This window comes from Pseudomonas sp. TWRC1-2 (genome assembly GCF_049896685.1).
GTDB lineage: Bacteria > Pseudomonadota > Gammaproteobacteria > Pseudomonadales > Pseudomonadaceae > Aquipseudomonas.
Genome location: NZ_JAFCUU010000008.1, coordinates 1 through 56,401, shown reverse-complemented (window position 1 = coordinate 56,401; position 56,401 = coordinate 1). Strand labels below are relative to the sequence as shown.

50 protein-coding genes, 1 tRNA gene and 5 pseudogenes (1 of these 56 cut by a window edge) are annotated in these 56,401 nt (G+C 60.8%); 28 read left to right on the top strand and 28 right to left on the bottom strand.

What is annotated here, in order from left to right; genetic code table 11:
- Positions 1-477: the 3' portion of a response regulator gene (locus ACP7B3_RS22075; RefSeq protein WP_426180775.1), read on the top strand. Its footprint begins 207 nt before the window's first position; the window shows 477 of its 684 coding nt (coding positions 208-684); its start codon lies off the left edge, out of view; the stop codon is at positions 475-477.
- A gap of 243 nt (positions 478-720) precedes the next feature.
- Here the strand turns inward: ACP7B3_RS22075 and ACP7B3_RS22070 are convergent, their stop codons facing one another.
- Positions 721-1,203, bottom strand: coding sequence for an Lrp/AsnC family transcriptional regulator (locus ACP7B3_RS22070; RefSeq protein ID WP_242200169.1), 483 nt, complete (start codon positions 1,201-1,203; stop codon positions 721-723).
- Between the two features lie 184 nt (positions 1,204-1,387).
- Between ACP7B3_RS22070 and ACP7B3_RS22065 the strand changes: the two genes are divergently transcribed.
- The 6 genes and pseudogenes from ACP7B3_RS22065 to ACP7B3_RS22040 all read left to right on the top strand — a co-directional run bounded on the left by ACP7B3_RS22065 (position 1,388) and on the right by ACP7B3_RS22040 (position 4,629).
- Positions 1,388-2,428: a zinc-dependent alcohol dehydrogenase family protein gene (locus ACP7B3_RS22065; RefSeq protein ID WP_426180773.1), complete on the top strand. Its 1,041-nt coding sequence runs from the start codon at positions 1,388-1,390 to the stop codon at positions 2,426-2,428.
- 147 nt (positions 2,429-2,575) lie between these two features.
- A pseudogene (locus tag ACP7B3_RS22060) lies at positions 2,576-2,710 on the top strand (muconate cycloisomerase); the annotation flags it as partial.
- A gap of 137 nt (positions 2,711-2,847) precedes the next feature.
- Positions 2,848-3,078 (top strand): hypothetical protein, encoded by a 231-nt coding sequence (locus ACP7B3_RS22055; protein ID WP_426180771.1) that lies wholly within the window; start codon positions 2,848-2,850, stop codon positions 3,076-3,078.
- A gap of 43 nt (positions 3,079-3,121) precedes the next feature.
- Positions 3,122-3,313, top strand: a pseudogene (locus ACP7B3_RS22050) (MFS transporter); the annotation flags it as partial.
- A 109-nt stretch (positions 3,314-3,422) separates the two neighbouring features.
- Positions 3,423-4,295 (top strand): TIGR00366 family protein, encoded by an 873-nt coding sequence (locus ACP7B3_RS22045; RefSeq protein WP_426180769.1) that lies wholly within the window; start codon positions 3,423-3,425, stop codon positions 4,293-4,295.
- A gap of 31 nt (positions 4,296-4,326) precedes the next feature.
- Positions 4,327-4,629: a YciI family protein gene (locus ACP7B3_RS22040; protein ID WP_416363860.1), complete on the top strand. Its 303-nt coding sequence runs from the start codon at positions 4,327-4,329 to the stop codon at positions 4,627-4,629.
- A gap of 128 nt (positions 4,630-4,757) precedes the next feature.
- On the opposite strand, the gene ACP7B3_RS22035 is transcribed toward ACP7B3_RS22040, so the two are convergent.
- From ACP7B3_RS22035 to ACP7B3_RS22015, 5 genes are all read right to left on the bottom strand, one after another.
- Positions 4,758-4,833: transfer RNA gene (locus ACP7B3_RS22035), tRNA-Gly, on the bottom strand.
- 63 nt (positions 4,834-4,896) lie between these two features.
- Positions 4,897-5,457, bottom strand: a complete 561-nt coding sequence (gene pgsA, locus ACP7B3_RS22030) for a CDP-diacylglycerol--glycerol-3-phosphate 3-phosphatidyltransferase (protein WP_003232771.1) — start codon at positions 5,455-5,457, stop codon at positions 4,897-4,899.
- Between the two features lie 32 nt (positions 5,458-5,489).
- On the bottom strand, positions 5,490-7,313 hold the full coding sequence (gene uvrC / locus ACP7B3_RS22025) for an excinuclease ABC subunit UvrC (protein ID WP_145163457.1): 1,824 nt from the start codon (positions 7,311-7,313) through the stop codon (positions 5,490-5,492).
- Between the two features lies 1 nt (position 7,314).
- Complete coding sequence (gene gacA / locus ACP7B3_RS22020; protein WP_003190387.1) at positions 7,315-7,956, bottom strand: response regulator transcription factor GacA; 642 nt, start codon at positions 7,954-7,956, stop codon at positions 7,315-7,317.
- A gap of 151 nt (positions 7,957-8,107) precedes the next feature.
- Positions 8,108-8,473, bottom strand: a complete 366-nt coding sequence (locus ACP7B3_RS22015) for a helix-turn-helix domain-containing protein (protein ID WP_145163455.1) — start codon at positions 8,471-8,473, stop codon at positions 8,108-8,110.
- 81 nt (positions 8,474-8,554) lie between these two features.
- Here ACP7B3_RS22015 and ACP7B3_RS22010 point away from each other — a divergent pair, with 81 nt between their 5' ends.
- Positions 8,555-8,794, top strand: a complete 240-nt coding sequence (locus ACP7B3_RS22010) for a DNA-binding protein (RefSeq protein ID WP_106579986.1) — start codon at positions 8,555-8,557, stop codon at positions 8,792-8,794.
- 34 nt (positions 8,795-8,828) lie between these two features.
- Here ACP7B3_RS22010 and ACP7B3_RS22005 read toward each other — a convergent pair whose 3' ends face one another.
- Both ACP7B3_RS22005 and ACP7B3_RS22000 read right to left on the bottom strand, forming a co-directional pair.
- A complete protein-coding gene (locus ACP7B3_RS22005) occupies positions 8,829-9,275 on the bottom strand; it encodes a GNAT family N-acetyltransferase (RefSeq protein WP_369302713.1) in 447 nt (148 codons plus the stop codon).
- Positions 9,276-10,025: a carbon-nitrogen hydrolase family protein gene (locus ACP7B3_RS22000; RefSeq protein WP_426180766.1), complete on the bottom strand. Its 750-nt coding sequence runs from the start codon at positions 10,023-10,025 to the stop codon at positions 9,276-9,278.
- A 619-nt stretch (positions 10,026-10,644) separates the two neighbouring features.
- Between ACP7B3_RS22000 and ACP7B3_RS21995 the strand changes: the two genes are divergently transcribed.
- Positions 10,645-11,724 (top strand): 3-deoxy-7-phosphoheptulonate synthase, encoded by a 1,080-nt coding sequence (locus ACP7B3_RS21995; RefSeq protein ID WP_369302715.1) that lies wholly within the window; start codon positions 10,645-10,647, stop codon positions 11,722-11,724.
- Between the two features lie 234 nt (positions 11,725-11,958).
- Here the strand turns inward: ACP7B3_RS21995 and ACP7B3_RS21990 are convergent.
- The 4 genes and pseudogenes from ACP7B3_RS21990 to ACP7B3_RS21975 form a co-directional block, all read right to left on the bottom strand.
- A pseudogene (locus tag ACP7B3_RS21990) lies at positions 11,959-12,087 on the bottom strand (NAD(P)H-dependent oxidoreductase); the annotation flags it as partial.
- A gap of 3 nt (positions 12,088-12,090) precedes the next feature.
- Positions 12,091-12,279 (bottom strand): annotated as a pseudogene (locus ACP7B3_RS21985) (ABC transporter); the annotation flags it as partial.
- Between the two features lie 34 nt (positions 12,280-12,313).
- A pseudogene (locus ACP7B3_RS21980) lies at positions 12,314-13,100 on the bottom strand (ABC transporter substrate-binding protein); the annotation flags it as partial.
- Positions 13,101-13,202: 102 nt separating this feature from the next.
- Positions 13,203-13,598 (bottom strand): carboxymuconolactone decarboxylase family protein, encoded by a 396-nt coding sequence (locus tag ACP7B3_RS21975; protein ID WP_426180764.1) that lies wholly within the window; start codon positions 13,596-13,598, stop codon positions 13,203-13,205.
- Between the two features lie 194 nt (positions 13,599-13,792).
- Between ACP7B3_RS21975 and dkgB the strand changes: the two genes are divergently transcribed.
- Positions 13,793-14,611 carry a 2,5-didehydrogluconate reductase DkgB gene (gene dkgB, locus ACP7B3_RS21970; protein WP_426180762.1) on the top strand — a complete coding sequence of 273 codons (819 nt, stop codon included), beginning with the start codon at positions 13,793-13,795 and terminating at the stop codon, positions 14,609-14,611.
- Here the strand turns inward: dkgB and ACP7B3_RS21965 are convergent.
- The 10 genes from ACP7B3_RS21965 to ACP7B3_RS21920 form a co-directional block, all read right to left on the bottom strand.
- Complete coding sequence (locus ACP7B3_RS21965; RefSeq protein ID WP_426180760.1) at positions 14,608-15,030, bottom strand: chemotaxis protein CheY; 423 nt, start codon at positions 15,028-15,030, stop codon at positions 14,608-14,610. The two genes, dkgB and ACP7B3_RS21965, sit on opposite strands and share 4 nt — an antisense overlap.
- Positions 15,031-15,153: 123 nt before the next feature.
- Entirely contained in the window at positions 15,154-18,783 is a 3,630-nt protein-coding gene (locus ACP7B3_RS21960; protein WP_426180758.1) for a transporter substrate-binding domain-containing protein, read from the bottom strand.
- Between the two features lie 6 nt (positions 18,784-18,789).
- The gene (locus ACP7B3_RS21955; RefSeq protein ID WP_106579958.1) at positions 18,790-19,416 is read right to left on the bottom strand and encodes a response regulator transcription factor; all 627 of its coding nucleotides are present in this window, start codon (positions 19,414-19,416) and stop codon (positions 18,790-18,792) included.
- Between the two features lie 301 nt (positions 19,417-19,717).
- Positions 19,718-20,434, bottom strand: a complete 717-nt coding sequence (locus ACP7B3_RS21950) for an MgtC/SapB family protein (RefSeq protein ID WP_119735498.1) — start codon at positions 20,432-20,434, stop codon at positions 19,718-19,720.
- A gap of 472 nt (positions 20,435-20,906) precedes the next feature.
- A complete protein-coding gene (locus ACP7B3_RS21945; protein WP_426180755.1) occupies positions 20,907-21,509 on the bottom strand; it encodes a GNAT family N-acetyltransferase in 603 nt (200 codons plus the stop codon).
- Positions 21,510-21,521: 12 nt separating this feature from the next.
- Positions 21,522-21,866 carry an FKBP-type peptidyl-prolyl cis-trans isomerase gene (locus tag ACP7B3_RS21940; RefSeq protein WP_145163437.1) on the bottom strand — a complete coding sequence of 115 codons (345 nt, stop codon included), beginning with the start codon at positions 21,864-21,866 and terminating at the stop codon, positions 21,522-21,524.
- 120 nt (positions 21,867-21,986) lie between these two features.
- Entirely contained in the window at positions 21,987-27,686 is a 5,700-nt protein-coding gene (locus ACP7B3_RS21935) for a membrane-targeted effector domain-containing toxin (protein WP_426180753.1), read from the bottom strand.
- 146 nt (positions 27,687-27,832) lie between these two features.
- Positions 27,833-28,453 carry a hypothetical protein gene (locus ACP7B3_RS21930; RefSeq protein WP_145163433.1) on the bottom strand — a complete coding sequence of 207 codons (621 nt, stop codon included), beginning with the start codon at positions 28,451-28,453 and terminating at the stop codon, positions 27,833-27,835.
- Positions 28,454-28,946: 493 nt separating this feature from the next.
- Positions 28,947-29,150: a hypothetical protein gene (locus ACP7B3_RS21925; RefSeq protein WP_242201039.1), complete on the bottom strand. Its 204-nt coding sequence runs from the start codon at positions 29,148-29,150 to the stop codon at positions 28,947-28,949.
- Positions 29,151-29,192: 42 nt separating this feature from the next.
- Positions 29,193-30,161, bottom strand: a complete 969-nt coding sequence (locus tag ACP7B3_RS21920; RefSeq protein ID WP_106579945.1) for a hypothetical protein — start codon at positions 30,159-30,161, stop codon at positions 29,193-29,195.
- Between the two features lie 172 nt (positions 30,162-30,333).
- Between ACP7B3_RS21920 and ACP7B3_RS21915 the strand changes: the two genes are divergently transcribed.
- The 3 genes from ACP7B3_RS21915 to ACP7B3_RS21905 all read left to right on the top strand — a co-directional run bounded on the left by ACP7B3_RS21915 (position 30,334) and on the right by ACP7B3_RS21905 (position 32,500).
- Positions 30,334-31,830, top strand: coding sequence for a PAS domain S-box protein (locus ACP7B3_RS21915; RefSeq protein ID WP_145163431.1), 1,497 nt, complete (start codon positions 30,334-30,336; stop codon positions 31,828-31,830).
- Between the two features lie 131 nt (positions 31,831-31,961).
- Complete coding sequence (locus ACP7B3_RS21910) at positions 31,962-32,213, top strand: CsbD family protein (RefSeq protein WP_242200796.1); 252 nt, start codon at positions 31,962-31,964, stop codon at positions 32,211-32,213.
- Between the two features lie 14 nt (positions 32,214-32,227).
- Positions 32,228-32,500: a DUF1652 domain-containing protein gene (locus ACP7B3_RS21905; protein WP_145163427.1), complete on the top strand. Its 273-nt coding sequence runs from the start codon at positions 32,228-32,230 to the stop codon at positions 32,498-32,500.
- Here the strand turns inward: ACP7B3_RS21905 and ACP7B3_RS21900 are convergent.
- The 3 genes from ACP7B3_RS21900 to ACP7B3_RS21890 all read right to left on the bottom strand — a co-directional run bounded on the left by ACP7B3_RS21900 (position 32,463) and on the right by ACP7B3_RS21890 (position 34,539).
- Positions 32,463-33,656, bottom strand: coding sequence for an MFS transporter (locus tag ACP7B3_RS21900; RefSeq protein ID WP_145163425.1), 1,194 nt, complete (start codon positions 33,654-33,656; stop codon positions 32,463-32,465). The two genes, ACP7B3_RS21905 and ACP7B3_RS21900, sit on opposite strands and share 38 nt — an antisense overlap.
- A gap of 76 nt (positions 33,657-33,732) precedes the next feature.
- Positions 33,733-34,041, bottom strand: a complete 309-nt coding sequence (locus ACP7B3_RS21895) for an RcnB family protein (protein WP_106579940.1) — start codon at positions 34,039-34,041, stop codon at positions 33,733-33,735.
- 90 nt (positions 34,042-34,131) lie between these two features.
- Positions 34,132-34,539, bottom strand: coding sequence for a DUF4440 domain-containing protein (locus ACP7B3_RS21890; protein WP_426180749.1), 408 nt, complete (start codon positions 34,537-34,539; stop codon positions 34,132-34,134).
- Here ACP7B3_RS21890 and ACP7B3_RS21885 point away from each other — a divergent pair.
- The 4 genes from ACP7B3_RS21885 (at position 34,538) to ACP7B3_RS21870 (ending at position 39,577) form a co-directional block, all read left to right on the top strand.
- Positions 34,538-35,095 (top strand): helix-turn-helix domain-containing protein, encoded by a 558-nt coding sequence (locus ACP7B3_RS21885; protein ID WP_426180747.1) that lies wholly within the window; start codon positions 34,538-34,540, stop codon positions 35,093-35,095. The genes ACP7B3_RS21890 and ACP7B3_RS21885 overlap by 2 nt on opposite strands.
- 11 nt (positions 35,096-35,106) lie before the next feature.
- Positions 35,107-36,453: a glutamine synthetase family protein gene (locus tag ACP7B3_RS21880; RefSeq protein WP_426180745.1), complete on the top strand. Its 1,347-nt coding sequence runs from the start codon at positions 35,107-35,109 to the stop codon at positions 36,451-36,453.
- A gap of 16 nt (positions 36,454-36,469) precedes the next feature.
- Positions 36,470-37,570, top strand: a complete 1,101-nt coding sequence (locus ACP7B3_RS21875; protein ID WP_426180743.1) for a DNA alkylation repair protein — start codon at positions 36,470-36,472, stop codon at positions 37,568-37,570.
- A gap of 147 nt (positions 37,571-37,717) precedes the next feature.
- Entirely contained in the window at positions 37,718-39,577 is a 1,860-nt protein-coding gene (locus tag ACP7B3_RS21870) for a DUF3857 domain-containing transglutaminase family protein (protein WP_426180741.1), read from the top strand.
- A 179-nt stretch (positions 39,578-39,756) separates the two neighbouring features.
- Here ACP7B3_RS21870 and ACP7B3_RS21865 read toward each other — a convergent pair whose 3' ends face one another.
- Positions 39,757-40,650 (bottom strand): LysR family transcriptional regulator, encoded by an 894-nt coding sequence (locus tag ACP7B3_RS21865; protein WP_145163415.1) that lies wholly within the window; start codon positions 40,648-40,650, stop codon positions 39,757-39,759.
- A 155-nt stretch (positions 40,651-40,805) separates the two neighbouring features.
- Between ACP7B3_RS21865 and ACP7B3_RS21860 the strand changes: the two genes are divergently transcribed.
- The 6 genes from ACP7B3_RS21860 (at position 40,806) to ACP7B3_RS21835 (ending at position 48,722) form a co-directional block, all read left to right on the top strand.
- On the top strand, positions 40,806-42,452 hold the full coding sequence (locus tag ACP7B3_RS21860) for a GMC family oxidoreductase (RefSeq protein ID WP_426180739.1): 1,647 nt from the start codon (positions 40,806-40,808) through the stop codon (positions 42,450-42,452).
- A 102-nt stretch (positions 42,453-42,554) separates the two neighbouring features.
- Positions 42,555-44,177, top strand: a complete 1,623-nt coding sequence (locus ACP7B3_RS21855; protein ID WP_369302727.1) for an MFS transporter — start codon at positions 42,555-42,557, stop codon at positions 44,175-44,177.
- 224 nt (positions 44,178-44,401) lie between these two features.
- A complete protein-coding gene (locus tag ACP7B3_RS21850; protein WP_426180736.1) occupies positions 44,402-46,351 on the top strand; it encodes a DNA topoisomerase III in 1,950 nt (649 codons plus the stop codon).
- Positions 46,352-46,483: 132 nt separating this feature from the next.
- A complete protein-coding gene (locus tag ACP7B3_RS21845; RefSeq protein WP_145163407.1) occupies positions 46,484-46,924 on the top strand; it encodes a CBS domain-containing protein in 441 nt (146 codons plus the stop codon).
- Between the two features lie 8 nt (positions 46,925-46,932).
- The gene (locus ACP7B3_RS21840; protein ID WP_426180734.1) at positions 46,933-47,781 is read left to right on the top strand and encodes an NAD-dependent protein deacetylase; all 849 of its coding nucleotides are present in this window, start codon (positions 46,933-46,935) and stop codon (positions 47,779-47,781) included.
- 611 nt (positions 47,782-48,392) lie between these two features.
- Entirely contained in the window at positions 48,393-48,722 is a 330-nt protein-coding gene (locus tag ACP7B3_RS21835) for a hypothetical protein (RefSeq protein ID WP_242200819.1), read from the top strand.
- 122 nt (positions 48,723-48,844) lie between these two features.
- Here ACP7B3_RS21835 and ACP7B3_RS21830 read toward each other — a convergent pair whose 3' ends face one another.
- The gene (locus ACP7B3_RS21830; RefSeq protein ID WP_145163403.1) at positions 48,845-49,747 is read right to left on the bottom strand and encodes a LysR family transcriptional regulator; all 903 of its coding nucleotides are present in this window, start codon (positions 49,745-49,747) and stop codon (positions 48,845-48,847) included.
- A gap of 188 nt (positions 49,748-49,935) precedes the next feature.
- Between ACP7B3_RS21830 and ACP7B3_RS21825 the strand changes: the two genes are divergently transcribed.
- Genes ACP7B3_RS21825 through ACP7B3_RS21815 form a run of 3 tightly spaced genes read left to right on the top strand, consistent with a single transcriptional unit; the run spans position 49,936 to position 52,518 of the window.
- Complete coding sequence (locus tag ACP7B3_RS21825; RefSeq protein ID WP_058425579.1) at positions 49,936-50,634, top strand: CoA transferase subunit A; 699 nt, start codon at positions 49,936-49,938, stop codon at positions 50,632-50,634.
- 31 nt (positions 50,635-50,665) lie between these two features.
- Entirely contained in the window at positions 50,666-51,325 is a 660-nt protein-coding gene (locus tag ACP7B3_RS21820) for a CoA transferase subunit B (RefSeq protein WP_017135011.1), read from the top strand.
- An 11-nt stretch (positions 51,326-51,336) separates the two neighbouring features.
- Positions 51,337-52,518 carry an acetyl-CoA C-acetyltransferase gene (locus tag ACP7B3_RS21815; protein ID WP_426180731.1) on the top strand — a complete coding sequence of 394 codons (1,182 nt, stop codon included), beginning with the start codon at positions 51,337-51,339 and terminating at the stop codon, positions 52,516-52,518.
- A 203-nt stretch (positions 52,519-52,721) separates the two neighbouring features.
- Here ACP7B3_RS21815 and ACP7B3_RS21810 read toward each other — a convergent pair whose 3' ends face one another.
- A complete protein-coding gene (locus ACP7B3_RS21810) occupies positions 52,722-53,807 on the bottom strand; it encodes a DUF1615 domain-containing protein (protein ID WP_369302734.1) in 1,086 nt (361 codons plus the stop codon).
- Positions 53,808-53,953: 146 nt separating this feature from the next.
- Here ACP7B3_RS21810 and ACP7B3_RS21805 point away from each other — a divergent pair, with 146 nt between their 5' ends.
- Together ACP7B3_RS21805 and ACP7B3_RS21800 are read left to right on the top strand one after the other, a co-directional pair.
- Positions 53,954-54,568 (top strand): LysE family translocator, encoded by a 615-nt coding sequence (locus ACP7B3_RS21805; protein ID WP_404487618.1) that lies wholly within the window; start codon positions 53,954-53,956, stop codon positions 54,566-54,568.
- 184 nt (positions 54,569-54,752) lie between these two features.
- The coding region (locus ACP7B3_RS21800; RefSeq protein ID WP_426180730.1) for a DUF6531 domain-containing protein at positions 54,753-56,401 on the top strand (1,649 nt) is incomplete at its 3' end.

Here is a 56,401-nt window from a genome sequence, read left to right as displayed (position 1 = left end):
CTGCGGGTGTTCAGTGCCGTGCCCATCATCATGATCACCGCCCGCGTCGAAGAGGTGGACCGCCTGCTGGGGCTGGACCTGGGCGCCGACGACTACATCTGCAAGCCTTTCAGCCCGCGCGAAGTGGTTGCCCGGATCAAGGCCATCCTGCGCCGCGGTCCCCAACTGCTGAGCAGCGCCCCACCGCGCCTGCTGATCGACGAAACGCAGTACCGCGCCTCCCTCGACGGTATCGCGCTGGACCTCACCCCCCTTGAGCTGCGACTGCTCAGCACCTTTGCACGCTCCGCCGGGCGGGTGTTTTCCCGCGACCAACTGCTGGACAAGATCTACTCCGACCACCGCGTAGTCACCGACCGTACCGTGGACAGCCATATCCGCAACCTGCGACGCAAGCTGGAGCAGGCGTGCCCTGGAGAAACGCCCATCGAGTCATTGTATGGCGTGGGCTATCGGTTTCAGCTTACCGACGCCTGAGGTCCCGTCGAGGTGACGGCCTTGGCGTGAATGCGATGTCTGGGCAAGCCCCTCGGTGCATCCATTTCGGATCGCGCGCCGACGATTTAATCTTCGACATTTTCAACGCATAGGGCTTCGAGCAATACCGGCTCCAAGATGTCAAAGAAGCATCTGATTTCCCCGGCTATCGCCGTTTACCTGGGTATTTATCTTTCGCGTCTTATGGCTGTGCGCGCAGGCGAGGCCGGGCGCCGCAGGCCCTCAGATACTCAGGAGTTCGGCCAGCGGAAAACGCTGCGTGGTCTTCATTTCTCGCAGCGACAGGTTCGAGCGGATACTCAAAACGCCCGGGAGCTTTCGCAGCACCTTTTCGACGAATCTGCTGTAGCTGTCCAAATCCCTGGCGACGACTTGAAGTAAAAAATCCGCCTCGCCCGTTGTGTTGTGGCAACTGAGTACCTGAGGCGCCGAGGCGATGATTTTTTCAAACTTTTCCGTGGCCTCTTCACTGTGATCACTGCAGGAAATCTGAACAAAAGCCATCACCCCCAGGCCCAGCTTTCTGCGATTCAGGATGGCTTGATACCCCTCAATCACCCCGCACTCCTCAAGGCGCTTTTGTTTACGCCAACAGGATGCTTCGCTAAGGGAAAGTTGCTCCGCCAATTTGACATTCGACAGTCGCCCATCTCGCTGCAATCGCTCTGATATTGCAATGTCCACCTTATCCAAACGCTCGAGCATGGTTGATCCTTTCAATTGTGTGCCAGCTCACGGAGATTAATTTCATTCGGCGCAAACTATCAATCGCAATCTGAAAAGCAATTTCACCCCATTTGCACATAATGGATCACCGCTGATTCGAGCAGCCCCGCATAAGAAAGCCATCGAATACAGCGCCGTGTCTATCCAGGTAGAGGTTACTTTCATGAAAGCAGTTGTCTACGAAGCCTTTTCCAAACCGCCGCGCTTGATGGACGTCGAAGACCCGACGCCGGAGCGTCACGGTGTGGTGATACAGGTGAGGGGCACGGGGGTTTGCCGCAGCGACTGGCACGGCTGGAAGGGCCATGATCCGGACATCCAGTTGCCGCATGTTCCCGGGCATGAGCTTGCCGGCATCGTGGCCGAGGTTGGCCGCGACATTACCCGGTGGAAGGTCGGCGACCGTGTGACGGTGCCCTTCGTCGGCGGGTGTGGCGCGTGTCCCGAGTGCAACAGCGGTAACCAGCAGGTCTGCACTACGCAGTTTCAACCGGGCTTCACCCACTGGGGTTCGTTTGCTGAATACGTCGGTATCCATCAGGCCGACCTGAACGTCGTGGCACTCCCTGAGAGCATGGACTTTGCCACCGCTGCAAGCCTGGGTTGTCGCTTCGCCACTTCATTCCGCGCCGTCGTTGACCAAGGCAAAGTCAGCGCCGGACAGTGGGTTGCGGTGCACGGCTGCGGAGGCGTCGGCCTGTCCGCAGTGATGATCGCCAACGCCCTCGGCGCGAACGTCATCGCCATCGATATTTCCCAGGAAAAACTAGAGCTGGCGCGCTCGCTCGGTGCCGTTGCAACCGTGAACGCACAAGCCGTTGCGGACGTCACCGAAGCCGTGCTGGAAATCACCCAGGGTGGCGCCCACGTCTCACTGGATGCACTGGGCCATCCCACCACGTGCTTCAACTCCATCAACAACCTGCGCCGTCGAGGCAAACACGTCCAGGTAGGCCTGATGCTCGCCGACCACGCCACACCGGCGATCCCCATGAGCAAAGTCATCGCGCACGAGCTTGAGATCTACGGAAGCCACGGCATGCAAGCCCATCGTTATGACGCCATGGTCCAGATGATCACCAGCGGAAAACTCGCCCCGGAAAAACTCGTGGGTAAAACCATCAGCCTGGAGCAGTCCATCGACGCGCTGATGAACATGGATCGCTTCGAGACGGCCGGCGTAACGGTCGTGACCGAGTTCTAACTCAGGCAGGACGCAACAATACCCAGGCCACAATACCCATCAAGTATTGATCACCACCTCCTGGGTATTTGACCTCTCCCAACCAAAGCAACACCATTGAGTTCATCAGGACCCCATCGACACGCAGCTCAAGGAATGACCGCCTCCATGCACCCCATCTCTATTGAACGGGTCGAAGCTCACCTCGTCGAGCTGCCGACCCTCAGGCCACACCGGCTGGCGATGCATACCATCGAAACCCAAACTACCGTGATCCTGCGGATTCGCTGTAGCGACGGCATCGACGAGAACACCAGGGAGCGACGCTCAAACTGAGCAGCGCCGACGGGTTCGGCCTGGACGACCCAGCCCTGCATGCCGAAGTCGAGCAACGCCTGGGCGCTCATCCGGGACGAGCGTTCTTCGAGCCATTGACACCCATGGACCTGAGCCTGGACCTGGCCTACAGCTACATTCGCTGCAGCCAGTTTCCCTTCAGTGCCTTCGATCTCGCGCTGGAGCAGGCCCGGGACAGTGGCGTGTTTGCCAGCCGCTGCCTGGCCACCGGGCACCTGGCCATGCTCACCCATCCACACCTGCTGGCCCGGACGCTGCTTGAGCTGGGCGCCAGCGCTCGGGAAAACCTCGGACAACAGGCGCGCCAATGCTGACACCGGAGCCGCCCGTGACCCAGACCGGGGCCAGACGCTGGGTATGCCTGGTGATCCTGTTGGTGGATCGTTCCTGCCGCCCCTGGATTACTTCATCGTCAATATCGCCCTGCCCTTTATCAAGGCCGACCTGAAAGCCAGCGATGGCCTGATGCAGGCGTCGGTGTCGATCTACGCCGCAGCCTTTGCGCTGTTCCTGATCCTCGGCGGGCGTTTAGGGGACAGGTACGGGCCACGGCGGATTTTCATGCTTGGCATGCTTGGCTTTGCCGCCGCCTCGGTGGCTTGCGGCATCGCCGGCAGCGATCTGGGACTACGGCCTGGGGTTGTCGGCGACCATCCCGGTGCTTATCTCCACTCCCGGGCATCCGATGCAGAAAAGCATGGGCCTGATAGGCCTGGGCGAAACGATTTTTTCCTGGCCGATCTTGCTCACAGCTCTGGTGGTATTGGTGACGTTGCCTCTGCTCAATGCAGCCCTGCACCCCCGGCAGGGGGAACAGGTGACCGAGATCGACGCCAGCCAGTACATCGCCAAGGATGAAAGCGGCCAGAGCGTGGACGGGCTGTTCGCCGACAACACCGTGGCCACTCGGCTCAACAACAGTAGGCTGCTGAGCCTGGCGGTGGGCCTGTTGGGTCTGGGCTACGTCGCCGTGAGTTTTTTGCGCGGAGCCAACCTCGATCTGAACAAGGTCAACTTTCTGATCCTGTTCCTCGGCATCCTGCTGCTGCGCACCCCGGCCCAGTACATAGCCAAGCTCAATGAGGGCATCAAGACCATAACCGGGATCATTCTCCAGTACCCCTTCTACGCCGGGATCATGGCGATCATGGCCGGTTCGGGCCTGGTGGACAGTGTCTCCAGGGTCTTTGTCGACGTGGCCAACCAGCAGACCTTGCCCTTCTGGGGCTTGATCAGCTCGTTCCTGATCAACTTCTTCGCCCCTTCCGGCGGCGGTCACTGGGCGATTCAGGGCCCCTTCATGATCGAAGCTGCCCGTGCCCTGGACAGCTCACTGGCCCAGACCTCCATGGCGGTGATGCTGGGCAACGCCTGGAACGACCTGGTGCAGCCGTTCTGGATCCTCCCGGCCCTCGCCCTGTCCCGGCTGAAACTCAAGGATGTGATGGGCTACACCGTGATCTGTATGTTCTGGGTCGGTGCCATCTACATTTGCACCGTCCTGCTGTGGGGATACCTGGGCCACCCGTGAATCCCGAGTCATCATTTTCAGGAGTCTGCGTATGCCATTTGTAATCGAAACATGGGACAAGCCTGGCAGCCAGGCGGTCCGCAGCCGCCACCGGCCCAGCCACCTGGCGTACCTGGACCGCCACGCGGCGCTGTTGATCGCGTGTGGAGCCAAGTTGCATGACGATGCCAGCGACCTGGGCGGTGGGTTCTACATCGTCGAACTGGATACCCGCGAACAGGTACAGGCGTTTATCGAGGGCGACCCGTTCTACCAGGCAGGGCTGTTTCTCAACGTGCAGATCACCCGTTGGCGAAAAAGCTACGTGCTCGGTAAAAACCTGCTGACCGAGTGACCACGGCACCACCAGGTGCCCCTGGACAGTGCTTGGCCAGGCACGACAAATAGCGGGCCAAGCGCCGACGTATGCGTAAATCCCAGGCAAAAAAAAGCCACTCGTTAGAGTGGCTTTTTCTTTGTGTTTGGAGCGGGAAACGAGACTCGAACTCGCGACCCCGACCTTGGCAAGGTCGTGCTCTACCAACTGAGCTATTCCCGCGTCTTGGTGGTGTGCATTCTATAGAATCCAGAACCCCCGTCAACCCCTTGATTCAAAAAAGTTTTATTTCTTTTCAACGGTGGTGCGCAGATGTGGCCAGGCAGCACGCAAATACTGAAGCATGGACCACAACGTCAGGCCCGCGGCGATCAGCAGCAAGGCGTAGCCCGTGAGCACCCAGAAGGAGAAGTCCGACGGATTGGCCAGCAGGATCACCAATGCGAGCATTTGCGCAGCGGTTTTCCATTTGCCCATGTTGGACACCGCCACGTGGGCGCGCGCGCCGATTTCGGCCATCCATTCGCGCAGGGCCGAGACGACGATCTCGCGGCCGATGATCACGGCGGCCGGCAGCGTCAGCCACAGGTTGCCGTGCTCCTGCACCAACAGGACCAAGGCCACGGCCACCATCAGTTTGTCGGCCACCGGATCAAGGAATGCGCCAAAGGGCGTGCTCTGTTCCAGGCGACGCGCCAGGTAGCCGTCAAGCCAGTCGGTTGCGGCTGCAAACGCAAACACTGAACTAGAGGCGGCATAGCTCCATTCGTACGGCAAATAGAACAACAAAATGAAAATCGGAATGAGCAGGACGCGTAGAACGGTAATCAGATTAGGGATATTCATCGGCACAACTGGCTACGAGGTGAGAAGGCATTCTATTCGCTGTGCAGGTTTGCATAAATCAACTCAGCGAGCTTTTTACTGATACCGGGTGCTTTGGCTATTTCGTCAATGCTGGCACGGGACAGCTCCTGCAAGCCACCAAAATGTTTAAGCAGGTCGCGCCGGCGTGTCGGGCCAACGCCCGCCACCCCTTCCAGGGTTGAGGTTCGACGGGTTTTGCCGCGACGGGCACGGTGGCCAGTAATGGCAAAACGGTGGGCCTCGTCACGGATCTGTTGAATCAGGTGCAGCGCGGGTGAGTCGCCCTTCAAAGTGAACTCATGGGCGGCATCATTCAAGTACAACGTCTCGAAACCGGCCTTGCGCGTGGCGCCCTTGGCCACGCCGAGCAGGATCAGGTCGGGCACGGCCAGTTCGTTGAGCACGTCACGGGCCATGGACAACTGGCCCTTGCCGCCGTCCACCAGAAGGATATCCGGCAGTTTGCCCTCTCCGTCCTTCAACTTGCTGAAGCGTCGCGTCAGGGCCTGGTGCATCGCGGCGTAGTCATCGCCGGCGGTAACGCCTTCGATGTTGTAGCGCCGATAATCGGATTTGATCGGCCCTTCCGGCCCGAACACCACACAGGACGCCACGGTGGCTTCGCCGCTGGAGTGGCTGATGTCGTAGCACTCCAGCCGTTGCGGCGGCTCGTCCAGGTTAAGCACTTCAGCCAAGGCGTCGAAGCGTGCGGCCACATGTTGCCGATTGGCCAGACGCGCACTCAGGGCTTGCTCGGCGTTTGTGACCGCCAGTTGCTGCCAACGGGCACGGGTACCGCGCACGCGGTGGCTGATGTCCAGCTCACGGCCGCGCAGCTCGTGGATGGCCTCGATCAGTGTGGGGAAGTCTTCATGCACCACGTTGACGATCAACTCCGAGGGCAGATCGCGCTCCGGGCTGCTGACGTAGTACTGACCAAGGAAAGCGGCCATGACCTCAGCCACTTCCTCGTCGATCCCGGTTTGCGGGAAGAAGTTCTTGCTGCCCAGCACTCGCCCGCCACGCACGCTGATCAAATGCACACAGGCGCCGCCCGGGTTGACGAACGCGGCGATCACATCGACGTCGCCGTTGCCGCCCTCCATGCTTTGCTGGTCCTGAACACGGCGCAACAGAGAGATCTGGTCGCGCAATTCAGCGGCCCGCTCGAAATCCAGCGTGCTGGCAGCCTGCTCCATGGCGCCGGAGAGCTCATCGGTGAGCGCATTGCTGCGCCCTTCGAGGAACATCACCGAATGGCGCACATCCTCGGCGTACTCCGCCGGATCAACCAGGCCGACACAAGGCGCCTTGCAGCGCTTGATCTGGTACTGCAGGCAAGGCCGTGTGCGGTTCTTGTAGAAGCTGTCTTCGCACTGGCGCACAAAAAAGGTCTTTTGCAGCAGGCTCAGGCTTTCGCGGATTGCACCGGCGCTGGGGTACGGCCCGAAATACTTGCCCTTCTGCTTCTTCGCGCCGCGGTGAATGCTCAGCCGCGGGAAGTCGCCGTCGGATAAAAACACGTAGGGATAGGATTTATCGTCGCGCAGCAGAATGTTGTAGGGCGGCCGCCACTCCTTGATCAGCGTCTGCTCAAGCAGCAGCGCTTCGGTTTCATTGGCGGTGATGGTGGTTTCAACCTGGGCGATGCGCGCCACCAAGGCAGCGGTTTTCGTCGCCAGGCCGGTCTTGCGAAAGTAGCTCGCCAGACGGTTTTTCAGGTTCTTGGCTTTGCCCACATAAAGCAGGCGCGCCTCGCTGTCGAACATGCGGTACACGCCGGGGCGGCCACTGCAGGTTGAGAGAAAGGCACTTGGATCAAACGGTGTGGTCATGTCAGGCGCTGGCGTCCACCATGCCGTGGCGCACCGCGAGCAGGGTCAATTCAACATCACTGCTGATGGCGAGCTTCTCGAAAATGCGATAGCGGTAGGTGTTAACGGTTTTGGGCGACAGGCAGAGCTTGTCGGAAATCGTCTGCACTTTCTGGCAGCCGACGATCATCAAGGCGATCTGGATCTCCCGCTCCGACAGCGCATCAAACGGCGAGTCGCTGGTGGGCTGGAAAGATTTGATAGCCAACTGTTGGGCAATCTGCGGGCTGATATAACGCTGGCCGGCAAATACCAGGCGAATGGCTTGCACCATCTCCGCCAGGCCTGCGCCTTTGGTCAGGTAACCGGCCGCGCCTGCCTGTAGCAGACGTGTAGGAAAAGGGTCTTCCTCGCACACGGTCACCACCACGACTTTAATGTCCGGATGGCTGCGCAACAATTTGGTAGTGGCACCAAGACCGCCGATCCCAGGCATCTTGACGTCCATCAAAACCACATCGGGTTTCAACTCCCGGGCCTTGATCAGGGACTCCTCCCCTGACTCGGCCTGACCGACTACTTGCAGGCCATCGATGTCAGCCAGCATTCGTGTAATGCCTGTACGAACGAGATCATGGTCATCGACTACTAGCACCCTAATCAAGCAGACACCTCGCGATATGGTCTTATAGGTTGCTGAACACCTTAGCAAAAAACCATGGCGCAGACCTAGCTGCAAGCGTCATATATATAGAGTTTACGCACGCTATCGGTGCCCGACTTGCGCCGGACAGCCGATTTTACTGAGCAAAAGGTCAGCTTTGCGTGAGAGCCGACTTGTGTTTTCCGTTCTGCGACACGGAGTGTTCCGCCAGTGTGGAGGTCAGTCGGCGGATAGCGTCCTGATCTTCCTTGAGCATGACCCGGTAATTTTCCAGGATTTTTTCTTCCAACTGACTGAGGTTTTCCAGCTGCATAGGCGTCGGGCTTCCCGTCAGCACATATAAAACATCTACACCACGCTGAGCCACGCGTGACAGGTAGTCCGCCTTGGGTGCGCGGCCGCCGCTTTCGTATTTGCCTTGGGCATTTGCCTCGACGCCGCCGATTTCACCAAAAACTTTCTGCGACAGGCCAAGACGTTCTCTTTCCTGTCTTAAACGCGAACCGATTCCACTCATTTGGATGTATGATCCTGTCTGGCACACCCCAAGAGGTGACACACTCATCTCGTTTTAAACAAACTTGAACGGTTTTGAACTATGCCCGGTATTCGCACTGCTGCACAAGCCAAGGCCTGGCTGGAACATCAAGGGAAGTCAGTTCAAGCGTTTGCCCGTGAGCACGGCGTTGATCCGGCCACAACCTATCAAGTGCTCGCCGGGCGTAAAAAAGGACGGCGTGGGGAAGCCCACAAGGTGGCGGTCCTGTTGGGCATGAAAGAAGGGATTATCGTGGATGAGCCGGTAGCCCTGAACCGCGACCCGGAAATCGTTTCCTGACTGCAGTCTGCGCCTAGTGGCAAGACGTGCCTGTTTAGTCCGATGGACCTGCCCGACACTCGCGCTCCATGCGCCAGAAGCAACCCTCTTCCCCAACGATGCTCAACCCCAGGCGCTGATACAACCTGCGCGCCGGATTGGTTTTGAACACCGTCAAGCGTAAAAGACCCAGCCCCTGTGCGCGCGCCTTGAGCGCCATCTGCTCGAGAACCCAGCTGCCTGCGCCCTGCTTGCGGTAGTTTTCGGATAAGTGCAATTCGCGAATGTACAGAGCACTGTTGTCACGGCTCAGGCTGATAAACCCCAGCACTGCGTCGTCCTTGCAGATCATCCAGTTCTCGCGGCTGCCCCAGCCCACGTCAAAGCCATAGTCAGACCACACAAGACCGTATTGCAGGTAGTAACCCCCCATGGCTTGGTGGGTCAGCCTCCGCGCGAATGGCAAGTCATCGACAGTCGCGGCGCGCAGGTGAAACGTCATTTACAGCGCAACCACGTGGCCAGACCAGTGGCCGCCATCGCGGCGGGCAAGCACCAACGCGTCGCCAGTGCCCGGTGCGGCGGCCAGCACGTTGCCGTCCGCGGCCCAGACGGCGCTGCGCCCTGCGCAGGCCCAGCCGCCTGAAGGCCCGCCATGGTTGGCCATCAACACCAGCATGCGATGCTCGGCGGCATAACCCTGGAGCAGCGCGCTGTCCGCGGTGTAGCCACCCTCGCTGATCAACACGCCGGCGGCGTACACGTTGGCGCCGGCCTGCGCGGCCTCACGTGGATGGCTGGCGTGGGAAAAGTCTGCACAAACCGCCAGCGCAATACGGTCATTCGCCCATTCGAGGGCGGCACCGCCCTGCCCTGCGACAAACGCCACGTCTTCACCCGGATGCAAATGCTGCTTGGTGTACACCGCCAGCGACCCGTCCGCCGCCAACACCAGCGCGCCGATCAACACGCCCGCCTCGGGCGCCAAACGGATCGGCATCCCCACCACCGCCGTCAACTGCAGCGCCTGCGCCTTCTCACGCAGTGGCGCAAGCCGTGCATCCTCTGGCGCAATCGCCAGTTCAGCGGCCAGCGCCGGCTCATAGCCGGTCAGAGACAGCTCTGGAAACACCAGCAACTGCACACCGTGCTCCGCCGCCGCCTGCATGAACGCCAGGTGCCGCTGGATATTGGCCGGCACATCGCCTGCGATTGAAGTGGTCTGAGCGGCAGCAAGGGTCAAGGCAGTCATGGTCGCGTCCAAGCCATCAATATCTAAGTGTCAGCAGCATATCGATACTCACCCCATAGCCGTAAGTACCTCAGGCGATAGAAATTACTGATTGAATCCACCCGCGTGCCTCTAGTAAGCTCCCCGCATCATTTGGAGACACACCATGTTGCAACTCACCCACACTCAGGTTTGCCCTGCTGCCAGCGCCTCGCGCTCGGTGTCGGCTACCCGCGTGAACGGTTTGAGCGCACTGGTCAGCTTTTATTTTGGGTATTGGTTTAGCCACTGGCGCGCCTGATACCTGAAATCGGCGCCCACTACTCAAGGGGTCGCCTGCCAGAGAAATCTAACCCCCGGTCGGCTCCCCGACCGGGGGTTTTGTTTTTTCAGCCCTTACTCATTTTGCTTCACACCGAACACTAAAAGGACTCACGACATGAACTACGCCACCTATTACCGCTACGACACCTCCACTGCATGGCGATTTAGCAAGCTCCGTTCGGGACAGCCTGCCGCCTCCGATCGGTCACCTATTGGTGGCAAGCCAACACACGTAGCCAATACGGCCAATTGTCGAACACCCCAGTAGGGCAGAGCGCGCGGGAATCGCCCGCCGCTTGCCCAGGAAGCCTTGAATATGAACTCTGCTACCGCCGCCTTGCCTGTTGCCAACCTGTCCAGCGCCAATGAAGCCCTGACCCAGCGCCTGCCCAGCTCGCTTGAACTCAAGCACCAGTTGCCCCTCAGCCCGTTCCTCAACGAACAGATCTACGCCCATCGCCAAGCCGTGCGCGCCATCCTCAACGGTGAAGACGCCCGTTTGCTGGTGATTGTCGGCCCGTGCTCGATCCACGACCCCGAATCGGCCATGGAATACGCACGCAATCTGAAGAAACTCGCGCTTGAAGTCAGCGACCAGATGCTGCTGGTGATCCGCGCCTACGTGGAAAAACCGCGCACCACCATCGGCTGGAAAGGCCTGGCCTACGACCCGCACCTGGACGGCAGCGATGACATGGCCGCAGGCCTGACCCTGTCGCGCGAACTGATGCGTGAAATGCTGCGCCTGGGCCTGCCGGTCGCCACCGAGCTGCTGCAACCCATGGCCGCCGGCTACTTCGATGACCTGCTCAGCTGGGTCGCCATTGGCGCACGCACCACCGAATCGCAGATCCACCGCGAAATGGCCAGCGGCCTGGGCATGCCGGTAGGCTTCAAGAACGGCACCGACGGCGGCGTCGCGATTGCCTGTGACGCTATGCGCTCGGCGTCACACCCGCACCGCCACTTCGGCGTCGACAGCCAGGGCCATCCGGCAATCATCCAGACCCCAGGCAACCCCGACACGCACCTGGTGCTGCGCGGCGGCCACCGTGGGCCAAACTACGATGCGCAAAGTGTGGCCCAGGTAAAACACGATTTGGCCAAGTCCAAAGTCGCGGCGCGGATCATGGTCGATTGCAGCCACGCCAACAGCGGCAAAGACCCGTTGCGTCAGCCGGCAGTGTTCAACGACGTGCTGGAACAACGCCTGCAAGGCGACACCTCGCTGATCGGCATGATGCTCGAAAGCCATCTGTTCGAAGGTTGCCAGCCGTTGAGCGCGTCGATGAAATACGGCGTGTCGGTGACCGACGGTTGCCTGGGCTGGAGTGGCACCGAGCAGCTGTTGCGTGGTGCGGCTGAGCGGTTGCGGGAACACCACAAAGCTGACTGACGGATGGAGATCAAAATGTGGGAGCTGGCTTGCCTGCGAAGGCGGTGGATCAGTCAGAAAACCTGGCACTGATAGACCGCATTCGGGGGCAAGCCCCCTCCCACACTTGTACGGTGTTTGGGTCGGGAAAGTGGATACAACGCCTCATCAAACTGCGCCAGTTTCGCAAACACCAAGGGCTGCTCACTCGCCAGCCCTTGCAGTTTCTGCGCATACCCCAGCAGAAAATCCCGCCGCTGCAATCGATTGCTTCTTCACCCCCAGCCGTTGCTCCAGGGCATACACCAGATAGTCAGGGTTCTCGCGCGTGGAAAAATCCGCCGCCGACGCCACCGGGCTCCACTGCATGGCGTACAAGTCACTGAAATGATCGAGCCAGCCCGGGTCCATTTCCGGTTCCGATGAAAACAGCAGGCCGGTGTAGTCCTGGTAAGGCGGAGTAAAAATCGCGCTGCAGCTGCCCTGGTCAACCACCCTGCCCCGCTGCATCTCCACCACCTCATCGGCAATCGCGCGCACCGTGGCGACGTCGTGGGTGATGAACAGGCAAGCCAGCTCCCACACTGGATGTTCATTGGCTGGTCGATCCCTAGGCCTGCCACCACCGCTCGATCAGCCGCAGCCCATCCAATTCACCATACGGCGCGGTCAGCGGCCCGTGGCTGAGGCGGTTCGAACGCGCCGCCATCGTCCCGGCACAGGGCCTGCATTTCGTTGTACATCTCTTGGCGCAGCGGCGCGTTCATCTCGCCACGGGCCGCCGTGAGCCGTTGGTTAAAGCGCGCGTTGTCCCAGAGGGTTTCGTTCCAGGCCGCGCCTTTGGCGTAGCCGATGCTGAACATGCGGTCGGCGGTCAGGCTGCTGTACCAGAACGAGGTGGTGAACGGCTGCTTCATCCACACATTGGAGAAGTAGCCGTCGGCCGGCTCGCGCACCACGTCAATGTCGATACCGGCCTGGCGCGCCTGTTCCTTGAACAGTACCGAGGCGTCCAGCGCGCCGGTGTAAGCAGCGTCGCAAGCTTGCAGGCGCACCTTGAGCGACTCCACCCCGGCCTTGCGCAGGTAGAAGCGCGACTTGTCCGGGTCGTAGCGGCGCTGCTCCAGCGCGGCGTTGATAAAGCGGCTGCCCGGCTGGATCGGGTGGTCGTTGCCCACCAGGCCATAACCGTGCAGCACCGACGCCAGCAGGGTTTCGCGGTTGATCGCGTGCTTCATGGCCATGCGAATGTCGTTGTTCTTGAACTCGTTGCTGTCGCACAGCATCGGGAAGGTGTAGTGCTGGGCGCCCTTGGGTTCTTCAATCACCAAGCCTGGGTTGCGCTTGAGCAACGCCACGGTTTTCAGGTCGACTTTGTTGATCACATCGACTTGCCCGAACCCGGGCAAGGTAGAGACGCGAGTCATCTGGGTGATTACGCCGCCAACCTTTTGAGCCGCTTGCGCCGGTGGATGGCGTGGTTCGACCGCTGAGCGATCTCAAGGCCACTTGAATACCTCATCGACCGGCACGCGATAACCGGTGGCCAGGCGGTTGGTTTGATTGGCCATGCCGACCACCGCCTGCAACTCGCCGAACATCGCGTCAGTCATACCGGCCTTGCGCGCGGCAGCCGTGTGGGAGGCGATGCAATACGGGCAATTGTTGGTCACGCTGACGGCCACGTAGAGCAACTCCTTGGTCAGCGGATCCAGTGCGCCGGGGGCCATGATTTCCTTGAGGCTTTCCCAGGTGCGGCGCAGGGTCGGCGGGTGGGCGGCCAGGCATTTCCAGAAGTTATTCACCTGGTCAACCTTGCGCGTGTGCATGATGTCGTCATACACCGCGCGCACCTCGGGGCTGGCGTCGGCGTATTCGGTCAAGTGTTGGGTCATGGCATGTTCCGGGCTGACAGTGGGTGTTCTGGAATACCGTGCGGCAGCTGTCTGTGGCAAGTGAAGCCGCATTTTTTATTGCGGGCGAGACTCGTGACTTCTGGTAAAGAGTCCTTTTCGGGTTCGACGGTTTTTCCGAAGGAACGTCGAGGGGATACTCGACTCCACTGTTCACACCCCTTCAGGAGTTACAGATGTCTATCCCTATGCAAAACGTTCCCGCCTTCGGCCTTGGCACCTTCCGCCTGCAAGGCCAAGTGGTAATCGACTCTGTGAGCACGGGCCTGGAACTGGGCTACCGCGTCATCGATACCGCGCAGATCTACGAGAACGAAGCGGATGTCGGCAAAGCCATTGCCGACAGCGGCGTGCCGCGTGACGAACTGTTCATCACCAGCAAGATCTGGATTGCCAATTTCGCCGAAGGCCAGTTGATTCCCAGCCTGCGTGAAAGCCTGCGCAAACTGAAAACCGACTACCTGGACCTGACCCTGATCCACTGGCCGTCGCCGGAAGACCAGGTGCCTGTCGCCCAATTCATGGGCCAGTTGCTGGAAGCCAAGCGCCTGGGCCTGACGCGCAAAATCGGTATTTCCAACTTCACCATCGACCTGATGAAGCAGGCGATTGCCGCGGTGGGCGCCGAAAACATCGCCACCAACCAAATCGAACTGCATCCCTACCTGCAAAACCAGAAGGTGGTGGATTTCGCCATCGCCCACGGTATTCAGATTACGTCGTACATGACCCTGGCCTACGGCGAAGTGCTTAAAGACCCGGTAATCCAGCAGATCGCCGAACGCCACCAAGCCACGGCGGCGCAAGTGACCCTCGCGTGGGCCATGCAATTGGGCTATGCGGTGATTCCGTCGTCCACCAAACGTGCCAATCTGGACAGCAACCTCAAGGCCCTGCAACTCACTTTGAGCGCTGCCGACATGGCACAGATCGCCGGCCTGGAGCGCGGCCATCGCCTGACCAGCCCTAAAGGCATCGCCCCGAAGTGGGACTAAACCCCGGCCGCCGGCGTGCGGGATAACTCCCGCAGCCATGGCAATACCCGCAGGCCACGGTGGGGCTCGGGTGGGTCGATGATGTCCATGAAGTGCTCGAGGTTGACGGTGTCCGGCATGCCGGGCAGCCTGACCAGCAGCGTCGGCGGTACACCGCCTGGAATATCCAGGGTTTGGTGGTCGTAGACCAGTACATGATGCACCTGGGGCTGCGGCCCGTCGGCCTGGGCGGCCAACCCCGCATTAATGATCAGTACGTCGAATGGCTCGGCCGGGATGGCGGTAAGAATCTGGACTTCTTCAAGGGTTTGCACCGGAACAATCCGGTGGTACCCCAGCTGGTTGAGCATTTTTTCGATGTACAGCCGTTGCAGGTGCTGTTCATCGGCAATCAGGATAGTCAGTGCTTTGTTCGGCATGGCAAACCCCTGGCAGGCTGTGCTCGTCAGTGAGCGTGGCCCATTTTCCAGACATATCCCGAAGACAAAATCAGGTATGTTCCTCCTTCATGTAGGAGTTCTCCCAAATCCACTGAACGGCGCTCAACCGCGCTCAGCGCCGAGCGTAAAGCTGCTCAAGCGCCGATGCAGATCGTCGAGGGCTTCGCTTACCGCTTCAATCGCCGTGCCCAGTGCGTCGCGCTCCTGGCGCTGACACACCTCCTCAAGCCTTTCGCAACAGGTTATCAGCGTCCGCGCCTTGACCAACCGTGCACCGCCCTTGGCGCGATGGGCGAGGTCATGCAGTTCGTGAAAATTCAACTGGCGGTGCAGCACCGGCAGCAGCGCGCGGTCTGCCTCAAGGCTTTCAAGCAACGGTATCAACAGTTCATTGAGCGCCGCGTCATCGTCACCCGTCAGCGTGATCAGGGCGCTCACATCAAATGTCTGCTCAACCTCAGATACCCCAGGGCTGGTCGCAAGTGCGGCCAGTGCCGAGCGCAAGTCCTCAAGGCCGGCAGGTTTGAACAAACAGGTATCCATGCCTGCCTGTCGGCAGCGCTCGGTTTCCTCCGGTTGCGCGTTAGCGGTAAAGCCCAGCAGCAAGCACGGTACCAAGCCTTGCGCACGCTCCTGCGCGCGGATATCGCGCGCCAGGGCGTAGCCATTCTTGAGGGGCATGTTGCAATCGGTGATCACCACATCCGGTTGCTCGGCTTGCCAGCATTCAAGCCCTTGCACACCGTCTTCGGCCAGGGTGATGCGATGCCCCAGAAAGCGCAGTTGGCGCGCCAGCAGCAAGCGATTGGCCGGGTAGTCGTCCACCACCAAGATGCTCAATACACGGCCTGGCCGGACCACAGGCGCCGGCCCAGCACGCTCGACCGGCACTGCGGTGGCCCTGGCCAACGTCAACGTCATGTCCACTCGCGTGCCCTGCCCGGGCGCACTGCTCAACTGCAGCGTGCCGCCCAGCATTTCACACAGACTGCGGCTGATCACCAGCCCCAGCCCCGAGCCGCTGCGCGCTGATTGTTCGGTGTTGCTGCCCTGGAAAAACGGGTTGAACAGACGCTGCTGGTCTTCACTGCTGATGCCGATGCCGGTGTCTTCCACCCACAATACGAGTTCCAGATGGCCAGTGTCAGACCCCGGTGCACTGCGCCCGCCCAGACGTACCTGGCCCTGGGCCGTGAACTTGATCGCGTTGCTCAGCAGGTTGGACACCACCTGCTTGAACCGCAAGGAGTCGATCAGCACCGGATAATCAATCAGCGGGTCGAGTTCCACCTGCAACGCCAGGCCTTTGGTCCGCGCCAGCCCCTCGAACACCCGCGCCACCGAGGTGAGCAATTCATGCAGATTGGCCGGCGCCAGGGTCAGGGACAAGTGACCGGATTCGATTCGGGAAATATCCAGAATATCGCCAATCAGCTCGAGCATGCCGCGCGACGCAACCGAGGCGACCTCCAGGGCATCGCGGTCGACGCGCCCCTGCTCGGCATTGGCAAGCGCCAATTCAATCATGCCGATCACCGCGTTCATCGGCGTGCGAATCTCATGGCTCATGGTGGCCAGAAACGTGGTCTTGGCGCGGTTGGCGGCATCGGCGTCTTCCTTGGCTTCCTGCAACTGGCCCAATAGCCGTTGGCGTTCGCTCACATCCACCCAGCCGGCGATCATGCCCACCACGTTTTCGTCCCCATCGCGGTACGGCAGCATCCAGTGGTAAATGGTCAGCACCTTGCCACCCGGCAACGTGAGTAGCCGGTCATTGATCTGCGGCTCGCCGCGTTCCATCAACCGCAGGTAATCCTCATGGAAGGACCGCGACTGCGCAGGGTTGCCGCTGTCGGCTTCTATCACCGTCTTGCCGATCACTGCGTCGGACTTGAAGCCGAACACGTCCAGATAAGCGCTGTTGCACGCCATCAGCCGGCCCTGGCGGTCGCGCACGTAAATCGGATAGGGCGTGCCGTCGATCAATACGCCCATAAAACGCATCTGGTCGCTCAAGGCCCGTTCCGCCTGCGCGCGTTTGCGGATCAGGCTGCGCAGGTAAATAGCCCAGCCGGAAGTGATTAGCAGCAACAACGCCGCCAGGCCAAAGCCTTGAATGATCGCACTGCGGTGACGCAACCAATGGTCCTCGATGATCACATCCGTGCGCCATTGGCTGACCAGCTCATCCATCTCCTGCGGAGGGATACTCAGCAACGCTTTGTCGAGTATCGAGTACAACTCCAACTGGCCACGATTGACCCCGAACGTCATGCGTGCCGGCTCGGCGCCGACGGTACTGGTCACGCGCAAGCGGTCGCGGTACTGCTGGGCGATCAGGTAACGCGCATTGATCAATGAGTTGACTGCCCCTTCGGCAGCCCCGTTGGCCACCAGCGCCATGGCTTCGGTGGGGTTGCGCGCCGCCACAAAGTTAATCCCTGGGTAATCGCGGTGGATGACGTCACGCACGGCATTGCCACTGCTGATCGCGAGGCGCTTGCCGACCATGTCCTCCAGCGTCATCGTGCCGGGGTCGTCATTGCGGGTGACCAGCACCACCGGGTTGGTCAGGTAAGGCCGGGTAAAGCGCACCTGATCAGAGCCTTCGATACTGGGGGTCACCACCGCCATCATGTCGGCGCGGCCTGTACTGACCGCGTCAATCTGCTGAGGCATCGAGCCGCCGGAAACGACATCGAACTTCAAGCCGGTACGCAAGCTGATCCGCGACAGAACATCGGCACTCAAGCCCTCCAGTCGCCCTTGCGCCGTAAAGGACGCCAACGGCAGCATCTGCTCGGACGCCACCACCCTGACCCGCGGGTGTTTCTCCAGCCAACGCTGCTCACTGGTGCTCAAGTGCAACCGCTCGGCACCGAGCAGGCCCAGGTTGTCACCGTTCCAACGACGCAATATTTCCATCTGTTCGTTCGCCGGGATCGCCCTCAGCGCAGTGTTGATGATGCGCAGCAAGCGGGTGTTGTCCCTGAGCACGGCAAAGGCGAAGGAATTGGATTCCAACGTGGAAAAATCCGCCATTTGCACATTGTTCAAGTGGTTGCGGTTGATCTGGTAATTGGCAGAGATGGCATCGCCCAGGTAGACATCGGCGCGACCGAACGCGACGGCGCCGATGGCTTCGAAAATAGATGGAAACAGCTCCACATGGGCCTTGGGGTAAAAAGCCTCTACCACGTCGGGCGGCATGTAGTGATAGAGCATGGCGATGCGCTTGCCTGCGAGGCCGACGCTCAGGGATTGGCTGTCGCCAGTGCGGGTAACCAGCACCGGCTGGTCATTGGCGTAGGAACGCGAAAGCACCAATTGCGGGTCGCCCGCCTCAAAACCATTGGACGTCCCAAGCAGGTCAATGGCGCCTTGCTTGAGGGCTTCGAGCACTTCATCGCGGGTGTCGTAGCGCCGCACCTCAACGCTGATGTTCAGCGCTTGGGCGAGCAACCCGGCATAGTCCGACGTGATGCCTTCGATTTCGTCGTTGTTGTTGGTCAGTTCGAAGGGCCCGTAGTCGGGCGCGGAAACCCCCATCAACAACACACGCCGCCCCCGCAACCACTGCCAGTCAGCCTCGCCCAGCGTTACGGAGTGGCCATTGAGGCTGGAGTGCCCCAGCAGGCGCAAATTTTGCGGCTGATCAAGGGCACTGGCCATCATCGGCAGCAAGCCCATCAACAGCGTGATGATGAACCGTCGCATCGGCGCAAGGATCATGTCTGATCAGATCAGATGATTACGCTGTGCAAACTTGGCCATGTGGACCACAGACGACATGCGCAGCTTCTCCTTGAGTCGCGTCTTGTAGGTGCTGATGGTCTTGTGGCTGAGTAACATCTGATTGGCAATTTCGTTATTGCCCAAGCCCAGGGCCAGCATCTGCAACACCGCCAACTCGCGATCTGACAGGGCTTGCACCAGTTCCTGCTCCGTGGACTGCAGATCGTCACGGCGCACCGAACTGCTCGGCAAACTGGGGAAGCAACTGTAGTTGGACATCACCGCTTTGATAGCCTTTTGCAGCTCATCCAGCTCACCGGTCTTGGCCACAAACCCCATGGCGCCGGCACGCATGCAACGCGCCGAAAAAAACTCCGGAAGGTACGAGGTCAGTACCAGAATCTTGCACGGCAGGCCCAGCGCCTTGACCCGGCTGATCACCTCAAGCCCCCCCAGCTTCGGGATCGCCAAATCAAGAATGATCAACGCCGGACGCCCCTCTCTGGCCTTCTGCACAGCGTCCGCACCGTTGCCCGCTTCATCGATTTCGGTGAAACCTTCCAGCGTCAGCAGATGCCGGACGGTTTTACGGATAAACGGATGATCATCAACTATTAGCGCTTTAGTCATAAAACTCCCCTGAGAGGATAAGTACCCTTACACATCACACGGGACACAGGTACCTGTGAGAAATGACAGTGCCGACCAGCGGTGCTGCACCTACTCAGGACAATAACCAGGCTGTTCCTGGTCCCTTCGATTGAAACCGGCCGAACACGTACAGCCAAACCAATGCCGCCGGCTAGCTGCAAGCGCGCAACCTTAGCAACGAAATGACGTTTCATCCGAAGGGATAGTCCCAAGCGTATGTAGGACTTTTCCTCACGAAACATGACCAAGCCAGCGCCTGGTCATGCGTGAGGCGCGCCGGTTAATCAGTGGTGCTCGGGCTCCAGAAGGCCTGCACCACCAGGGTCGATGTGGAAATACGCGCTACCAGCGCATCCAGTTCGTCGCCGTCTACCGAGGTCGCGACCAGGGTGGCCTCGATCTCCACCTCTTCACTGCCAAACGGCCGGACGTCAACGTCGCTCGCCGGGTAGTTGCAGCGCGCCAGCTCGGCTTCGAGCAACACCATCACCGCCTGTTGCTGGCTGCGCCGCGCGATGACATAGAGGATGTTGGTCACCTCTGCCGACACCACGTCCAGAGGCTGACGGTTGATATTGTTGACGATCGGGCGCAGCAGCGTGTTGGCCGCCAGTACAAACAGCGTGCCCAGCAGCGCTTCGAGGATCAGATCGGCGCCCGCACAAGCGCCCACGGCTGCCGAGGCCCACAGGGTGGCGGCAGTGTTGAGCCCGCGCACGTTGCCCTCTTCGCGCATGATCACGCCAGCCCCCAGAAAGCCGATGCCCGAGACCACGTACGCGACCACCCGAACCGCACCTTCCGCGCCGCCCAGCCGGTTGGCCATGTCGACAAAAATCGCCGCGCCCACGGCCACCAGCACATTGGTGCGCAAACCCGCCGTGCGCTGGCGGTACTGACGCTCGAAGCCGATCAAGCCACCGAGGATAAACGCCGCGCTGAGGCTGACGACAGTATCGACCAAAGAATTGAGGTTGATGTTGTTGATTGCTTGCATAGGAAATCCTCCCTGTTTATTGCCAGCCAAACTGACGGATACAGATACCCTTGGCCCGCCCACCGTAAAAGGCAGGCGCGTCCGTAGCAGCCTGAATGCTTTCAGGTGCTGGTCAGCGTCGATGAGAGGGATGCACGCAGGTGCCAGGACTGGCCGCTGCCGGAATGCCGCTTCTCGCTTTTTTCAGGCGAGACAACGGCACAGGAAGAATGCGCGTTATCTTGCCAAGGATGTGCCGGTTACTGAAACCGGCCGACAACTGTCACTCGAACAAGTACCCACTGAGGGTCTCCGCTATTGATGAAAACGCGCGGAGTTTACGCCGCGTTTTCGCGTGAGTAAACCGTAGGAAAGCTTACCGATGACCAACAGGCCGCTTCTTCAGCGCGAGTTCAGGAAGCGTTTTCCAGGCGTCATCCCGATCAAAGGTGGAAGGGAAATGGTCACTGCAGATCAGGTCTATGTACATCGGTTATGACGGCGTACCCGGCCCATCACGCTCGACCTTTTCCAGGTACTCATCCATCCGCCCACCCGCCAACGCCTTGACCTGAATCGAGACCGTATTCACCTGCCGTCCCATCGTAATTCCCTCGCGGGTGCGCACCGGCACATACCCAAGCTTGGGCCAGAACCGCTCGGCCCTGGTGTTGCCGACCACCACCGTCAGCCGCAGCCATTGGGCGCCTTTGCTCGCAGCCCAGGATTCGAGATCGGCATGTAACTGTCGCGCAAGCCCGGTGCCGTGCAAACGCGTATGCACCAGCAGCAATCCGATATGCCAGACCCCGGCAGCGAGCAAGTCCGCGGCAATGTTCACCACGGCGACCAACTGATCCTGCGCATCGCGGTAACCCAGCCAGTACATCCGGCTGCAGCGCCACCCTGCCGGCAAATGGCCCTGCAGTTCTTCGCGCGCTTCAGTCGGCCCGGCCGGCTCGCCATTGACCGCGATGAAATAGGCCGGCGCCTGTTCGAAAAAATGCTGCAGCTCAGCCGCGTCGCTGCCCAGCAATTCAACCACCCGGATGCCCGCGACGGAGCAGCCCGGCAACGCCTCAACATCAACGTCCATGTTCACTTTCCTTCAGTCATCGCGCGTCAGCACTTCCAGCAACTCGATTTCAAACCGCAGGTTGCTGTTGGGTTTGATGTGCGCGCCCATCGAGCGCTCGCCATACGCCAGGTGCGCCGGTACACACAATGTGCGTACACCGCCGACGCGCATGCCCATCAAGCCCTGGTCCCAGCCTTTGATCACGCGCCCGGTGCCGATCACACACTGAAACGGCTTGCCGCGTTCCCAGGACGAATCGAACACCGTACCGTCTTCCAGGGTGCCGGTGTATTGGGTGGTGATCAGTGCGCCCTTGACCACGGTTTTACCGTCGCCCAGGCGGATGTCAGTGATCTGAAGGTCTTGGTTGCTCATGGGGTGCTCGTTGAATACCAGAAGGTGGGCGTTTTCCCAGAATCACCGGCGTTTGGCAAGCACCTGCGCACGGCCCAACGGAGTGCGGACAGCAATGCCCCCCTGCCCGCTCGCAGCCATTCAAGGCGCCGGGCGCAAGCCCATGTGGAGTTGCAGCGCCTCGATCAAATGAAATTGATAAAGATAGCGCTCGTGCTGGAGCGGCTCCCACCGATCAATAAAGAAGTGCCCGCGCTCGTCCACTTGAATCGGCGTGGTGACAATGTCGCCGCTGCGCGAACGATGCACCAGCAGCGTCTGGTCGGGCGCCGGGCGCTCGATCAAAAAATGCCCGGCGTGCGTGAGGCGTGAGCGGTCGGCGGGCTTGAACGCCTCCGACGGCTTGCGGCCGGCCACCGCCACATCAAGGGCAAAGTCACTGCGCATGGCCACCCATTCATCGGGGCGCAGGGGCCTGTTGGCCGCCTCCCATTTTCCCACCCGCAAGCCAACAGGCTGGCCGGGCGCCACATCGTTGATATGCAGGCTGATGGCGCCCTGCAACCTTGCCAGGCCAGGCACGCCCAGAAACGTGTCGGTGTGGGTGTTGCCCATCAACGCCACCCAGCGATGCGGACCATGTGCAGCTTGATCCTGAGTGATGACCTCATTGGCAAAATAGCTGAACATCGCCGTGCGCGACGTTCCTTTGTCCGGCATGCCATCGACGCAGTAACTGGCGAAGCAATCCAGCGCACGCACGCGAATCTTGTACTTGGCGGCAGTTTCGATCACCGCGGTGTAAGTGTGCGGCCCTTTATAGCCGAGCATGTGCCCACGGTCCTGTATCCGCAGATAGTCCTTGAGCGCCTTGGACATCGGACTGCCTTGGTACAAGGCATCAAGGTCCGCCTGATGCAGGTCCGTCAGCAGGTGCTCAACATAGAGCGTCTTGACCTTCATGGTCTTCAATTCCTTGATCAACAGCGCCTTGCTCGATTGCATGCTGTGCGCCTCGCCGATCAATATCCCGTTTGAATGGGCATAGGCGCGCTCGAAGAACTCACGCGCGGTGAGGCCGGGCGACAGCTGTGGCTGCGGCGCCGCAGCGGGTGGCACGTGGTCTTTGAAATGCGCGCCGGCCGCCGCGTCGAGACGTTCGCGAGTCCGCTGGAAAGCCGTGTAGGCCGGTCGAAGCGCCGGGTTGCCGGGGAAATACCGCGAATCCAGACCCTTTGGCGAATCTTTCAGCGTGCGCAATGCTTCACGCAGCGCAGAGGGCATTTCGAACACGCTGTAGCGGTGCTGCGCCGGGGGCGGCAACGCCTGCGCCTGGGGTTGGGTGTAAGCGGTCTGCAGGGTGATCTTGAAATCAGCCTTGGCCAACGCATCATCGGGAATCGAGCCGGGCGTGTCTTTCCACACCCCGACCGACGTGCCGACGCTGACATCCTCGACACGCAGGCTCACGGCGCTGTGCAGGTCGGCCAGGCCAGGGACTTGTTCATGGGTATTCATGCGTCGGTGATCCACCAGTGCCACCCAAGCGTCGTCAGGGTTGGCCGCCACGTCGGCGGCGATCACCTTGTGGGAATAGAAGTTGCGCAGACGGTTCTCGCGAGGCGTGAGCACCGAGGTGGTGCCCCCCGCCAATGCATCGTCCAGATAGTAGGAGGTGGACGCATCCAGCGCCTTCACCTCGATGCCGTGGTCAGACGCCGCCTGCACCAGCGCCTGATAGGAATAGGCGCTGTCCTTGGGCATGCCCAACGCTTTATCGACGCTCTTGAGGTGCGTGTCGATGCTCTTCGACGCCTTGGCGGTGTGGCGTGTTTCCAGCTTGGCCCGAAACACATCGGCGGGCAGGTACTCGATGTACAGACGCCGCACGCCGTGGTCGTGCAAGGCTTGCAGGGTGTCGATCAGGAACTGCTTGCTGGCAATCGAATCCACGCTCGCGCCGATCACCAGCCCTTTGCTTTCACTGAGCAGCTTTTGCAGGATGACTTCATGCAGGGCGTCAGGCTCAACACTCAGTACATCGGCCCGGGGAACAATCGGGGCCAAGGCATCAAAGTAAGCGTTGGCGTCACGGGTCAGGTTGTCCACTGCCGTGCCGTACGGCGCGCGCAGGTGGAACAGCTGCTTGCCCATGATGTCCCTGGCGATCTGCTCGCCATACGGGTCGGCGATGCGCGCGAAGGCCGCCTCCACGGCGCCAGGGGTCACCACATGCTCCAGGTCTTTCAACAACGCCTGCGGGGTTTCGTAACGCTCCAGCGGGCTGACGGCGACGGGCAGTTTTTCATATTTGGGTGCGCCACCCGCAACACCGGCACGCATCCACTGGCCTTGAGTATTACGATGGACCAGCCGGCCGGTGGACTGCAATTTCCCGGTTGCAGCATCCTGCCTGAGCAGCAGGAAACGCCCCAGAGCGTCGGGCGTTTTGCGGGTCCATAACGCCTGGCCTTGGAACATCACCGCTTGCAGATCATCGAAGGCCGGCGTTGGCGCCTCCAGTTGTTTGATCAACGACAACGCTTGTTCCTGCGGCGCGGTATGCAGCAGCGGACGTATCGGCTTGCCCAACGGGCTGATCAGCGCCGGGCGCAAATCAGTGAATACCGCGCCGGCGCTATTGAGCAGGTAGCCAAGGTAGTGCCCGAAGGCTTCACCCATCTGCCCCTGGTTGTACGCGTGCAGGGCGAGCATCCCATCCTTGAAAGCCAGCGACATGCCCAGGCTCAGGCTCAGCACCGGGTAAGGCGCGGTGGCGATGGCAACGAGGGGTTCGATAACGCTCCACACCAGGTCCATGATCATGTGCACACGGTTGACGGAGGTTGCCTCGACGTCGTCTATCTTGCGCTGCAGCTTGGCGTCGTACAGCGCCTGGCGAAGGTTGAGCACTACCGTCTCGCGACTGATCGGGTCATACCGGCCAGGGCTGGGATGGCTGCGGTTTAGGGTCTGCGGCAGTTGCTTTCTGGCGTTCTCCAGAAACCCATGCACGCGGGCCTTTGCCTGCGCGCCCACCCGCTCGGCGAGGTAACCGACCATGCCATCCACGTGTTTCAACACATAGTTGAACAGCCGCGCGTGGCGAAAGGTGACGCCATCCGGCGCATTCGGCGTGTAGAGCAGCACCGGGTCATGCCCGCGCTTGAACAGGAAGGTGTCGATCACCCATTCGCCGTCCACAAACAGCCGGTGCACCTGGTAACTTTCGCGCACCTGGTCGGAGGTATTGCCCAGGCTCTGCAGGCAGGTGTCCAGCCAGTCCAGGTCAGCCTGGGAGATGTGGCCTTGCGAGCGTGATTCGAGTGCAGCGTTGCGCATCTGCAATTGGCTGATGGCCAGCGTTGCGTTACGTCGGAACACATAGCCGGGGCTGCTGGGGCTTTGCAGGGTGTTGCGCACGTGGTCGACATAGCGCTGGCCGATCCACACGCCCCGCACCGAGCGCGACACCGCTTCAGGCGTCAAGCGGCTGAGGTCGACGCCGGCTGGGCCGGTAAAGGTCGCCGAGGTTTCAAACTTGGGGTCCAGAAACCCCACGCTGTCGTGATAACCGTCGCGCAACAATTGGGTGTACGTGACGGAGTCCGGCGTCGTAAGCCCGGGAAACGCCTGGAGGTAATGGACGTGGACCGTATTGGGGTCGACGTCCTGCGCGGCACGCCCGAGCAGCGCGTTCAGGCGAATTTTGGCTTGTTCATGCACAAAGCTCGCAAAGGTCGGGAACAGCGCCTGGCCGTGCGGATCGCCATGGTAAGTGCGCAAGGCGCCCTCGGTGTCCTGCGCCAGGCCGGTGAGCGTCTGGCGCTGCGCCTGGCTGGCCGAACTGAACCACAGCGGCGTGGCGAACGTGAGATCGTCGCCCATCGTAGCCAGCATGTGTTGCGCCAGGGCTTTGAGACCGGCGGCGTAATCGGCAACAAAGGTGAACCTGACCTCGTGGTACTCCTGTGCATGCGGTTTGAGGCTCAGGCCCGTGAGAATCCGTTGCATGGCGGGGCGAAAACGCAGCGACAGTGTACTGAGGACATACCCCTTCATGGCGGGCTGAGTGCACCAGCCAAGCAGGTGCGCCTTGCAGCTGGCCTCGGTGTCAAACGCCTGGAACTGCGTCGCGCTGGGGGCCTCGGGCGTGCACAGCAACAGGCGTTTGACCTCACCCTTGGCGTCCGTCTGACGCAGCAGCCACAACCCATTGAGCTGTGCCTCGTGCAGCGACACGGTAGCGGCGCTGAGGTTTTCGCCGCGGCCCTCACGCAGAGCCTGAATCAATACGTAGTCGGCCTCGCTCAAATGGCGTTGCAACACTGCCGTGTACGCCAGGGCGTTGAGCCGGTGGTCGAACATCGATTCGATCGCCTGCTTGACCACCGGGCTGCTGTGGCTTTCGTTCAGCACCGTGGCAAACGCCAGGCGCGGTTGCAGGCGGCCCAGCAAACTCGCCAGGTAGGCCGGCGTCAGGTCCTGATACTCAGCGTCCAGCGGCGTCTGGTCATAGGTCAGCGTGGTTCTGGTGAGGAAGTCCGACCCTGGCGCCTCATCGCCCTTGTGCAACCCGCGCAAGGCCAGCAGGGTCAGGCTTTGTTGCTGCTCGTAGTCGCCCACACCCGCCACGCTACGCCCGGTGCTGACCTGCAGCAGATCGGGGTCCAAGTCGTGGATTTGCAGCTCGGCGGCCAAGTGCTCGACCACCTGATAACGCGCCAGCGCCGGCGGCGTGGCGGCCGGGCCCAGCAGGTCGAGCATCGTCGCGCGCGCCTGGTTATAGCTGGCCAGCAATTGGGCCAGCAGGGTTCGTTGCGCAGTATTGGCGCTGCGATACCAATCCGGGGCGCTGTAGCGCAAGCAGCGGTCAAGCAAGCGCTGGGCGTGCAATGCCAGGCGCGGACCGAGGTCGGGCAGCGTCGTCTGGATCGCCAGATCGAGGTCAGCGACCACCTCGCGTGCCGTGCGCCCCGGGTTCCCCACCAGGTCGAGCGCCCAGTCGATATCCTGCTCACGCTTGGCCGTCAACGCGTCAACCGTGTGCTCGAACAGCGGCTCAGCGTCGATCGGTTCCAGCGCCAGTGGCCAGATGCCGGCCGGGCCCAGGGCTTGGTAGCGTCTGGGCAGCAACGCCATGATTTCGCTGCGCCACGCCGCGTTGTCCATGGCGTTCAGCAGGTAACGGTCGAGTTCTTCCAGCGAGTTGAAGGATTCGATCCCGCGCAGCGGGTTGAACATCAGCACGTTGCCCACTGATTCGCCGTCGGTCAGCGTGTTCACCCGCGGATGCTTGAGCGTGGTCAGCACAAACGCCCCGGCGAACTCAATGCGCCGCGCCTGGTAGGTAAAAGTCAGCGCATACAGGCCGGGACGAAACGTCGGGCCCAGCGAGATTTGCGTGATCTGGCGCGCCATCTCCGGGTGCAGCAGCCGGTCGTTGAGGTCACGCTGTGCCTCCTGTTCCAACGCGGTAATGCCCGCTTCGTTGCTGAGGAAACTGCGCAGCCCCTTGCCGTTGATCACGCTGTGCCCTTGCATCGCTTGCACTTGAGCGTTCAACTCGCGCCGCAGACGCGCCAGCAATGCCTTGCCGTCGGCATGCTGCAGGTCGGCGGTTTCCAGGGGCTGATACAGCGCACGCAGCGTGGCGGCGAGCGCCTCGCAGTGGCTTCGTAGTGTGCGGTGCAAACGCTGCAAATACGCCTGCTCGGCGCCGACAGGTTGCTCGGGCAACAGCGGCGCCGGCTGCTCGAACACGTGGTGGCCGATCTGGTTGAGGTAACCCTTGATCTCGCTGAAAGAAGGAACGGGTGTGGCAGAAATGGCGGTGCTCATTGGTCGTGGCTCCATGCGATGAAAGAGGCATCAGCATGGAGAACGGCCGGTACGCGCGGTGTTAGATAGATAGTGGCGAGGGCGCGTGTTCCCGCGCCACGGCGATATCGTTGAGCCTTATCTGAGTGGCAGGGCCGCGGCGTGCTTTACAGCCAATGCCAGAATCGGCTCCAGAAGCCCCGCCCCAAATCATCCTTGCAGCCTGCATATTGCGCCGCATACATCTGCGAGCGCGCCTGCACTTTGCTGGCCACCGGCGGCAGCCAGGCTTTGGCGGCGTAAGTGCGCTGGCGGTAACCGCCCCAGCCTTCGTGGTAGTTCAGGTACTGGCCGTAGGCGTCGTATTTGTACACGCCGTTGATGGTGTAGGTCTTGTCCATGTACCAACCGACAAAATCGATAGCGTCGTCGAAGTCCTGGCGACTGGCGCCGCTGCGGCCCGTGCTTTTGCGGTAGTCGTTCCACACTTCATCCTTGGCCTGGGCATAGCCGGCGGCAGTAGAGACGCGGCCCCAGGGGATGATCCACAACAGGTATTTGCGCGGCGCTAGGGCGTCCTGATGGAAACCGGACTCCTGATACATGATCGCGAACGGCACCTGGATCGGCACACCCCAGCGCTTTTGCGTGACTTTGGCGGCGTCGTACCAGTCGCCCTTTTCACGGAAGATGCCGCACAGGTCATTCGGCGTGCGTGGCGGCGAGGTGCCGCATGCCGCCAGCATTGAGGTGAGGAGTAACAGTCCGACGGCTTTGCCTGCGCTCAAGGGGCACCTTTGCGTGATTCGCGTAAAAGGCCGCTATTTTACGCATTCATTCAGGCACATAGGTTATCGGCTTCGCCCTGTAACCTGTGGGAGCGGGCAGCACTGGCCCACGGCATTGATGTCGTCGCGAATGTTCATGAATGCGCCTCGGCAAATTCCACCGGCCCACCCAGCCAACACCCCTGAACCTGCCCCGCCGCGTCCCGGCGAAACCGCAGGGAAATCTGCGACGGCCGGATCATGCGCGGAATCGGGCCATGAAAGATTGGCAATCGAACTGAAGAAACCCAATCAACTGTGGGAGCTGGCTTGCCTGCGATGCAGGCAGCTCGGTCATTCAGTCAGACCGCGGTGATGCTATCGCAGGCAAGCCAGCTCCTACAGGGGGCGAGTGTGACCCAGGCATGTCAGCCGCGCCGCCACTCATCCGGCGACCTACCCAGCACACACCGAAACACATGGGCCAGGTGCGACGGCCAGGTGCGACGGTGATTCATAGCCGACGCTGTTGGCGATCTCCAGAACCGACGTGCGCGTATGCCGCAGCAGTGAGTGACGAGGAAGAATGGCTGCGTTGCGGCGGCACGCACACGAACTGGCGGTCGAGCACCGACGTGCTGCGCCCGCTGTCTTCGTCCTTGAAGCCCAACACGCCATGCTCAGGCACTGCACGGGAATGGAGCGCTGACACTCGCATGTTTGGTGTCAGTGAAAAGCGGCGTCCCTGCCGCTGACACGGTTAAGCCAAAGGTACGCGGCGTGTGGTCAACGCCGTGCGGCCGACGAAGAAGCTTAGGGCCGCGCCCAACAGCAGCATGGCCAGGGTGCTCCAGGCTGCACGCGAGAGCTGTTTGGCGGCGACTTCGCCTGCTTCACGGGCCTTCTGCTCGGCCTGTTGCTTGAGCTCATCGACCTTTTGCATGGCTTGCTGATAAGCCTGCGCATAGTTGTCGACGATTTGCGTGGCTTGCTCTTTGCTCTTGCCGGTACGGGCCGCAACGATGTTGACCAGCGCGTCTTTATCCGCCGCATTCAACGCAGGTTCACCGGAGGCTTTCACGCGCTCGAACCACTGCTTGAGCTGATCACCGGCCTGGGCCGGGTTGGTCGCGGCATCCGTGGCCGTCTGCTTGCCATCGGCGGCAGCCTGGTCGGTTTTCTGCTCGACGTTGGCCGGGTCCAGTTCAGGCTTGCCACTTTGCTTGAGCAAGGTGTCGAGTTGGCCTTGCAGGCTGTTCCAATCCAGGTGAATGCCCTGCTCGTCCAGCTGCTGCTTGACGCTATCGCTGATGCCTGGCGCTGCGGCGGCGATGCCGCTGCCGGCAGCCGACAGGCCTTTGCCGACAACATTGCCTGCCGTGCCCACCACACTTGACGCCAGCGCCGCCAGCAGCCAGGTGGTGAAGAGCGTGGTCAGCGTCCAGGTCAGCACGCCATGCAGGCCGCCGCGATCCGGCGCGGTACGCCCCGCCACAAACGCGCCGACGGCAATGGCGACCAGCGTCGACACGAACAGCCAGATCCCGGCGCCCGTGCCGAAGCCACGCAACGGGTTACCGGCTTGCATCGGGTCGACCGCGCTCGCGCCGATGGCCGTGCCCAGCACGCTGAGCACCAGGTAGGTCACCAGGGCAATTGCACTACCGGCCAGCACAGAGCTCCAGGACACGCGAAACGGTGAACGATTGGTTTCATAGACAGTGGTCATGATTAATCCTTTGAGTGGTTGACCGTTTTAGTCTGGCGAGCGCAGGCACGGCCGTCCTCGCGCAAATGCACCAGGCCTTCTGGTGCATTCGCACCCCGCGCCGGGCAATTTCTCTGCACTATCCTCAAGCCCGAGTGTCGTAATTGCCATGCGCCCATACCCCGGAGAGACCATGACTCAGGACGTTCTTGCCAAAGAAACCAACCGCCGCCAATTGCAGCAGATCATCTCTGGACTGTCCGACGGCGTGATCCTGGCCGAGGTTGACCAGACCATCCTCTGGGCCAACGAAGCGGCGTTGACCATGCACGGGGTCAGCGAGGTCGAGGCGTTGGGTGTCAATACTGCGCAATACGCCAAGCGGTTCGCGCTGCGCTATCGCAACAACCATCCGCTGCCGCTGGAGAGCTACCCGCTCAGCCGCGTGGCCGCCGGTGAAGAGTTCAGCGATGTGGTGGTGGAAGTCACACCCGCCGCCGACGAAAACCGCAGCTGGGTGCACCGCTTGCGCAGCCTGGTGCTGACCGACACTCAGGGCGAACCCGAGCTGCTGGTGCTGATCCTCAGCGACGCCACCGAGTGGGCCAGCGCCGAGCAGCGCTTCGAGAAAACCTTCAACGCCAACCCGGCGCCCGCCGTGATCTGCCGCTTGAGCGACCTGCGCTATATCAAGGTCAACCAGGGTTTTCTGGAAATGACCGGCTACAGCCGCGATCAGGTCATCGGTCGCTCGGTGTATGAACTGGACGTGCTGGAGCAGGCCGAGCGCAAGGACCTGGCCGTCCAGCGCCTGGGCGAAGGTGCAACCATCCCGCAGATGCAGGCCGAGCTGCGCCTGCCCGAAGGCGGCAGCAAGCTGGTGATCGTCGCGGGCCAGCCGCTGGACATGAACGAGGAAGACTGCATGCTGTTTTCCTTCACCGACCTGGAGCCAAGGCGCAAGGCGGAAATTGCCCTGCGCCAGAGCGAGGAGCGCTTTGCCAAATCGTTCCGTCTGACGCCGGTGCCGACTCTGGTGTGCAGCGCCGCCAACCGGCAGGTGGTGGATATCAACGAAGCGTTCATGAACATCACGGGCTACACCAGTGAAGAGCTGATCGGCAAGACCATCGACGAGATTCACTTCATCGACAGTCCCCAGGCAGGCGCGCAACTGTTTGCGACGCTGGAAAAAGCCGGCAACCTCGACGGCCTGGACCTCAAGGTGCGCAAAAAAGGCAGCGAGGTGATCGATTGCGTGGTCTCCGCCGACACTGTGCTGATCCAGGATGTGCCGTGCTATTTGCTGGTGATGATGAACATCACCGAACGCAAACGCTCAGAGCTGGAGTTGGTGGCGGCCATCGAGGAAGTGATGCAGGACGCCTCCTGGTTCAGCCAGACGCTGATCGAGAAACTGGCCAACGCCAAGAGCGTCAACAGCCCCAATTTGCCGAACGTGGCCTTCACCGACCTGACGGCCCGTGAACGCGATGTGCTGGGTTTGATCTGCGAAGGCCTGGCCGACAAGGAGATTGCCTCGCGCCTGAAACTGGCGCCGAACACCGTGCGTAACCATGTGGCCACGGTGTACTCCAAGCTGGGGGTGCATAGCCGCAGTGCGGCGATCGTCTGGGCCCGTGAACGCGGGCTGTTTGCCGGGGAATTACGGGTAAAAAGCAAAAAATAAAGTGCAAATGCACTAGTAAGACCGGTGCAAATTCGCCTTATTTGCGCATAACGAGGTGCTTAACCTTGAAGGGTGGGCACAGGGCTATGAGTCCCGTGCCGTATTGGTTTGATCTCTTGAAGGAATGCACTATGAAAAGCGAACAAGTCAAAGGCGCCGTCGAGAAAGTTGCAGGCAAGGCCCAGGGTTTTCTTGGCGACCTGACCGGTGATGAGCACTTGCAAGCCGAAGGCGTTGCGCGCCAGGCCGCCGGGCAATTGCAGCAGACCTATGGCGACGCGCTGGATACGGTCAGTGATTTCGCCCGCAATAAACCGCTGGCTACCGTCGCCGTTGTCGCCGGTGCAGGCCTGCTGGTAGGCCTGTTGCTGCGCCGTCGTTGAGGAGCCTGAGCAAGATGTTCACCCTTTCTCAATTGCGTAATTGCATCGAAGAAGGCCTGTCGCCGCTGACCTGCGAGTTCACCTTGTGCCGGGATGCTTCGTTGACCCTCAAGGTGTTCGACGCCCAAACCGGTCGGGTCGACCTGGTGGTGACCGGGATCAGCACCAACCGGCTGCAGACCCCGCAGGAAGTGGAAAAGATGGTGGAAGAGTTGCGCTACGAATTGCAAAGCAACAACGTCGGCAAGCTCACGTTGGATGATTTGCCTTTAGCGACGCACCCATGAAATAGAACACCCCGCCACCGACGGTAAACGCCCCCAGCATGTAAAACATGTAGTGGGCCGGCAGGCTGGCCAACACCAGCCCACACAACACCGGCCCCAGCGCGGCCCCCAGGTTGGACAGGTTCTGTGCCCCGTAATACATGCCGCGCAGGTGGTCAGGGGCAATTCGGTCGATAAACATGTACTCGGCCGGAAACACGATGATCTCCCCCACAGTAAATACCGCCATCGCCAGCACCCACCACAGCACGCTGGTGGCCAAGGCAAACCCAATCACACCCAGCATAAACATGCCCAGGCCAGCGATCAGCCACTGGCTCAGGTGGCGGTGCGAGATGCGCCGGCCAATCACATACTGCAAGGCAATCACCAGGACGGCGTTGGTGGTGAGCACGGCGCTGATCACGGTGTAGGTATATTGCGCGGTGGTGGTTGTCACCAGGTACTGCGACAGATACGCCGTGAACTGACCGAACACCACTGCACTGAGCACGCCACCCAAGGTGAAACACACCAGGCGATGGTCGCTCAGCAGCACGCGGCCGACGGCGAGAAACGCCAGCGGTTTGTGCGTGGCATCGACGCTGGCCAGGCTGCGATCACCCCAGCGCCAGTACAGCAGGAAAAACCCCAGGCCCAGCAGCGCCGAGAGGACGAAAGGCAAGCTGATATCCACCTTGGCCACCATCGCGCCAAAAAACGGGCCGACGGCATAGCCGATATTGGTCAGGGTGTACTTGATGGAAAACACTTCGCTGCGCGCGTCTTCGGGCAGCAAGCTGGCGAAGCCGGCCTTGATGGCGATGTCGATGACGGCATAGGCCAGGTTGATCAGGATCAGGCAGCTGTAGAACAGCCAAATGCCCTGAGCCACGACGGTGCCGATAAACCCCAGCACAAACAGCGCGCTCAAGCCCAACAACAGCCTGTAGCTGTTCACGCGGTCCACCAGAAAGCCGCCATACACGCTGAGCAATGAGCCGACAATCAGCGAACTGCCGATCACCAAGCCGACCTGAGTAATGTCGAGGCCGAAGTGACGGGTGAGGTAAATCACCAGGTAGGGAAAGGTAATGGCCTTGGCCAACGTCAGCAGTAACGTGGCGGACAGCAACAGGTTAACGGTACGCGGGTAGTTTCTTATGGTGGCAAGCATCCTGCTCTCATCCGTTTGAGGTAACGCGACCTGTAGGGTCGGTTACCTTAACGCAAGAGCAGGCAAAAAAGACCGGTCATTTCTTGACGGGCGTGATCTCGAGAATCGTGCCGTTGGTGGTTTTGAGCAGCACGAACTTGTCACCCACGCGGGCCCATTGGCTGTCTTCTTCGGGTTGCTTGAGGCCGCGTTTCTTCCAGTCGCTGACCGCCGACTCCTTGCGCATCAGCATGTCCGGGGCGCGGTCGCCTTCTTTCAAATCGCGTGCGTTGATGCTCGAAGGCTTCACCGTTTCCTGCGGGGTATCACCGGCCTGCACGACAAAGCTGGCGGTGGACAGGCCCGCGGTCAGCAACAGGCAAGCAGCTAGGGTTTTGGACTTCATGGGTGCTCCTTCAATGAATGATGCGTACCCAGGTTCGGACCGCGGGCGCGCGGAATCATTCAGCCCGCCTTCAATCCTTGTGGCGAGGGGTTACACCGGCGTGCCTTGATGGAACACCATCCGCCACTGCCCTTCTTCCTGCCGCCACACTGAACTGCGCAACGATTCCCCGACGCCGTCGCGGTAACCGCGATAAGTCACCAGCGCCACCCCGTCACTGAGTGCTTTCACCGCAAACTCCATCATGCGACGCGCACTGAAAGCCTCATCCTGCAACCCGGCAATCACTTCGGCCTTACTGCCCCAGACATTGCCACTGGCGCCAAATTCGACAAAGTCATCCGCCAGCAAACGTTCAAGCTGCGCGGCATCGCTGCGTGTAGTGCTCTGCTGCAGCGCCTGCTCTAACGAAAACAGATGCGCTTCAAGATCCATCAGCCTTGCCCCCATGAAATTAATCCTGTAATTTTTCATGAAATTTCTCGACATAAATTTCATGACCCAACAACAAGAACTCGCCACCCTGGCCGCGCTGATCCACGACCTGCGCAAACACAAGAAACTCACCCTGGCGCAACTTGCGCAAAAAATCGAGCGCTCGGTGGGTTTCCTGTCACAGGTCGAGCGCGGCCTGTCGCGCCCCACCGTGGCGGACTTGACCGCCATCAGCCACGCCCTCGATGTGCCCACCACCTACTTCTACAGCCTGCCCAAACCCAAGGCGGTGGACTGGGTCACGCGCCCCAACGAGCGGCGCACGGTGTATTACGCCAACGGCATCACCGACATTCTGGTCTCGCCGAGCATGAACGGCGCCTTTTCGATGCTCGACAGCCTGCTCGCGCCCGGTGCCAACAGCGGTGAACACACCATGAGCGACCGCGCCGAGCAGGCCGGTTTTGTGCTGGAGGGCGAGTTGACGCTGTGGGTGGAAGGCGAGCCGGACTCGGTCACCCTTGGCCCTGGCGACAGCTTCCACCTGGCCAGTTTCGCCCATTGCCGTTACGCCAACCTGACTGACCTGCCCGCCCGCGTGCTGTGGGTTTACAACTAGGAGCAACACCTGTGAAAAACCAGTCTTCCACGTTGCTGGCCGAAGTACGGAGCTTTCGCCAGAACCACCCCGAGGTGCGTTATGTCGACCTGATCGCCCTGGACATTCCGGGGCATTTCTACGGCAAGCGCTACCCGGTGGAAATGCTGGAAAAAGTCGCCGCCGGCAGCCCGCTGAAGCTGCCGCAAAACGCCGTGCTGCTCGGCGCGCAGGGCGGGCTGTTCAAGATTGGTGATTATTGCTTCCACGACGGCGATCCGGACGCCAACCGCCGTCTGGTGCCAGGCACGCTCAAGCCGGTGAGTTGGGAGTCGCAGCCGCTGGGGCAGATGCTGATCACCTCGGACGGCACCGAGGCGCCGATCGAGTTCGAACCGCGCGAAGTGCTGGCCAAGGTGCTCGAACGCCTGCAGCACAAGGGCATTCATCCGGTGGTGGCCTTCGAATTGGAGTTCTACCTGTTCGACAAAAAACTCGACAACGGCCTGCCGCAATTCGCCCGCGACCCGCTGAGCGAGGACGCCGATGACCAGCCCAACTTGCATATCGAGCGGCTGTCGCGCTTCAGCGAGGTGCTCGACGACATGGCGCAAACCGCCAAGGACCAGGGCATCGACATCACGGTGATCACCGCCGAAATCGGCCCGGGCCAGTTCGAAATCAATTTCGGCCACCTCGATGACGGCCTGCGTGCCGCCGACTGGGCCGCCCTGTTCTGCCGCAGCACGCGTGGCGTGGCACTCAAGCACGGTTACCGTGCCAGCTTCATGGCCAAGCCTTACCTGCAATTTCCCGGCAGCGGCATGCATGTGCATGTCAGCCTCTACGACGCGGCGGGCAATAATCTGCTCGCCGCGCACCAGCAACAACCGCTGCGCCATGCCGTGGCCGGGTGCCTGGAATTGCTGCCGCACTGCATGCCGATCTTCTCGCCCAACCACAACGCCTTCCGCCGCCTGGGTGGCACCGTCAACGCAGCGACCCGTGCCAGCTGGGGCTTTGAAGACCGCGATGCGTGCGTGCGCATTCCCGAGTCAGACCCGCGCAACCTGCGCATCGAGCACCGCCTGGCCAGTGCGGATGCCAACCCGTATCTGGTTCTGGCGGCGATCCTGGCAGGGCTTGAGCATGGCCTTGAAGCCAAGCAGGAACCCATCGCGCCCTTGAACGAAGACCGTCTCAGCGGCACCGAATTTCCCCTTGAGATGCTCGACGCCGTGCGCGCCATGCAACATCAGCCGGTGGTGCGCGATAAGCTCGGCGCAGAATTTGTCGACGTGTATTGCGAGAACAAACGCCAGGACCATCTGGCTTTTCAACACGAGATCAACGCGCGGGAATACCGCTGGTTTCTCTAACCCCCAGGAACCACCGATGCCCGGGCAAAGCGCGCCAGCGCTCAAGGAAATATTCAACGCCGAACGCCTGCAGCACATCGCCCGCGAGATGTCGGCGGTGTACCCGGCGTTCGACGCCAAGGGTTTTCTCAAGCACGCCAGTGCCGGGCTTGCCGAGTTGTCGGTGATGCAGCGCATGGCGCGGGTCAGCGAAAGCCTGCACGCCGTGATCGCGCTGGATTATGCGCAAACGCTCAAGCTGCTTTACGCCCTTGCCCCGCGCCTGAACAGCGCGTTTGTCTGCCTGTGCCTGCCGCACTACGTGGCAACTTACGGCCAGGGTGACTTCAGGCGGTCCATGGCCGCGCTGAAATACTTCACCACTTTTGGCTCTGCCGAATTTGCCATCCGCCCTTTCTTGCTGAACGACTTCCAGCGCACCCTGGCGGTCATGCAGCAATGGTCGCTGGATGCCAACGAACACGTGCGCCGCCTGGCCAGCGAAGGCTCGCGCCCTCGCCTGCCGTGGTCTTTTCGCCTGACCGAGGTGCAGGCCAACCCCGAACTGTGCGCGCCGATCCTCGACAACCTCAACGCCGACAGCAGCCTGTACGTGCGCAAGTCGGTGGCCAACCACCTCAACGACATCACCAAGGACCATCCGGAATGGGTACTCGGCCAGATCGAAGGCTGGAACCTGGACAACCCGCACACCGCCTGGATCGCCCGCCACGCCTTACGCAACCTGATCAAGCAAGGCAACACCCGCGCACTGACGATCATCGGCGCCGGGGCCAAGGCCGAGGTGAAGATGCATCACCTGGCCGTCACGCCAGCCGTGATCAACATGGGGGAACGGATCACGCTGTCATTCAGCCTCGAATCCACCGCGGCCGCCCCACAAAAACTGGTGGTGGATTACGCCATCGACTATGTAAAAAGCGCCGGCCACAGTGCGGCCAAGGTGTTCAAGCTCAAGGCATTCACCTTGGGCGCGGGCGAACACCACAGCATTCGGCGCGAACACTCTATTCGTGAGCTGACCACGCGCAAGCACTACCCGGGCACTCATCGGGTGCGTGTGCTGGTCAACGGCGAGCAGCTCGGCAGCGCGGAGTTTGAACTGCGCAAACCTTGACCCAAATCAAGCAAAAGGCTCTAGCACGGGCCTTTCAGCCAGATAAATTGTCGAACAATCCTGGTTTTTGTTGTTGCGATCCATTATCATCCGGCGCCTTCTCACTGCCCGCTGGGCAGTTGTTTCAATGTGTCACCCGAGGCGCCAATGCACCGTTTTCCGTTTCACCGCTCTTTGATTGTCATCAGCCTGGGGCTGGTTACCCATTCTGTTAACGCCGCCCTGCAACACATGGCCGAAGCCCCGCTGGCCAGTGACACCGAGCTGCATTGCCACTTCAACCGCGACGCCAGCACCGACTGCACCACCACCCAGCACTACACGATCCTCACACCCAACGGCCGCGAAATGCTCTCGCGCATTGACTTCGATTACGCCGAAGGCGACACCTTCGAGGTGATCAGCGCTCAGTCCACCCAGCCTGGCGCCAAGCCGGTCGCACTGGACGCCGCACAAATCGACACCCGCACCGCGCCCAACCCGGACCAGGGTTTCAGCCGCGACAAGCAGACCTCCCTGGCCTTCCCGAACCTGCGCGTGGGCACACAGATTCGCTACACCGTGCGCGAACATCTCGCCGCCAAGCCGCTGGTGAGTCAGTTTCACTATGCCCTCACCTTCGGCCCCAGCGCGTTCCGTCGCGACCACGTCAAGGCGCGCTTTACCGCCGAACGGCCGATTCAGTGGCGCAGTGAGCTGTTCGACGGTTTCACCGTAACCCCGTCGGCCAATGGCAAGACGTTGGACGTGGTGCAAAAAGCCCCGACCTACCTCAACTACATCAACGAATCGTCCAGCGCTGCGCTACAGCGCATTCCGCGCCTGGAAGTGGGCAGCACCTTGGATCGCCAGGCGTACTTCGGTGATTTCGCCCAGCGCTACAACCAGATACTTGCCGCCAGGCTGCCTGCGCAAGCCGCCGCCGCTGTGGCCGCGGCAAGCGGCCTGGCGCCGGCGGAACAGGTCGCCGCGCTGATGCAGCACATCAACGATCACTACCGCTACCTGGGCGACTGGCGCGCGACAGAGCGTGGCTACGTGCCGTTCAACCTCGCGGAAATCGAGCAGCACGGCTACGGCGATTGCAAAGACCTCGCGATCCTGCTGACGGCGATGCTCAAGGCCAGCGGCATCAAGGCTGAAACCGCCTGGGTTAGCCGCGGCGACGTGGCGTACGCCTTGTTGATCCCCGGCACCAACGCACCGAACCACGCGATCGTGCGCGCCGAAGTGGACGGCCAGGTGTGGTGGCTCGACCCGACCAACCCGGTGTTTGCCCCAGGCCAGACCTTGCCCGACATCCAGGACCGCTGGGTGCTGGTCAACAACGCTCAGGGCCAGGTGCGCGAAGAACAGATCCCGCTGGAGCGCCCCGAAACCACCCTGCGTCTGGACAAACAGGTGCACTTTGACAAACAGGGCAATGGTGCCACCCAGGCGACCATCACCTTCGGCCGCCTGCCGCTGATGCAAATGAGCGTGGCTGACCGCCAACAAGGCACCACCGCCACCGACCAGAACCTCTGCGCGCATTTTGGCAACGAGATCAGCGGCTGCCAGATCACCCGCCAACCCACGACCTTTGTGGTGCACGACGGCTACACCGTCCGCGCCACCCTGAACGACCAGCGTGCCCTGGAAAAACTCGCGAATGACTACGTCTATACCGATGAGTCACTCAAAGGGCGCTGGGATGGCTTCATCAACTACCGCCGTCACCATCAACAGGCCGACCTGTACCTGGGCAACCCGCAGACCTACGACTACAGCTTCACGCTGACCGGCGGCAAGATGGAAAAAGCCATCCCCGGCTGCCAGGTGCGCTCGCCTTGGTACGACCTGGACCTGGACGGCAAGCGCACGGACGACGGGCTGTGGTATCACTATCGCCTGAGCCAGAAAACGCGTTGGCTGACTCACGCCGAGGTCGCCAGCGAGGCGTTTGGCAAAATGATTGACGAGGCGCGGGCGTGTGCCGAGCAGGTGCATCAGGTGGTGAAGCTCTGAAGGCAGCGTCAACGCAAATCCAATGTGGGAGCTGGCTTGTGTGGGAGCTGGCTTGCCTGCGATGGCATCAACTGGTTATGCCTGATCTACCGAGGCGTCTGCATCGCAGGCAAGCCAGCGCCCACATTTGGATCTCATGCTATCTGAGGGATGCCGTGTTGCAGGCTGATCCGGTTTCTTCAGCTGGATTCGCCGAGCAGCAACCCCTGCTCCCTTGCGCACAACTCCACCACGTAATCCCACAACACCCGCAGCCGCACTGACTTGTGCAGCTCCCGGCGCGAGCTGATCCAGTAGCTGCGCTGAATGCCCTCCGCCGGCAGCAACGCCACCAGGTCCGGGTCACCCGCCGCCATAAAGCACGGCAACACAGCGATGCCCAACCCCGAGCGCGCCGCCTGGTGCTGGGCGATTACGCTGGTGCTGTGGAACACCACTTTGGGGTTGCGGCAGAAGCTGCTGAGAAATTTGAGTTCCTGGCTGAACAGCAGGTCATCGACGTAATCGATCCATGCATGCACGGCGAGGTCTTCGCGCTTTTCAATCGGCGGGTTGCGGTCCAGATACGCGCGGCTGGCGTAAAGCGCGAGGCGGTAGTCAGTGAGTTTGCGCGTGACAAGTTGGTCGACGCTGGGGCGTTCGAGGTGAATGCTGATTTCCGCTTCGCGGTTGAGAATGCTGACGAAGCGCGGCACGGCCACCAGTTCGACTTCCAAACCTGGGTAACGGTCAAACAGCCCACCCATGCGACTGGCAAGAAACATCACGCCCAACCCTTCGGCCACGCCGAGGCGGATCTTGCCCAGGGGCGCGGCGGAATGGGTGAGTTCGTCTTCGGCCAGCAACGCGACGTTTTCCATGGCCTCGGCGTGTTTGAGCAAGGCTTCACCGGACGGCGTCAGCTCGTAGCCCTGCGCGTGCTGCACAAAAAGCGCAGTCCCCAGGCTCTTTTCGATGGCCTCGATATGCCGGGCGACAGTGGCGTGCGTGGTTTTCAGGCGCTGGGCCGCGGTGAGCAAGCGGCCGCTGCGTTGTAATTCGAGAAAAAACCGCAGGTCATTCCAGTCGAACATATCGCCTCCCTTGCGTGGACAGTCAGCAGCTGCGCTCATCGCAGTGGCTATAGGCACTGTTTAAAAACGCACAGCAGCTGGGTAAAAACTAACATTTTTAAGACGAAAACTAACAACTAGGATGGAGCCAATAAGAAAAACAAGCGAGACCTCAGATGCCCATTGCAGCTGCTGAATACGATTACGTGGTAGTAGGCGCCGGCCCCGCAGGCTGCCTGCTGGCCAATCGACTGTCCGCCAACCCCGCCCACCGCGTGCTGCTGCTCGAAGCTGGCGGCCGCGACAATTACCCCTGGATCCATATTCCCGTCGGCTACCTGTTCTGCATCGGTAACCCGCGCACCGACTGGTGCTTCAAGACCGAAGCCCAGGAAGGCCTGCAAGGCCGTGCGTTGAGTTACCCGCGCGGCAAGGTGCTGGGCGGCTGCTCGTCGATCAACGGCATGATCTACATGCGCGGTCAGGCCCAGGACTACGACGGCTGGGCCGCCGAGGGCAACCCGGGCTGGGCCTGGAAAGACGTGCTGCCGCTGTTCAAGCAAAGCGAAAACCACTTCGCCGGCGCTTCGGAATTTCACAGCGACGGCGGTGAGTGGCGCGTTGAGCAACAGCGCCTGCACTGGCCGATCCTGGATGCCTTTCGCGATGCTGCGGCGCAAAGCGGCATCGCGCCGATCAGCGACTTCAACCGGGGCGATAACGAGGGCTGCGGCTACTTCCAGGTCAATCAGAAGGCCGGCGTGCGCTGGAATGCGGCCAAGGCGTTTCTCAAGCCGATCCGCCAGCGGCCCAATCTCACCGTGCTGACCGAGGTCGAAGTGGACCGCGTGGTGCTGGAAAACGGCCGAGCCTCCCAGGTGCTCGGGCGTCAGAACGGCCATCAGATGAGCTGGAAAGCGCGCAAGGAAATCGTACTGTGCGCAGGCTCCGTGGGCTCGCCGGGCATCCTGCAACGCTCGGGGATCGGCCCTGCCCATGTGCTCAAACCATTGGGCATCGACGTGGTGCATGAGCTGCCCGGCGTGGGCGGCAACCTGCAGGATCACCTGCAACTGCGCCTGATCTACAAACTGGAAAACGCGCGCACCCTGAACCAGATCGCGGGCACCCTGTTGGGCAAAATGGGCATGGGCCTGCGCTACCTGTATGACCGCAGCGGCCCGCTGTCGATGGCGCCCAGCCAGCTCGGCGCGTTTGCCCGCTCCGGCCCGGAACAGACCTCGGCCAACCTTGAATACCATGTGCAGCCGCTGTCACTGGAGCGTTTTGGCGAACCCTTGCATGCGTTCCCGGCGTTTACCGCTTCGGTCTGCGACCTGCGCCCGCAAAGCCGCGGCCGTATCGACATCCGTTCGGCCAACCCGGCAGATGCGCCGTTGATTCGGCCCAACTACCTCAGCCATCCGCAGGATTTGCGCGTGGCCGCCGACGCGATTCGCCTGACGCGCCGCATCGTCGCCGCGCCAGCCTTGAGCCAGTTCAAGCCGGTGGAATACCTGCCCGGCGATTCATTGCAGACCGAAGCGGAACTGCACGAAGCCGCCGCGCGTATCGGCACGACGATTTTCCATCCGGTGGGCACCTGCCGCATGGGCAGCGACAAAGACGCCGTGGTCGATGCCCAACTGCGCGTACATGGCGTGCCGGGTTTGCGCATCGCCGATGCCTCAGTGATGCCACACATCACGTCGGGTAACACCTGCTCACCTACACTGATGATTGCGGAGAAGGCTGCGCAGTTGATCCTTTCGCCGAACACAAGGAATCTTGCCCCGGAAAGAGAAATGACCACACCCGCGTGACCTGCAGGCGTCCGGCTGGCCGGCGCCTGCACAGAGACAACCGGCGCCGAGGTTGGCGCCGACAGTGGAACAACAATAAATAATCACTGTGAGGGTTACCCGATGTCAGAACATGCTCAACCCCTGGGCTCGGCCGTTCGTGCGAGCACCGGCAGCGAATCAAGAAAAGTCATCTTCGCCTCGTCTCTGGGGACGGTGTTCGAGTGGTATGACTTTTTCCTCTACGGCGCTCTGGCGGCCGTGATCAGCAAACAGTTCTTTGCCGGGGTCAATGACACCACGGCGTTCATCTTTGCCTTGATGGCCTTTGCGGCCGGCTTCGTGGTGCGGCCGTTCGGCGCGCTGGTGTTTGGTCGCCTGGGTGACATGATCGGACGCAAGTACACCTTTCTCGTCACCATCATCCTGATGGGCGTGGCCACGTTTTGTGTCGGGCTGCTGCCGACCTACGCCAGCATCGGCATTGCCGCGCCGGTCATCCTAATCGTGCTGCGCATGTTACAAGGCCTGGCGTTGGGCGGTGAGTACGGCGGCGCAGCCACCTATGTGGCCGAGCACGCGCCGGCCGGCAAACGCGGCCTGCACACCAGCTGGATTCAATCCACCGCCACCCTCGGCCTGCTGCTGTCGCTGCTGGTGGTGCTGGCTTGCCGTTACTTCACCGGCGACCAGTTTGAAGTGTGGGGCTGGCGGATTCCGTTCCTGTTTTCCATCGTGCTGCTGGGCATTTCCACCTGGATCCGCATGAGCCTGCACGAGTCGCCGGCGTTTCTGAAAATGAAAGAGGAAGGCAAGGCGAGCAAGTCGCCGATCCGCGAGTCGTTCGGCAAATGGGAAAACCTCAAGGTGGTGCTGATCGCGCTGTTCAGCATCAACGGCGGGCAAGCAGTGACGTTCTACGCGGCGCAGTTCTATGTGCTGTTCTTCCTCACCCAATTCCTGAAAATGGACCCGGCGCTGGCCAACATGCTTTTGATTATCAGCGTGGTGATCGGCGCGCCGTTCTTTATTCTGTTTGGCTGGCTGTCGGACAAAATCGGGCGCAAACCGGTGCTGATGCTCGGTCTGCTGCTGGCTACCGCACTGTACTTCCCGATCTTCAAGGGCCTGGCGCATTACACCAACCCGGCGATGGACCAGGCCAGCCATCAGGCGCCGATTACCGTGCTGGCCGACCCGGCCACGTGCACCTTTCAGTTCGACCCGGTGGGCAAGGCGCGTTTTGACAGCCCGTGCGACAAGGTCAAGACCTTCCTGGTCAAGCAAGGCTTGCCGTACAGCAGTTCTGCGGCCCCGGCCGGCAGCCCGGTGCAGGTAAGCGTGGGTGACGTGCGCATCGACGGTTTCGACGAAGCGGCCCTGCGCGGTGCGGTGACACTCGCCGGCTACCCGTCTTCGGCGGATGTGGCTCAGGTCAACAAGGTCATGGTGGTGGTGCTGATCGTGGTGCTGATCCTGATCGCCGCCATGTGCTACGGCCCATTGGCAGCGTTGATGGTGGAACTGTTCCCGACGCGTATCCGCTACACCTCGATGTCGCTGCCCTATCACATCGGTAACGGCTGGTTTGGCGGCTTCCTGCCGACTGTGTCATTTGCCCTGGTGGTGTACACCGGCGACATTTTCTACGGCCTGTGGTACCCGGTGGTGGTGACTGGCGTGAGTCTGATCGTGGGGTTGTTCTGCCTCAAAGAAACCCGAAACGTGGACATCAATAACAACTGATCTTCAAGACGCCTAAGACCCCTTGTGGGAGCGGGCTTGCCCGCGAAGGCGATGTGCCAGTCGACACATTCGTTGACTGAGCCACCGCTTTCGCGAGTAAGCCCGCTCCCACTTTTGTGTTGTGGCACTCACACACTTTGCTGTACATCCATACAGATAATGGTTGCTCAAATCCCTCTGACTCAGCATCCTGCAAGGCATCAACCCGATCTGATGTGATGACCATGCGGCTGTACCTCTGTGAAAAACCCTCCCAGGCTAAAGATATCGCGGCCGTGCTCGGCGCCAGCCGGCGCGGCGACGGTTGCTGGCTGGGCAATGGGGTCACAGTCACCTGGTGCATCGGTCACCTGCTGGAAACCGCCCCGCCCGATGCCTACGACGCCAAATACAAGCGCTGGGTGCTGGCCGATCTGCCGATCGTCCCGGAAAAATGGAAGATGCAGGTCAAGCCCAAGACCGCCAGCCAGTACAAGGCGGTCAAGCGTTTACTGGGAGAAGCCCAGGACCTGGTGATCGCCACCGACGCCGACCGTGAGGGCGAGATGATCGCCCGGGAGCTGGTCGAGCATTGCCGTTATCGCGGGCCGATCCAGCGGCTATGGCTGTCGGCGCTGGATGACGCCTCCATTCGCAAAGCCCTGGCCGCGCTCAAGCCGGGCGCCGAAACCTTCAGCCTGTATCACTCGGCCTTGGGCCGCTCGCGCGCCGACTGGCTGATCGGTATGAACATGAGCCGTCTGTTTACCTTGCTCGGGCGCCAATCCGGCTATCAAGGCGTGTTGCCGGTGGGCCGGGTGCAAACGCCAACCTTGCGCCTGGTGGTGGACCGCGACCGCAGCATCGCCGACTTTGTGCCGGTGGCTTATTGGGCCATCGATGTCGATCTGCGCCATGAGCTCATGACCTTCACCGCCCAATGGCGCGCCACGGATGATGCGTGTGACGACCAGGGCCGCTGCCTTAACCCGCAGTTGGCCCGCGACGCTGCCGATGCCATGCGCAACGCCGCCACTGCGCGGCTGGTGAAGTTGCGCACCGAGCGCATGCGCGAGGTGGCGCCCCTGCCCTTCGATCTGGGTACCCTGCAGGAAATCTGTTCCAAAAAACTGGGGCTCGGTGCCCAGGAAACCCTGGATATCGCCCAGTCACTCTACGAAACCCACAAGGTCATCACCTACCCACGCAGTGATTGCGGCTACCTGCCGTTGAGCCAGCACAGCGAGGCGCCGAAGATTTTAGCTGCGTTGGGGCGTGCGGACCCGGCAGTGAACGAGCTGATGCCGCACATCGATCCCCAGCGCCGTTCGCGGGCCTGGAACGACGCCAAGGTCAGCGCGCACCACGGCATCATTCCCACCGGGGCCGGTAAGGATGTGGGGCAGCTCACTGGTAAATACCGTGCGGTCTACACCCTGATTCGCGCACGTTACCTGGCGCAGTTCCTGCCTAACCATGAATACGATCGCACCCAGGCGGATTTCGACTGCGCAGGCCAAGCGTTGCGCGCAGTCGGCAAGGTTGTCATCGAGCCAGGCTGGAAACGCGCGTTGCCCGAAGCACTGGCCCCGGCAAAGGGGCGCGAGGCACCCGCGCCGCAAGCCTTGCCGACGCTGGTGCAGGGCCAGGACTACGCGGTGGCCAAGGTCAACCTCAAAGACCTGTGGACCCAGCCGCCCAAACCCTTCACCGAAGGCGACCTGATCAAGGCGATGAAAAACGTCGCCAAGCTGGTGGAAGACCCGCTGCTCAAGCAAAAACTCAAGGACACCACCGGCATCGGCACCGAGGCCACCCGCGCCGGAATTATCCAGGGTCTGCTGGACCGTGGTTACCTGGTCAAAAACGGTAAGGCACTCTCGGCCACTCCGGCCGCATTCAGCCTGATCGACGCCGTACCTCGAGCCATTGCCGACCCAGGCACCACTGCGATTTGGGAACAGGCGCTGGACATGGTGCAAAGCGGTGAAATGAGCCTGGAAGAATTCGTCGCCAAGCAGGCGGCGTGGATGAGCAAGCAAGTGGCGCGCTGCAATGGTATGCGCATGACCATCACCGGCCCAGCCAGCCCGGCAGGCCGAGGCGCCACGCCATGGAAAAAGAAGCGCAAGACGGCGCCACGCAAGACAACGGCCGGTACCAAGCGGGGGAAAAAGCCGACAAATGCCGGGTGAAAGGCAAAAAAATCCAGCGAATGACGTTTTTCGACGGGTTTAACGCCGCTTTGGACCTTGCAGCCCCGTAGCCCGTCTAGGATTCTGTAAGGGACCTGCTGACTTCCTAACAACAACACCGGAGTGGCCGCCATGAAAACCGTCGCACAAGTGCTCAAAGCCAAGGACCAGAAGAACCAGGAGGTCCACACCATCAAGTCGCACCAGACGGTGATGGAGGCATTGATCCAGATGGCTGCCAAAAACGTCGGCGCCTTGCCGGTTGTGGACGAAGGCAAAGTCGTGGGGGTGATCAGTGAACGGGACTACGCACGTAAGCTGATCCTCAAGGGCCGCTCCTCCGCGACCACTGCCGTGAGTGAAATCATGAGCTCGCCAGTGATTACCGTCGATACTCACCAGAGCGTCGACAAGTGCATGAACATCATGACGGACGGTCACCTGCGCCACCTGCCCGTGGTCGAAGATGGCAAGCTGATCGGCCTGTTGTCCATCGGTGACCTGGTCAAGGAAGCCATTGCCGAGCAGGCTGATCTGATCAAACAACTGGAGCAGTACATCCGCGGCGAATAGGGGACCCCATGCTCGACACGCTGGAACATCAAGAAGACCACCTCGATACCCTGCACCGGGCGATGGCCGAGCGGCGCTTTATGGTGCTGACCGGTGCGGGCATCAGCACGTCGTCGGGCATTCCTGATTATCGCGACAGCGAAGGCGTGCGCCGGGGCAGGGCGCCGATGATGTACCAGGAATTCCTGGCCACGCCGCAAGCGCGGCGCCGCTACTGGGCGCGGGCGATGCTGGGTTGGCCACGGGTGCGGGTCGCGCAGCCGAACAAGGCTCACCTGGCGCTGGCCACGCTGCAACAACGCGAACGCATCAGCGGGCTGATTACGCAGAACGTCGATACCTTGCATGACCAGGCCGGTAGCCATGATGTGATCGAGCTGCATGGAAGCCTGCATCGAGTGCTGTGCCTGGATTGCCAGCAGCGCAGCGAGCGCGATGTGATCCAGCGGGTGATGGAAGATCAGAACCCCTACCTGGCCGGCGTCGATGCCGTGCAAGCGCCCGACGGCGATACGCTGCTCGATCCTGCCTTTGAAGAACGCTTCCAAGTCCCTCACTGCCCGCACTGCAACGGCCAACGGCTGAAGCCCGATGTGGTGTTTTTTGGTGAGAACGTCGCCCAGGCCACGGCGGCCAAAGCAATGGCCGCGGTACAGCAGGCTGAGGGGTTACTGGTGGTGGGCTCTTCGCTGATGGCCTATTCGGCGTTTCGCCTGTGCAAGGCGACGGTGGAGCAAGGCAAGCCGGTGATTGCCATCAACCTGGGCAAGACACGCGGGGATGAGCTGTTGCAGGTAAAGATCGAGGCGCCCTGCGAGCGGTTGCTGCCGTTGCTGGTCGAGCGGCTGAGCCAGTAGCAACAACAATGTGAACAGGGCTGCGTGTGGGAGCGGGCTTGCTCGTGAAGACGGTGCGTCAGTCAAAAGCGTTCCGGCTGACCCACCGCCTTCGCGAGCAAGCCCGCTCCCACAGATTTCTATACCGAATTAATGACCGCAACCCCTTCGACCAACCGCACAAAAAATGACGCCCAAGTCACGTTTTTCCGCATTCCCCCGTCCCTACAACGATTTATGTAGTGCTCGAAAAAAATCACTACATTACCGTTGACGTAACCTTTTTACCCTTGCATTATCGAGACGTCTCCCGGATCGGGAGCGTTGGTAACACGTGTTTTGAACAAGCTCGTCTGACCGCCGAGCTGTTTTTTCCGGATGTGCACTGCCCACAAGGCAGATTGATGAAGCTGACCGGCCCGCAAGGATCGGTACAAGAAGCTAAAACGCTGCTTGTCTTCGCTATGAAACCATTGCGTAGCCGCTCATCAGCAAAACTACATGCATCAGGTTCAAGACCCTGCCCGTATTCGGCAGACAGTCACTGACGCCCGGCTTTCTGAGCCGGAGACAACTAAGCAGTTTTAACGGAATCAACTGATAGATCGCCAACTGGTCAAGGGGCTTACATTATGAATCTGAACAACCAACCAACTATCGATGAATTGGCTGAGATGTTCGCAGCGCAGAAAGACACACTCGACGACCATATCCTGTGGGTCGAAAAATCGGGTCAAGTCCATATCGACTGCGTGGCGCCCCACACCCTTGAGGAAGAGTTCGATAAAAATAACCGTAACCTGGCGGCGCGCCTGAAAATGTACCGCCGCGGCCAGGGTTATGTCGGCAAGAAGGCGGCTGCGGATCAAAACTTTATCGAGCAGGTATTCGACACACTTAACACTGCCTGGGCATCTTTCAAAGACAGCTCGAACGTTAAAGTAATCGACCGCTACTACTAAGTAATACTCGACCACTGTGGGCGCTGGCCCGTCGGCAATAGCGGTTTAATATTCAACGTTAATGTTGAGTTTTAAATAGCCATCGCCGACGAGCCAGCGCCCACATTTGTTTTGCGTCGTAATCAAAACGATGGGAATCGGCCTTTAGCGGCTTCATCGCGAAAGATATCGAACAAGACCTGCGCAGCTGCCGACAATTCATGGCCCGGCTTGGTCAACACACCAATCGGTCGCTCGATCACCGGATCGCTCAACGTGATGCAATGGGCGCCCGCCTCTTCCATCTGTTTCGCGCACAACGCGGGTACGGCGCTGACGCCAAGGCCATTGGCAACCATCTTGCCCACCGTCGCCAATTGATGACTCTCTAGCGCCACCGGCAATTTCATTTGCAACGCGCCCAGGTGCTCCTCGAGCATCACCCGTACCGTGGAAGGCCGCTGCAGGGTAATGAACGGTTGCTCCAGCAAGGTTTGCCAGTCGATTTCGCTTCGCTGGGCCAACGGTGAATCTCCGGGCACTACCGCAATAAACCGGTCCAGGTACAACGGGGTGAACGCCAGTGACGAACCCTCGGACGGCTCGAACGCCACGCCCAGTTCCACCTGACGGTCACGCACCATCTCCAGCACCTGCTCGTTGATCAGGTCATGCACCGTCACGTTCACCTGCGGGTAACGAGCACGGAATATCTTCAGGATCGGTGGCAGCAAGTTGCCCGCAAACGACGGCATCGCCGCCACGGTGACCCGGCCACGCTGGAGGGTGAAACGCTGGCGCAGCTCGTCCTCGGCGTTGTCCCAATCGGCGATCAAGCGACGCGCCAGAGGTAACAACGACTCACCTTCAGGCGTCAGCGCGACATTGCGCGTATTGCGGCTGAACAAGCGCCCACCTAAACCCTCCTCCAGCCCTTTGATGGTCAGGCTGAGCGCCGATTGAGAGAGGTGCAGGCGCTCGCAAGCAGCGGCGAAACTCAGGCTCTGGGCCACGGCGAGAAAGGCACGCATCTGTTTAACGGTCATAGGAAGCTCCACGCTGCCAGTCAAATGCTGCAAGTGAGGTTGCCGCATGTCTAGGCTTTAAGTGTGCGGCATAACGCCGATTATGCTGTTTTTCAAACCAATCAACCTTAAAAAACAACTTAACAAATCAATCCGTCGGCGCAACACTCGTGTCATTGGCTGGCCCACACACAATAAAAGAGGTGCATATGGCAGGTTTCGATAAACGCGTGGCGTCCTATGAAGAAGCACTGGCAGGCCTGGAAGACGGCATGACCGTGCTCTCCGGTGGTTTTGGTCTGTGCGGCATTCCGGAAAACCTCATCGCAGAGATCAAGCGCAAAGGCACCCGCGACTTGACGGTGGTCTCCAATAACTGCGGCGTCGATGGTTTCGGCCTCGGCGTGCTGCTGGAGCAAAAGCAGATCAGCAAAGTGATCGCCTCCTACGTCGGTGAAAACGCCCTGTTCGAGAAGCAACTGCTCAGCGGCGAAATCGAAGTGGTATTGACGCCCCAAGGCACCCTGGCAGAAAAAATGCGCGCAGGCGGTGCCGGCATCCCGGCCTTCTTCACCGCCACCGGCGTCGGCACCCCCGTCGCCGAAGGCAAGGAAACCCGCGAATTCAATGGCCGCCCCTACCTGATGGAAGAGTCCATCACCGGTGACTTCGCCATCGTCAAAGGCTGGAAAGCCGACCATTTCGGCAACGTCATCTACCGCCACACCGCCCAGAACTTCAACCCGCTGGCCGCCACCGCCGGCAAGATCACCGTGGTCGAAGTTGAAGAAATCGTCGAACCGGGCGAGCTGGACCCGGCGCAGATCCACACCCCAGGCATCTACGTCGACCGGATCATCTGCGGCACCTTCGAGAAGCGCATCGAACAGCGCACTGTCCGCAAATAATCCGCCAGCCCAAATAATAAGGAGACAAACAATGGCTCTTACCCGCGAACAAATGGCTCAACGCGTCGCACGCGAAATGCAGGACGGTTTCTACGTCAACCTCGGCATCGGCATTCCGACCCTGGTGGCCAACTACATTCCCGAAGGCATGGAAGTGATGCTGCAATCGGAAAACGGCCTGCTCGGCATGGGCCCTTTTCCGACCGAAGAAACCATCGATGCCGACATGATCAACGCCGGCAAGCAGACCGTGACGGCACGCATTGGCGCCTCGATCTTCTCCTCTGCCGAGTCCTTCGCGATGATTCGCGGCGGCCACGTCGACCTCACCGTGCTCGGCGCGTTTGAAGTGGACGTCCAAGGCAACATCGCCTCGTGGATGATTCCCGGCAAATTGGTCAAAGGCATGGGCGGGGCCATGGACCTGGTGGCCGGTGCAGAAAACATCATCGTGATCATGACCCATGCGTCCAAGGACGGTGAGTCCAAGTTGCTCAGCCAGTGCAGCCTGCCGCTGACCGGCGCCAAGTGCATCAAGCGTGTATTGACGGACCTGGCTTACCTCGAGATCGAAAATGGCGCTTTTGTCCTCAAGGAACGCGCACCTGGCGTCAGCGTTGAAGAGATTGTGAGCAAGACCGCCGGTAAACTGATCGTCCCGGACCACGTTCCAGAAATGCACTTCCAGTGAGGACAGATTCCATGCAAGACGTCGTGATTGTTGCTGCCACCCGCACCGCCGTGGGCAGCTTTCAAGGTTCGCTGGCCAGTATCCCGGCACCGGAACTTGGCGCCGCCGTGATCCGTCGCCTGCTGGAGCAGACCGGCCTGGACCAGGCTCAAGTGGATGAAGTCATCCTCGGCCAGGTACTCACCGCCGGCAGCGGTCAGAACCCGGCGCGTCAGGCGTCGATCCTCGCCGGGCTGCCCCACGCAGTACCAGCGCTGACTCTGAACAAGGTCTGCGGCTCGGGCCTCAAGGCCCTGCACCTGGGCGCCCAGGCCATCCGTTGCGGCGACGCCGACGTGATTATCGCCGGCGGCATGGAAAACATGAGCCTGGCGCCGTACGTATTGCCTGCTGCGCGCACCGGTTTGCGCATGGGTCACGCCAAGATGATCGACAGCATGATCACCGACGGCCTGTGGGATGCGTTCAACGACTACCACATGGGCATCACCGCCGAGAACCTGGTGGACAAGTACGGCATCAGCCGTGAAGCCCAGGACGCGTTCGCCGCCGCTTCCCAGCAGAAAGCCGCTGCCGCGATTGAAGCGGGTCGGTTTGTCGATGAAATCACGCCGATCCTGATTCCCCAGCGCAAAGGCGACCCAGTGGCCTTCGCCGTGGATGAACAACCGCGCGCCGGTACCACCGCCGAATCCCTGGCCAAACTCAAACCTGCATTCAAGAAAGACGGCAGCGTCACTGCCGGCAACGCGTCCAGCCTCAACGACGGCGCCGCTGCAGTGTTGTTGATGAGTGCAGATAAGGCCAAAGCCCTCGGCCTGCCTGTGTTGGCACGTATCGCCAGCTACGCCAACGCCGGCGTCGACCCTGCGATCATGGGCATCGGCCCGGTGTCAGCCACTCGCCGCTGCCTGGACAAGGCTGGCTGGAGCCTGGGCGACCTGGACCTGATCGAGGCCAACGAAGCCTTCGCCGCGCAATCTTTGGCGGTGGGCAAAGAGCTGGAGTGGGACGCCGAGAAGGTCAACGTCAATGGCGGTGCCATCGCCATCGGCCATCCGATCGGTGCCTCGGGTTGCCGCGTGCTGGTGACCTTGCTGCATGAAATGATCAAGCGCGACGCCAAGAAAGGCCTGGCGACGCTGTGCATCGGTGGCGGCCAGGGTGTAGCCCTCGCCCTCGAGCGCAACTGATTCAAAGAGCAACATGAGAAAAGGCCCGTTGTGGCGAGCGGGCTTGCCCCGCGTTGGGCTGCGAAGCGGCCCCAGAACCAGGCACCGAGTGATGACTGACATACCGCGTTCTGCTGACTGAGGGCTGCTTCGCAGCCCAACGCGGGGCAAGCCCGCTCGCCACAACAAGCCGCTCGCCACGACGCGCCCGCCAGCGACAATAATCAGCGCTTCATGCAGCGCTGATACCGGTCATCCACGCGCTTGGCGAACCACGCGGTGGTCAGGTTGCGGGTGATCTTCGGGCTTTTCAGCACGATGCCCGGCAGTATCGCCCGTGGCATCGGCTTGCCGGCCGCTTTATCAGCCAGCGCGAATACGCGTTTGTAGAGGGTGGTCTCCTCAAAGTCCAATTGCTCACCCTTCTCCAACTGGCTACGGATGGTCGGATTGCGCATGTCCAACTTGGCCCCCAGGGAGCGCACCGCCAACTCAGTGGTGCCCGGCAACAATGAGCCATAGCGAATCAAGTCGCCATCCAACGCCAGCTCGGTGCCAGTAATGCGACTGACGGCGGCCTGGAACGCAGCGTTGCGGCTGGCGTACCAACCGGCGTTGAAGTCAGCAAAGCGGTACAGCGGCTGGTCATAACTGACCGGGTAGCCCAGCAAGTGGGCGATGCCGAAATACATGCCGCCGCGCCGCGTGAAGACTTCACGGCGAATCGTGCCGTCCACTGTGTAGGGATAACCCCGGGCCTGTTTCTGTGCAAAGTCGATGCTGACTTGCATCGGGCCTGCGGTATGCACCGGGTTGAAACCGCCAAATAAGGTATTACCCAGAGGCACCACGCTGATGAAATCGTCAAAGATTCCACTCAGGTCCTTCTCCGTGCGTGCAGCACTCAAACGCTCGGCGTAGGACTTGCCGGTAGGCGAGCGCAATTGCAGTGCGCTGCGCACCACAAAGGCCGGCACATGGACCTTGCCGGCACGGCGCAGGATTTCATCCTGGGCGATCTTGCCCATGTTTGGCACCGGCGGGTCGACCTGATAGGTGGACTCTTGCTCGGTGACTGCCAGCACGGCACAGATATTTTCGGTGCTGGGGTAGATTTTCTGAGTGTCGAAGGCGGTGTAGATGTCTTGTGCCCAGCCACCACGGTCCGGCACCGTCGCCGGCAGCAGGCGCACGATCTGCGCTTTCACCTCGGCCTCGCTACGCTCCGGCTGTTGCGGACTGCGTGAAGTGGAGCAACCGGCCAGCACCAGCAACGTGGTGAGGCACAGGATCAGGCGGCTTGAATACATGGGGCTTCCTTGGGTAACGACGGGCCGGGCATTGCGGATATCGACAGGTAAGTCTAACCGGGGTTCGCCGACCTGCCGTACTCGCCAATCACAAACTAACGTGACAGGATCTGTCATCGACCATTCCTACAAGGAGTTTGAATGCCATGCTCAGTGTGAACTTCCTCGTCACCTGCCTGATCGTCGTGCTGATCCCCGGCACCGGTGTGATCTTTACCGTCTCCACCGGCCTCACCGCCGGCAAGCGCGCCAGCGTATTTGCTGCGCTGGGTTGTACCGCTGGCATCCTGCCCCACTTGCTGGCATCGGTGCTCGGCCTCTCCGCCCTGCTGCACACCAGCGCGTTGGCGTTTGAAGTGCTCAGGTATGCGGGCGTTGCCTACTTGCTCTACCTGGCCTACGCCACCTGGCGTGATCGCTCGGCCTTCGCGATGAATGACGCACCGACCGCAACCACAGCGCGCGGCCTGATGATCCGTGGTTTCCTGTTGAACATCCTCAACCCCAAACTGACAATTTTCTTCCTGGCCTTTCTGCCCCAGTTCGTTACCCCAGGCAACATCTCGCCCGCCGTGCAAATGCTGGTACTGAGCGCGGTATTCATGGCGATGACGTTTGCGGTTTTCGTCATCTATGGCTTGCTGGCCAATGGCTTTCGCCGCGCCGTGATCGAATCGCCGCGCGTGCAGAACTGGCTGCGCCGAAGTTTTGCGGCAGCCTTTGCAGGGTTGGGCTTGAACCTGGCATTTGCGCAGCGCTGACAAGGACTACCGAAACATCCCACGCAACACCCGGATAAGCTCTACAGATACCACCTGAAAACCTCGGCAAAGTCCTTCGCCTGATCACACAGCGCGAGGGATTGCAGATGGTTTTTTGTGTTGGAACACGTATTGACGGGGCTGTCGCTTGAACCCGGCTATTGGCCGGCTGGCCCTGAGGCCCATGGACGTCAAAGCGCCGGATGTTGAAGGCGTCTTACGTGATTTCCGGGGCTGCCTGAACACCTTTGACGACTGGGCTTTAAGCTTCTGGAGCTTTTCGGCGCTGGATGTCGAGCAGGTGTTCAAGGTTGGCGATGAAGTGACGCTGGTCGCGCCCATAGCCCCCTCCATTTTTCCCAGCAGCACCGTCGCCACCTGCCAGGCCAACGGCACGTTGACCCTGGTGCACATGTTCCAAAGCACGCAGTTTGTGCCCATCGGCGATACGCCGGTGATACTGCAACGCGTCAACCCCAACGGTGGCCCGCTGGGCGAGCCGATCCACAAAACCATCGGCCCCAGCGGCATTCTTGAAATCACCGAGTGTGATCGCAACCAGCAGTACCGAATCAGTTTTTATCCCAACGTTTCCAAGGATCACGTCAAGGCGCTGTATGCGTCTTATCAGTCGGTGATCGCGGAACTGGAAGCGCGCCTGCGCGACGAATGGAACAGCACGCTTGAGGCACGGTGGAAAGACTTTACGGACGCTATCGCGCAAGACCAGCGCAGGATGGTGGAAACGGCGTTTCTAAGTGGCATGGGCAAAGCGCTTTACAGCCTGTGGGACAACATAACTCAACTGGTTGATTTACTGGCGGACATCAAGCCCAGCAGCGAGAAGTTGCTGCAATACATCTCCCAAACTGAACTTGATGAGCTGCTGAAGCTCGGCAACGACGCAATCGCCGACGGCCTGCTGGTGCTCAGCGATGAGCCATTGTTGTTCATTTACGTGTCGGCAATGGTCAGCTGGATGCGCATGCTGCCGCCGAAAGAAATGCATGAATTGATGGGGGAAATCACTGGCGAGGTGTTGATCAACCTGCTGCTGATTTGGGCGACAGCAGGCGTGGGTGTGGCGGTGCGCCTGAGTACGAAGGTGCTGGGGCATATCAAGTCTGAGCGGACGTCGGAGTTGTTGGAGTTGCTGGCTAAAAAGCTGGTGATGCCCCGGTTGGAGCCGCATGCCAAGGTGGTTAAGCCGTTGCTGGGACGGAGTGCCGCAACCCCAATCAAGACGGTGCCGGTTGCACCGTTGAAGGCTGGGGATCAGTTGGTTTCCAACCCAGTGCCGGCGGTTCGTACCAAGAAACAGCAGACCGCGTTGGTGCGCCAGGAACACGTCGATGATGTGCCTGTTGCTGCGAAGAATCCCCAGGGAGACGCGGCGGCGCCTGCCGACAAAACCGCCACCAATGGCTGCCCGGTGTCGATGGTCACCGGCGAAGAATTGCTGACCCTTACCGATGGTGCGCTGGACGGGATTTTGCCGTTTGAGTGGACGCGGCTGTATCGCACCAGCGCGGTGGAAGTGGATTGTGGGTTGGGGTTTGGTTGGAGTCATGCGCTGGCGCAGCGGTTGGTGGTTGCGGGCGATTCGGTGGTTTGGACGGATCATGAGAATCGGTCGACTGCCCTGCCCTTGCCTACTGTGGCTCGTCCGGCGATTACCAATAGCTTGGCGGAAGCGGCGATCTATTTGGGTGCTCTGCCCGATGAGTTGGTGCTGGCTCAGGCGTCACGTTTCTACCATTTCCGCGACGGTGTGCTGACGGCGATCAGCGATGCGTATGACAACCGGCTGCGGATTTCTCGTGATCGTTTGGG

What these genes read in the sequence shown, in the direction of transcription:
- ACP7B3_RS21885 (WP_426180747.1), top strand. Translation starts at nt 34,538, where the DNA reads ATGACCCAACAACAAGAACTCGCCACCCTGGCCGCGCTGATCCACGAC.
- ACP7B3_RS21920 (WP_106579945.1), bottom strand. Translation starts at nt 30,161, where the DNA reads ATGACCACTGTCTATGAAACCAATCGTTCACCGTTTCGCGTGTCCTGG.
- ACP7B3_RS22055 (WP_426180771.1), top strand. Translation starts at nt 2,848, where the DNA reads ATGGACCTGAGCCTGGACCTGGCCTACAGCTACATTCGCTGCAGCCAG.
- ACP7B3_RS22015 (WP_145163455.1), bottom strand. Translation starts at nt 8,473, where the DNA reads ATGAGTGGAATCGGTTCGCGTTTAAGACAGGAAAGAGAACGTCTTGGC.
- ACP7B3_RS21895 (WP_106579940.1), bottom strand. Translation starts at nt 34,041, where the DNA reads ATGAAGTCCAAAACCCTAGCTGCTTGCCTGTTGCTGACCGCGGGCCTG.
- ACP7B3_RS21915 (WP_145163431.1), top strand. Translation starts at nt 30,334, where the DNA reads ATGACTCAGGACGTTCTTGCCAAAGAAACCAACCGCCGCCAATTGCAG.
- ACP7B3_RS21870 (WP_426180741.1), top strand. Translation starts at nt 37,718, where the DNA reads ATGCACCGTTTTCCGTTTCACCGCTCTTTGATTGTCATCAGCCTGGGG.
- ACP7B3_RS21825 (WP_058425579.1), top strand. Translation starts at nt 49,936, where the DNA reads ATGGCAGGTTTCGATAAACGCGTGGCGTCCTATGAAGAAGCACTGGCA.
- ACP7B3_RS21995 (WP_369302715.1), top strand. Translation starts at nt 10,645, where the DNA reads ATGAACTCTGCTACCGCCGCCTTGCCTGTTGCCAACCTGTCCAGCGCC.
- ACP7B3_RS21910 (WP_242200796.1), top strand. Translation starts at nt 31,962, where the DNA reads ATGAAAAGCGAACAAGTCAAAGGCGCCGTCGAGAAAGTTGCAGGCAAG.
- ACP7B3_RS21830 (WP_145163403.1), bottom strand. Translation starts at nt 49,747, where the DNA reads ATGACCGTTAAACAGATGCGTGCCTTTCTCGCCGTGGCCCAGAGCCTG.
- ACP7B3_RS21950 (WP_119735498.1), bottom strand. Translation starts at nt 20,434, where the DNA reads ATGCAAGCAATCAACAACATCAACCTCAATTCTTTGGTCGATACTGTC.
- ACP7B3_RS22000 (WP_426180766.1), bottom strand. Translation starts at nt 10,025, where the DNA reads ATGACTGCCTTGACCCTTGCTGCCGCTCAGACCACTTCAATCGCAGGC.
- ACP7B3_RS21835 (WP_242200819.1), top strand. Translation starts at nt 48,393, where the DNA reads ATGAATCTGAACAACCAACCAACTATCGATGAATTGGCTGAGATGTTC.
- ACP7B3_RS21905 (WP_145163427.1), top strand. Translation starts at nt 32,228, where the DNA reads ATGTTCACCCTTTCTCAATTGCGTAATTGCATCGAAGAAGGCCTGTCG.
- pgsA (WP_003232771.1), bottom strand. Translation starts at nt 5,457, where the DNA reads ATGAATATCCCTAATCTGATTACCGTTCTACGCGTCCTGCTCATTCCG.
- ACP7B3_RS21815 (WP_426180731.1), top strand. Translation starts at nt 51,337, where the DNA reads ATGCAAGACGTCGTGATTGTTGCTGCCACCCGCACCGCCGTGGGCAGC.
- ACP7B3_RS21860 (WP_426180739.1), top strand. Translation starts at nt 40,806, where the DNA reads ATGCCCATTGCAGCTGCTGAATACGATTACGTGGTAGTAGGCGCCGGC.
- ACP7B3_RS22040 (WP_416363860.1), top strand. Translation starts at nt 4,327, where the DNA reads ATGCCATTTGTAATCGAAACATGGGACAAGCCTGGCAGCCAGGCGGTC.
- ACP7B3_RS21960 (WP_426180758.1), bottom strand. Translation starts at nt 18,783, where the DNA reads ATGATCCTTGCGCCGATGCGACGGTTCATCATCACGCTGTTGATGGGC.
- ACP7B3_RS22010 (WP_106579986.1), top strand. Translation starts at nt 8,555, where the DNA reads ATGCCCGGTATTCGCACTGCTGCACAAGCCAAGGCCTGGCTGGAACAT.
- ACP7B3_RS21855 (WP_369302727.1), top strand. Translation starts at nt 42,555, where the DNA reads ATGTCAGAACATGCTCAACCCCTGGGCTCGGCCGTTCGTGCGAGCACC.
- ACP7B3_RS21850 (WP_426180736.1), top strand. Translation starts at nt 44,402, where the DNA reads ATGCGGCTGTACCTCTGTGAAAAACCCTCCCAGGCTAAAGATATCGCG.
- ACP7B3_RS21955 (WP_106579958.1), bottom strand. Translation starts at nt 19,416, where the DNA reads ATGACTAAAGCGCTAATAGTTGATGATCATCCGTTTATCCGTAAAACC.
- ACP7B3_RS21900 (WP_145163425.1), bottom strand. Translation starts at nt 33,656, where the DNA reads ATGCTTGCCACCATAAGAAACTACCCGCGTACCGTTAACCTGTTGCTG.
- ACP7B3_RS21965 (WP_426180760.1), bottom strand. Translation starts at nt 15,030, where the DNA reads ATGCCGAACAAAGCACTGACTATCCTGATTGCCGATGAACAGCACCTG.
- dkgB (WP_426180762.1), top strand. Translation starts at nt 13,793, where the DNA reads ATGTCTATCCCTATGCAAAACGTTCCCGCCTTCGGCCTTGGCACCTTC.
- ACP7B3_RS21840 (WP_426180734.1), top strand. Translation starts at nt 46,933, where the DNA reads ATGCTCGACACGCTGGAACATCAAGAAGACCACCTCGATACCCTGCAC.
- ACP7B3_RS21810 (WP_369302734.1), bottom strand. Translation starts at nt 53,807, where the DNA reads ATGTATTCAAGCCGCCTGATCCTGTGCCTCACCACGTTGCTGGTGCTG.
- ACP7B3_RS21890 (WP_426180749.1), bottom strand. Translation starts at nt 34,539, where the DNA reads ATGAAATTTATGTCGAGAAATTTCATGAAAAATTACAGGATTAATTTC.
- ACP7B3_RS21975 (WP_426180764.1), bottom strand. Translation starts at nt 13,598, where the DNA reads ATGACCCAACACTTGACCGAATACGCCGACGCCAGCCCCGAGGTGCGC.
- ACP7B3_RS21875 (WP_426180743.1), top strand. Translation starts at nt 36,470, where the DNA reads ATGCCCGGGCAAAGCGCGCCAGCGCTCAAGGAAATATTCAACGCCGAA.
- ACP7B3_RS21865 (WP_145163415.1), bottom strand. Translation starts at nt 40,650, where the DNA reads ATGTTCGACTGGAATGACCTGCGGTTTTTTCTCGAATTACAACGCAGC.
- ACP7B3_RS22005 (WP_369302713.1), bottom strand. Translation starts at nt 9,275, where the DNA reads ATGACGTTTCACCTGCGCGCCGCGACTGTCGATGACTTGCCATTCGCG.
- ACP7B3_RS21820 (WP_017135011.1), top strand. Translation starts at nt 50,666, where the DNA reads ATGGCTCTTACCCGCGAACAAATGGCTCAACGCGTCGCACGCGAAATG.
- ACP7B3_RS21925 (WP_242201039.1), bottom strand. Translation starts at nt 29,150, where the DNA reads ATGCGAGTGTCAGCGCTCCATTCCCGTGCAGTGCCTGAGCATGGCGTG.
- ACP7B3_RS21940 (WP_145163437.1), bottom strand. Translation starts at nt 21,866, where the DNA reads ATGAGCAACCAAGACCTTCAGATCACTGACATCCGCCTGGGCGACGGT.
- ACP7B3_RS22070 (WP_242200169.1), bottom strand. Translation starts at nt 1,203, where the DNA reads ATGCTCGAGCGTTTGGATAAGGTGGACATTGCAATATCAGAGCGATTG.
- uvrC (WP_145163457.1), bottom strand. Translation starts at nt 7,313, where the DNA reads ATGACCACACCGTTTGATCCAAGTGCCTTTCTCTCAACCTGCAGTGGC.
- ACP7B3_RS21845 (WP_145163407.1), top strand. Translation starts at nt 46,484, where the DNA reads ATGAAAACCGTCGCACAAGTGCTCAAAGCCAAGGACCAGAAGAACCAG.
- ACP7B3_RS22065 (WP_426180773.1), top strand. Translation starts at nt 1,388, where the DNA reads ATGAAAGCAGTTGTCTACGAAGCCTTTTCCAAACCGCCGCGCTTGATG.
- ACP7B3_RS21935 (WP_426180753.1), bottom strand. Translation starts at nt 27,686, where the DNA reads ATGAGCACCGCCATTTCTGCCACACCCGTTCCTTCTTTCAGCGAGATC.
- ACP7B3_RS21945 (WP_426180755.1), bottom strand. Translation starts at nt 21,509, where the DNA reads ATGGACGTTGATGTTGAGGCGTTGCCGGGCTGCTCCGTCGCGGGCATC.
- ACP7B3_RS21805 (WP_404487618.1), top strand. Translation starts at nt 53,954, where the DNA reads ATGCTCAGTGTGAACTTCCTCGTCACCTGCCTGATCGTCGTGCTGATC.